The sequence below is a fragment of the Dyadobacter sp. CY261 genome, assembly GCF_021440085.1.
In the GTDB taxonomy this organism is placed as follows: domain Bacteria; phylum Bacteroidota; class Bacteroidia; order Cytophagales; family Spirosomataceae; genus Dyadobacter.
On the sequence record NZ_JAKCPW010000019.1, the window covers coordinates 1 to 57671 of the forward strand.

A 57671-nucleotide genomic window follows, 5' to 3' on the forward strand; every position below is an offset into this window, starting at 1 on the left:
AATCTGGGCTTTTTTCGTTTTAGAGCGCCATATTTGGTAGTTCAGTTGGTTAAAATACATGTCCGGCCCGCGCAGGGTGTCACGCATGGGGTCGCAGGTTCGAGTCCCGCCGGAGTGCCGGCCCGTCCAGACCGCAGAAAGCTCAGAGAAATCTGGGCTTTTTTAGTTTTAGAGCGCCATATTTGGTAGTTCAGTTGGTTAAAATACATGTCCGGCCCGCGCAGGGTGTCACGCATGGGGTCGCGGGTTCGAGTCCCGCCGGGATCACTTGAAGAATTAACAAAAAGCATCAAAAGCCTGCAAATCAAACGATTAGCAGGCTTTTTTCTTTTCCGGATATGCCAAAATATTCAATTTTCCACAAATTTTTGGTGAGTAATTCGGTGAGTTCGAAGATTTGCAAATTTTACTCACCAGAATCGGTACAACTCATTGTGTAACAACCTGTTTACGCCGTAAACATCTTGTGCTGATTAGGCTTGCAAGACTACTTTTGTTCAACTTTTTAACCTGAAAAAGGGTATGAAAACAAAGATCAGTCTGCTTTTCTATTTGAAGAAGCCGAAAAATTATCAAAAAGGGCCAGTGCCGATTTACCTGCGAATTACGGTTGAAAGTAAAAGAGCCGAATTTACAACCGGGCGAGAATGTGAGCCCAGCCGCTGGAATGCGATTGCTGGCAGAGTGACTGGTGCGAAAGAGGCCGTGAAGTCTGTTAATGCCTATCTCGGCAATCTCGAACAGCAATTGTTAGATGCCCATGCTGCTCTGGTTCGTAACGGAGCATTGATAACGGCGGAAACGATCAAAAACAAATATCTAGGCGTCGGCCCCAAACAGCGGCTATTGATGACTGTGATAGCTGACCATAACGAGCGAATGAAGGCATTGATTGGCTAGGAATACGCGATCGGCACATTCAACCGCTATAAGGTTCTTGAACGTCACACCGTGGCATTTTTAAAGAGGGATTACAGCACGACTGATTTTGACATCAGCCGCATAGATTTTGCTTTCATAGCCGATTACGAGTTTTATCTCCGCTCTGTCCGCAAGATGGGCAACAATGCTGTGGTGAAACACATGAAAATGTTCCGCAAGATTGTCAATATCTGCCTGGGTAACGGCTGGATGAATCTTGACCCGTATCTAAATTTCAAAGGCAAATTTAAAAAAGTTGACAAGGCGATCCTGACCAGAGCTGAACTTGACCTGATGGCCAGAAAAGAGTTCGCTAGCGATCGGCTTACACAAGTTCGCGACACCTTTCTGTTTTGTTGTTTCACCGGCCTGGCCTATTCGGATGTCCAGGAGCTCGGAAAAAGCCAGATTGCAAGGGGAATTGATGGTGAGCAATGGATTTTCAGCCAGCGTAGGAAAACGAATGTCAAGTCCCACATTCCGCTGCTACCGGAAGCGCTTCAAATTATTAACAAATACAAAGATCATCCGTTCTGCGAATCTCGCGGACTGGTATTGCCAGTTCCGAGCAATCAAAAGATGAATGATTACCTAAAAGAGATTGCCGTGATCTGCGGGATTGACAAGGTTCTTACCTCACACGTTGCCAGGCATACGTTCGCGACGACAATTACTTTGCAAAATGGTGTGCCGATTGAAAGCGTATCTAAAATGCTAGGGCATACGAACATTCGTACTACGCAGATCTATGCAAAGATCTTGGATACGAAGGTCAGTGAAGATATGCAGGCTTTGAAGGGGCGGCTTTCGAAAAGGTCAGGCACGGAAGGTTAGCGCTGCACCTTCTCTCTCACGACCCCTCCTTTTTGGTGATTGTTGCACAACATACCGACGATTTTAAAGCCTTTGTCGGCCAGGCTGCCAAAGGCTTTGTTATAAATTACTAGTCGACTCAATTAGATGGAACGCTAAAATAAGACTGGCTACGGGAGCCTAGCAGCCGGATTTATGCTGCTTATAGCAGTGTTAGGCCATTTAGACAAAGCTCGACTTTGTATTTAAGCAGTTTCTTGAGGTTATAAGCAATGGCGGCCATGATCATACATTTGTTTGCCTGCTTAATACCCTTTGTATTTATCCTACCCATTCCGGTATAATTGATTAGTGAACCAATTACCGGCTCCACAGTACTGGAACGAAGCTTTTTGAATAATTTGGCTTTATCGCTATTCATTCGTTTGTGCATCTGATCATACAGCGGTTTATCGAGCGAGTGCTTGATCCTCCTTGTACCCATATAATTCACACACATACTTTTAATCGGGCAATTCATACAGTCTTCTGGACTGGTCCGGTAGATTTTTCTTTGAAGCTTCTTGTTTTTACTAAGCTTTTCGTAACATCTAAATGTGGCATGCACCCCGTTTTTGCAAGTATAGCGGTCATTTTCAAGATCATAAATAAACCCTTCTTCTAGTCTGTCCTTTTTGTAACTGGCAATATTAGGAATGTAACCTTCAATGTTGTGGTCTGCCAATGAACGCATGGCTTCTCCACTACTGTAACCCGTATCTGCCAGTATTTCTTTAACCTGGATATTGTGCTCCTGCATATTTCCGACAATCCTTTCAAGTATTTTGGCGAGGCTGACATTATCGGCTGCATTTCCTGGAAAAGCGCCTATATAGGTAATAAGATGGCTTGCCGTATCAACACTGACCTGACTACGATAATACAAGCCCATCGGTTTTCCTGGCTTCATTGTTATACGGGCATCCGGATCCGAAGGGCTATAATGGCTTTCATTTGACGCAGGGGCTCGTTTAGTGCTACCTCTATTATCTTTACGAATTAGTTTCTCCTGTCCTGCAATCTCTTCATCAATATTGTCAGATAGCTCTTGGCTGTATATGCTGGCATCGGCCATAACCTGTTTTTCAACCATCTTGTTGATCGAGGCATTTGCCCGTATGAGAGCACTATCAACAGCCTGACGTTTTCCAGAGATCAAACCATGGTCAATGCATAGTTTTAACACTTGTTTAAACAAGGCAACAAACTGGTCTTCGCCATAAAGTTTGCGCGTACGGCTAAGCGTTGAGTGCCAGGGGAATTCTTCATCCAGATCATATCCCAGGAAAAACAAAATATCCATCCGCATCCGCGACGTGCGTATTATCCGTCTGTCACTGGTAAGATTTTCAAGATAACCCACCAGCATCAGTTTCATGAACACGACCGGATCAATACTCTTTTGGCCTTCACTTCCATAATAGTAAGCAGTACTTTTGTATAAGAACCGAAGATCAAGTATCTGGCTTAACTGGCGGTAGAAGTTATCAGCCGGAACATACTCTGAAAGCTGAAAATTGATGAACAATCGTTCCTGTTGTATCTTTTTTCCTTGCATATCCTGAAGTTAATCAAAACCAGAGTTTTAACCAATACTTCCAAAACCTTCTCTAATTCATAAGTCACAGAAAATCAAGCGGGATTTAATTCATTTGAGTTGTGCAACAATCACTTTGTGAGAGGGGATCGCGAGAGAGAAGGTGAAAAATTGTATTAAATTCAAAATATGTAGTTAAGTAGCAATAATGGCCCTATTAACAAAAAATGTCATACCCAAAAATGTAATCGTTGATGTGCAGACTGACTTTATTTTTATATTGTTGCTGAAACTGTCACTACCTCTATGAATAAAAAAATTTTATGGATTGCCTCGCTAATTTTGTTGGTTTTCATTTTGGCATTACAAGTTGTATTTCACCCGGCCTCTGCTCCCGGCATTGAAATTAATCGATCCTACATGGTCGTTTTGGATGCGTTCGGAACTATCTTAACTTATTTCATTTTTGCGTCGGTGCCAGCATTCGTCCTATCTTTTGCTCCTTATAAGGGTTGGACATTTGGCCAAAAATTCAAGGCTTTACTTCCAATTTTGACCTTTTTAGTCTTCTTTGTATTTGCCCTAATGCTTGGTTACATGGAGTATCAGTCCCAAGTCAACGGTGTTAAGTTTGGGCCAACCCGACTGAATTAGTCAGGTCTATATGTAAATATTTCACGACGAATTCCTTACAACTTTTCGTGACGGGCAGCAAAGGATTGCCTCTTACCCGCAATCGGCCAGATGTCAGTTTGTGTTACAAACTAATCTGGCCGCCCAGACGCTCCGAAGTCGCTGACGGGAGAGTTTTATAAATATTTCATGGCTTGTAAAAACGACCGGCTAAGCAGTCCAAGATGATCTAGCTGGTTTTTTACTTTGTATTGTAAGTTTAGTGGGACATAAAAATTGCTGACTTAGAAGGATCGAGACCATTAAAAGACAGTATTGAATATAATCAAAGGCCTAATATCATTTGGCTGATTCCAATAAACTATTGGAACGGAATGTAAAAATTAGGCTTAATCGTACCTTTATAATCTTTTATGAGCAATTGATGATCCCGACTCACTTTCCTAGTTATTATGAAAAATGATATATCTGTAATTTTCGTTTTGATAACCCTGGCCGGATGCACAAACCAGCCCAAAATCAGTATATCCTTTAATTTTAATACAAGTGCAAAAGACCTGAAAACACTTCGTGTGAATTTTAAAAACAATTCTAGCTCCGACCTAATTCTATTGAACATGGGCAGAGTGAAAAAAATTGGTAACAAACACCCGTGTGGGGCCATCAGGTTGGATGATTTTACCAAAATAAGTTCTCATGAGGAGGGTGATTGTAATATCAACCGGGGTAGCAAACTTTTTTCCTACCAGAAAATTGAGCCATTCGATAAAATTGCCTATTTCAATCTGAGGGAGGAGCTGATAGCATTTCATTGGTTTGATGAGCGACATGACCTATTCGCCTACATGGATTCTACGGAAAATAGAGCTAATGCTTTCCCTTCTTTTATATTAACAAAGGCAGGCACAACTACATTTGTCGAATATGCAATCGACAACAGTCTATCAAAGGAGGACAGCGGAGACTATATGGTTTTTTGGGCTAGCAGAGAAGAAATTGATGAAATCATATCGCCTAGGAATATTAATAAGTATAAGCTTGGAGACGTACTATTCAATTTAAAAGAACACAGGTACTACAACGGGCCTTTGGAAGTTGACCCTCTGACATTCAATTTGTGATATTTAGCTTTATAAAGCCCAAAAGCTCAACCCAATTCGCTTGCCGCTTTTATGACTTAATAACAGCTCAGTTTAGGTATATTGGTTTTTCCTATCTTTGATCTAATTGCAAGCCAGTCACCACAATTTGGTGAGTGACAAGGTGAGTAGAAGATTTAGCAGGGCACAAGCAACTGATAAACAGTTTGTTATCTCAAAAAGTATGATCCCAGCGGAGTGCCGGCCCAGCCAGACCGCAGAAAGCTCAGAGAAATCTGGGCTTTTTTCGTTTTACAACCTATCCATCACCCTGGCAAAGTAATCGTAAACTCCGTTCCTCCTCCTTCTTTCGACTGGACGTCGATGGTTCCGCCACATCCTTTGGTAATAATATCATAGCTCAGTGATAAGCCGAGACCGGTGCCTTGTCCTGTTGGTTTTGTCGTGAAAAAGGGCTGGAAGATTTTGCTCCGAATGCTTTCCGGGATACCATTGCCGTTATCATTGACTCGGATGATCGTCTCTCCAATCAATTTACGGGTGCTTACCGAGACTGTCGGCTTGTATCCTTCGGCTGTGCCGGTTTTCTGCTTCTGATGCACGGCGTAAAAAGCATTGTTTGCCAGATTCAAAATAACCCTTCCTATATCCTGCGGAGCCAGCATGATCTTCCCGAGAGCCGGGTCGAAATCTGTTTCAATAGCAGCTTCGAAGGATTTGTCTTTGGCTCGCAATCCATGGTAACTTAACCTGAGGTATTCCTCGGCAAGTGCATTGATGTCGGTAGGCTCTTTCTGGCCGCTACTGGCTCTGCTGTGTTGCAGCATGCCCTTTACAATGGAATCGGCCCGCTTACCGTGCTGGTTGATCCGCTGCATGTTCGCGGTAAGATCGGCCGCAATGGCCTTTACCTCGTCTGTGTTTCCCTCATCGAGCCCAGTTTGCATCTCCTCCAACAGCTCAATACTGGTCTCGGAAAAGTTATTGACAAAATTGAGCGGGTTCTGGATTTCGTGCGCAATGCCCGCCGTTAGTTCTCCCAGGCTGGCCATTTTTTCGGATTGGATTAATTGCGCCTGTGTGGATTTCAACTCGTGCAGCGTTGCCTCCACCTTTTTTCGTTCGGATTCGATGACAATGTTCTTTTGCTGTAATTCTTTGTAGGTATGGTTGAGTTTTTTTCGGTTGTGGTTAACAATCAACAATATAATACCCAAAGACACCAACCCGGCAAATGCCGAAAATGTCAGCCATTTTTGTTTAAGGTTTTTGCGGTTGAGATCGTCTTCCTTTCTTGAAAATTCCAGTTTGGCGTCGTATGTCGTAGCAATGCGCTCGCTTTCGAGGTTTCGAAGGCTGTCGGAATAAATTTTGAATGCCTTGAAATAGGAGAGGCTATTCATGCCATCGCCCATCTTTTCATAGGTAGTGGACACAATTTCGTTCGCATCACGCAACAACTGCGTATGTCCCATATTTTTAGCTAATCGCACACCTTCCAGCCCATTATTTAAGGCTTCTTTCAAAAGTCCCTGGCGGAAGTACACGCGTGCAAGGCCGATCAACGCTTTGCAGGTAGATGTGCTGTAATTGTGCTGCCGGGCTATTTTCGAGGCTATTTCGAAAAACGCAGCGGCCTTGTCCAGGCTGTCCATGCGGTAATAGGTGCTACCCAGCGAATGGGACACGATCGTCAGCATTTCCGGGTTATTCTGGCGGGTAGCCAAGGCGCGGGCGAGGTTAAGGTTTTCAAGCGCCTCAGGCAATGCGTTTTGCTCGATATTTATCTCTGCGATATTATTATAAGCGAGCACAATCCCAATGGTATCAGCCATTTCACTGGCGATCGCCAATGTTTGGCGGTACGTCTTTTCCGACTCCTTCAATTTCCCCTGATAGAAATGGATAATCGCGATGTTGTTCAATGTGCTGCCCGCCACAAAACGATCACCAATTTCATTGGCAGATTGAAGTGCCGCGTAAAACTCGTTCAACGCAGCCGTATAGTTCCCCTGGCTCATATATATCAGCCCGATATTGTTCCGAATGCCGGGAAATGCATTCTTGTAATCGATGCTCTGTGCCTTTTCGTAGCTTTTCCGGTACCAGTTCAATGCATTGGTATAGTCGCCTTTTGTCATATAAGCATTACCGGTGATCTTCAGGGCTTCGGTTTCCCCCTTGCCATAGCCGACCCTTTTGCAGTCCGGAATGTTGGTCTGAACCATTTTAAGGGCGCTATCGGGGTAACTGTCGGCATATAAAAAGGCGATCTGATTAACCACATTCAGGTAGGCAGTGTCGGAGTGGTAGTTCTGAACTTTTCGCAATCGCGACTGCTTTTCCCGCAATTGGTGCAGATTGCCGGTCTGGCTGAAGGCCCCGGTTGGAAAGCAGTACCAGAGGAAAGCAATCAAAAGGGCAATTCGGGTCAACCGGTCCATGAAAAGATATGACAAAATGATGAGGAGGAAGGAATAAAACGCTAACTTGTCGTAAATCAACAAGATATGATGACACAAATTACAAACAAAATCAAGATGTGCGGTTCCCTCGCCGCCATGTTGCTTGCTTCATGGATGTTCGTTTCCTGCGGCAATGCCCAAAAGACAGAAGCTACCGAAGCGTCGCCGGCTACCGACACCCTTGAGACATTGACGGCACCGGATAGTTTGAACGAACTGGATTCTAACGCCAAAGTCCGTCCGGAACCCCGGAAGACCCGATGAAAAGGAAAGTAAAGCGGGGCGGGTCGGGATTAAGGCACGCCCTTGCAATATTTCTAACGATTCTGCTGCTCTCTGCCGGACGGTATTCTTTTGCTCAGACTTATTTTTATTTTGAAAATAAAATCATATATCCCAACGACTCTTCGCTGACTTTCTACACGCTGATGAGCTTTTACAGCAACGGCAGCGGTCTCGCGACAGTAAAATATAAAGACCCATCTTCCGGAGAAAACCGGCTTTTCGAAATTAGCCTCCTCGATTCCGCTGGCGCAGATGTAAGCAAGCAACGTTACCTGGTCCAGAGTGGGGAAGCCTTGCCAATAGAAGGTTTTGTCGATTCGAATTACGTTTCTCCCAAATTTGTATTTCAAAAGAAAAAAGAGGGCGATCAGACGTTTTTTGAGCCTTCCGCGCTGATGTATCAATGGCCGGACGGAAGCTGGCACTCCTCCGAAATGCTGATGAACAAGCAAATGGATAGTCGGGAGCTGCGGGGGGAAGACGCACTTGTACTTTTTTTCTACGACTCCGACAGCGATTTCTATAACCGTTTGCATGCTGTGCGGTCAACTCCTCCAAGTGCTACCGCAAGAAAGGAAAAATTCTATCTGATTACCGTTATCAATTCGCTGGATTCTACCATCGGAGCGAGTGCGGATAAGGACATGAGAAATGTAGTCCGTCTTTTCACGCAGGTGGCGCAAGATATGGAGATGGAAATCCGGGTTCAAAGAATTATGGACAAGGATTTTAGTAAGATGTCGGTGGAAGTTGCCCTGGCAAAGCTGCAACCTTCGCCGATTGATGTCGTCCTGTTTTATTACAGCGGCCATGGTTTCAGGTATTCCAATGATGCCAGTTTGTATCCCCGAATGTCTTTCCGGACGAAAAGTTATGCCGATCTTGACAAAAATAATCTCAGCCTGGAAGCTGTCTACAAAGTTCTGGTAAGGAAAAAAGCAAAAGTAACGCTCGTACTTGCCGACTGCTGCAATGAAGATATCGGTGTGCCTGTGCCGCTGGCAGAGGAATTTATCAGGATGAAGTCGTCCAACCGCAAGCCGCCATTGAATAAACAGCTTTGCAAAAAGTTGTTTTTCCCGCCCAAGCCGGTTTCTATCCTGATTGGGGCGGCGGACAAAAACCAACTGGCGGTTTGCAGCAATGAGCTGGGCGGGTATTTCACGCATTCACTGACATCAGAGCTGGAAACGCAGTTTTATCAAAGCTTTTCATCCGAAGGCACCTGGCGTAGTATCCTGGCGGCAAGCAGGAAAAAAGCATTCAACCGATCCTTGGAAGCTGCCTGCGAAACCAGGGACGGAAAGGTTGATCCGCGTACGGGAAAGCCGTTTGCGCCATGCCTGCAAATGGCGAGGTTTGCGGTGGTTCCTTAGTATCAGTCTGGAATGCGGTAATCCAGCGCGCTCACCCAATGTTCATAGGTTTCGGATTTATAATCGATGGCTTCGAGTTGCGCGGCGTATTGCTTTTTCAGCTTTTTCCATTCTGCCGACGCACGCATTGCGGTCCACGCAGGATCGGTGTTCAATACATAGCCAAAGTTGAAACCGGTTTCGAGGGCCTTTTTTAATGCAATAAGCGCCTTTGAGTTCTGCTTAAGCAAAGCATTCATTCGGGCAATGGAGTAATAGCGGTTGAACGCCGCTTCTTTTACGCCGTCATCAACCATATCTCCGGGCTTTTCAGTGGGTATCAGCTGAAGGTGATGGAGCGCCTGGATATTGTTTCCTGTCAACCAGTTTACTCTTGCATTTAACATAGGAATGGGCGGCTTGGAGGAGTTACCTATGATTCTCGCCGTTTTCAATAGCCTGAATGCCTGATCGCGCGCTCCGCTGAGGGCGTAGCATTCTGCCAGCTTGATATTTTGTTCAGGCGTGGTCAGATTAAGCCGGTAAAGAATTTTAAGTTGATCCATGGCAAAGACCGATTCGTAGATCGAAAAGCTATAATCGATGATTTTGTTGCGAAGCGCCAACCCGGGTTCCTGCTGACCGAGGAGTGTTTTGTACGCTTGCATGGCGGCTTGTCCATTTCCCATCCAGGCGTTGAGGTCTGCGATGGCTTCGAGCATTTTCGGGTCCGGTTGTAAATCGCCGGATAGCGTTACGGCCAATTCAAGGTTTTCCAATGCACTTTTAACCGGGTCGTATTTGGGAGTAGGGACAACAACTTGCTCGTCTATGCCTGGCAACGTGAAGCTGATTTCGATATTGTTATCACTTGTTTCGTCCATCAAAGCAAAGGGATAGGCATAGTAGTTGATGTTTTCATAAACCGCTTTGTATCGTTCGGGGGGCGTTTTTTGGAACGCGAGCCGGAGCCGGCTGTACAAGAACATACCTGCCTTTTGCTGCCAGTCGGACTCACGAGGGAAAATTCGGAGCATTCTTTGATAAAAAGCATAAGTGTAGGCTTCTGCCGTGCGATTTATAGCCAGCCAGTAAAAGTTAATATCGATGCCGCTGATCAGCTGAAATGGTCCTGAATTTGTCTGAGTATGCCGGACATTACCTGCTTCCCTGTTCTGCCTTACCTGTTCAAGCAGTGTTTTTTCAGCCATCAAATAATTTCCTGATCTTTCGTACAGATTTGCCAGTTTAATATACCCACCCATTTGAATAGGGGATTCGTAGCGGGATATAAGCGCTTCGTAACCCCCAAATTTTCCTTCGAAAACCATTTGCCGAAATGCATCTGGCGCCGTGCCCGGTGGTGTTTTCAGGTCTTTGAAAGTCGCCTGGTCGAGTTGCCGTCGATTTTCGATTTTGCTGATGAGGGAATATTCTTCCGATGCCTGGCTGATCTTTCTCTGATGCTCGTAAGTACTGCCCAGCAAGTAATGATCTTCCAGCAGATCGTATTGGTAAGGAAGATGGACCACTGTTAAACTGTCGGGATTGTAATCCAATTTTAACTCAGGTTTAAGCAATGCGATCATGGCAGAATCGGATTGGTAGGAGCGCACCGCCTCCAAAAAGAGCAGCTCAGCTTCCCGCCATTTCTGTTTTGTATAAAGTAATTTGCCCATATAATGATAGGCCAGGTGCAAACCGCCGCTCAGCTCTTTTGTGAGTGTTTCCAAAGTTTGCAAAGCCGCATCCGGATTTGACTTTATCTGGCGCAATGCATTCATGAGCTTCGGGTAGGGAGTTTCCGCGGGAGTTGCAGAATCACCTGGAACATCGCCAGATCCTGTCTGCCTTACAAATAGCGTAGGTGGCCCGCCCAGTTCTACGCCATAAGTGAAGCTTTTGTCATTGATTGCAAAATCCTTCTTGCGCGAGTACGCGGCAGCCAGAAACCAATCGGCCTTTTTATAATCGCCTGTGCGGATATATAAGTCTCCCAACCTTTCATAAGGGAGGAAATGGATATTGTTTTTTGAAATAGCCTTTTGGAAATAGCTTTCAGCAGCGAAGAGGTTGCCTTGTTTGGCCATTACCAGCCCGGCATTCATGAACGTATAGGAAAGGTCGTTTTGCAAAGAATCCGCTACTCGTACGGCGAACGCGGCTTTTTTCAGGTTACCGGTAGCCAGGTTCAGCCTGATCTGATTACTCCATGGTATGGCCCACGTGGGGGCGTATTCTTTGGCGGTGTTGAATTCGCGATCAGCCAGAACATATTGCTTGCTGCGCATGTAAAGGTTGCCTAGTTCATTGTAGATGTAAGCGGCATACGGTTCCAGTTTCATCGCCCGCTGTTGCGCCCGTATCGCACGGGTGAGTAATGCCGGGCTATTCGGCCACGTGGCCATTTCGAGTCGGACAATGAGTCCGGAAATGTAAGCTTCCTGAACGGCAAGTAATTGATGCAGATAATCCTGCTCCGGGGTGATTTGTAATGCAATGCGGAGCATTTGAATAAAATCACCGTACCGGCGATCCCCGGTATAATAGTATTGCCGTTTTTCCAGCTCAGCCACGTCGCCTTCCAGGTAGGCATTCACCATATCCTGTGCGATACCATGCACGGTTTGGATAAATCGATCGTTGAAGCGGTTTGCGAGGGCTTTACTTCTCAACAGCTGGTTTTTAAGCAACAGAAGTGTGTCGGTATCTGCAAAAGAATAGCTGCCGGTATTGTCGGGGTCTGTAAACATGAGGGAGTCTTCCTGTCTTTTCAACCGTTGTTGGTAGGCAATGCAATCGTTGATAATTTTCAGTGGCAGACTATCCCTGGATATTTTGCCGTAAGTAGCAAAGTGCAACTTGTTTTCGATGGGTCCGGTCTGCATCAACCTGAAAAAATAATCGATGGGCTGCTTTGCCAGGGGTTTAAAGGTTCTTGATAAGGACTTAAAATAGTTTTCGTCCTGAGTTTCGTGCGATGTTGTACCGTCCGGTTCACCGGTATTTACAACGGCCATTGGTTGATTGGGATTTCCAGCCAGCACGGGGCGTTGCTTATATGCATTACGGATCAATGCTTTGTCGGAAGCGAAGGCCGAGTCGAGGTATGTACCCAGTTCTCTCAACTGTATCGTGTCGTTGTGATTGCGGTCGGCGTGGCCATTCAATCCTTTCAAAAGATAATAGGAGAATACGCCGCGGCCGCCCCCCCAGTAATTGCCTTCCGCCGCCTTTTCATCGACGCCGCACGCCGCCAGTCTGACCTCGTTGTTCAATATCAATCTCAACTGGTTGGCTACTAATTGCCTGCCCTTATAATAATCCCCGGCCAGCTTTCCTGTATGGCATGCGTCGGTAACCAAAACCACCGTGGCATTGCTTTGGGCAGAAAGATGGTTTGCTACCTTATTCAGGTCTTCGATGGTGATGGCATTGTTGCGGTAGTTGTTTGGGGGAGAATTGTAACCCAGCAGGTAACCCAGGCTAAAAGTGTTCTGTGTTTCGACATCTCCGTGACCGGAAAAATAGAAATAGGCCTTATCGTTTTCGGTGCAGCGCTCCTGCAACCAGGTCAATGCGCCGTAGATCTCCGCTATGGTCGCATTTTCATTTAGCAATAACCTGATATTATCAACCGGTACATTTCCTCCTGCTTTGGATTGCAGATATGCCGCAAACATCGTCGCGTCCTTATCGGCAAATTGGAGGGTCGAAAGGGCCGTGTTCTGATACTCGGAGATCCCCACAATCACGGCATAAGTATTCTCTCGGCCGGTGTTGTGCTGTGCCAGGCTATGATGACCGGCTGTGATGCAGATAGTCCATAGCAGAAAATGTTGCTTCCAGCAATTCATAAACCGTTTAACTTAGAAAGAGGGCTTGAAACCGATTGATAATTAGAATTTTATCAAGGTATTCATATTGTTAAATTTAAAATATTTAACCTGATAAAATGAAAATTATATTCTGGCTTGCTATTGCGCTTGAATCCGGCGGGCTTACTTATTTTGTCCGCAAAGCCTGGCTACTGTCGAGAGCTGACCAGCGCTACGTTTACCCGGAGCATTACAGGCAGGTCTTGTACCCGATTCTGGTGCTCTCATTGTTGATTATTGTGAGCCTTCTTGTCAAATATTATTTCCAGTCGGACAAGTCAGCCACGTTTGTGGCATTGCTTCCTGTGATCATGTTGGTGCTTGCGTTGGTGGGGATGATCGTTGGGACGATCCTGGTGGGAGGAAAATGGCACTGAATGGCTTTAAATGGATATAAAAAAACACGCAGGTTTCAAAATGAACCCGCGTGTCAAATTACACTTCATCAACAAACTAAAAACCAAATAAAACTAATACGAAAAAAATCGCTTGTCAAGTTTTTTTTGCTGTAGGAGGGGGATTCGAACCACCCACGGTGCGGTTAGCTACGGTACAAATACTGTTGGTGGTCCACCCCAGTCGACTTGCGTCGGCATTATGCCGCGTTTATCCCTTATTCACCACCCCCGAGACAGGAGGGCATGGCTGCCAATTTCATCACCCTACAATGTGAACTTATCCGAGTAAAGAGCCGTTATTGGCTTCTTTTCTCAATTTGGTTCTGCAAAACTAAAACTTCTGTTCTGAATTATAAAATATTTTCATTTAAAATTGTCAAAATTTACAATTCTTTCATAATTTGGATTGCATCATTACGAATAATTCAAACTTTTAATTCAGAATGCAAAAATATTCAGATATTGATAGTACTGATCTCCGCATCCTTTCCCTACTGATCGAGAACGCCGCGTTACCGTACACGGAAATCGGGAAGCGGGTCTTTGTCTCCGGCGGGACCGTCCATGTCCGTATGAAAAAGCTCGAACAGATGGGGGTCGTCAAGGGCTCGCAACTGGTAATCGATCCCACTAAACTGGGGTGGGACATCAGCGCTTTTTTGGGAATCTACCTCGATAAAAGTTCGTTATACGAGCAGGTCGCCACGGAGCTCGAAGGTATTCCGGAAGTTGTAAACATTCATTATACAACGGGTATTTACAGTATATTCATTAAAATCGTGTGCAGGGATACCGGGCACCTTCGCGAAATACTTCACGACAAGATTCAAAAAGTAAACGGGATTCAGCGGACCGAAACATTTATCTCGCTTGAAGAACGCATTAATCGCTCTATTCCACTGTCGGAAAGCTAGTTACAAATTTCCCTTGAATGCATTAAAATAAATTGGTAGATTTGCGTTGTATATATAAAAAACTTATATATATTTGCTATATAAAAATTTCACTCATGGAGAATAACACAACGAGTAACGAGTATGTACGGGGTACACTAAAAACCATCGTGTTGAATTTGCTGGCAGAACACGACCGGATGTATGGTTATGAGATTACCCAGGAAGTAAAAGACAGAACAGGCGGAGCCATTGCCCTGACATTCGGAGCGCTCTATCCCGTACTCCATAAATTGGAACAGGAAGGGTTGCTGCTCACGGAGTCGGTAGAAGTAGACGGCCGCCTTAGAAAATATTATTCCCTGACGCACCGCGGAAATGAAACCGCCCGAGCTAAGACCAATGACTTAGAGCGTTTTCTAGATGCTGTACGATTGCTGCTGGCCCCCAGGAACCTGGCAACTGAATAAACCACAGTTACATGGCTAATCTCTAAATAGATCGATCTATGAAACGCCTTCAGGAAAATCGCATTGACCAAATAAGCAAATATTTGCAGGCAAACAAGCTGGACCCGGAATTGCTTCCGGAGATTCTCGATCACCTGGCTTGTGAAGCGGAGGAAAATCTTTGGGACGGCAAACCATTCGAGCAGATCTACCAGGATATGGTAAAGGCGGCCGATGCGCAAACCCTCCTGAATTTGAGTGTTGATCATCAAAATCTATTAGCCATGGAAAAATCTTTGAATGACATCGTCTTCGAGAACCGTAACAAATCTTACGGTGCGTATGATCTGAGAAAAGGTTACGGACAGACTATTCAGCGGTCGGTTGTAATGGGTGTAGCATTCTTTCTGCTGCTGGTGATGTTTCCGAAACTGTATGCCAAGCTTATTCCCGATCCCAAACCAGATGATATAGCCTGGAGTGTAGAGGCGAAGCCGGTAGATATCAGAGTAGAAGAGCTTCCCAAGCCGCCACCGGTGGATGAAGAAATAGCTCCCACGCCCAAGACGGTGAAGTCGCTGACCCCGGAAGTGCTTCCCGATAATCAGGTTGAAATTGAAAACCTGCCGCCAGCTATAGACGAGCTGGATCATGCGCAGCCCTCCACTGAGACAGCGGATGGAATTGAAAACCTGGATGTGATTGTACCGCCAGTCGAGAATGCCCCGACGGCTAAATCGGAGGCGACCGGCGCGGAACCAAAAAAAGAAGAAACGTTTATTGTTGTGGAACAGTCGCCACAATATGCAGGTGGTAATGAAGCGATGGCTTCCTTCCTTAGGAAGAATTTGAAATATCCCAGACCTGCGTCACAGGCAGGCATTCAAGGGAAAGTGTATGTACAATTTACAGTAGGTTCTGATGGAAAAATAGAGAATGCGTCCGCAATCAAGGGCATCGGGTTCGGTTGCGATGAGGAGGCGGTGAGAGTGGTGAGCATGATGAAAGACTGGATGCCTGGTAAGCAGGCCGGCGTTCCTGTCCGCGTAAGATTTACCCTGCCGATCGCATTTCAACTGGATTAATCATCGCCCAATTGCGTAGATGCCTCCCTGTTATTGAAGAAAATCCTCGCTTCGGCGGGGATTTTTTCGTTTTTTTGTACCATTAACACCTTTTGCCAGCGGTGCTCGCTGCGTTAGTATTTATGAATAACCATTTCAGTGTGAGTAATTAATGTACGCAATCGTTGATATAGAAACAACCGGAGGAGGAGGAGCTGCGCGCATTACCGAGATTGCTGTTTTCCGGCACGATGGTGCCAGGATCGTCGAATTCTTTCACTCGCTGATCAACCCGGAAATATATATTCCACCCTTTATCACACGTTTGACGGGTATAGACAACGAAATGGTGAAAGATGCTCCGACCTTTTACGATGTGCAGGACGCAGTGCGCGCCATGACGCGCGACGCGTGGTTCGTAGCACATAATGCAAAATTTGACTATGGCTTTATAAAAAGGGAATTTGGCGCGATCGACGAATATTTTCAGCGGGATCTGCTTTGCACGGTCCAGTTGAGCCGGAAAATTTTCCCAGGATTGAAATCATATAGCCTTGGAAACCTTTGCCAAAGCCTTGAAATCCTCATTGAAAACCGGCATCGCGCCCATGGGGACGCCGAAGCCACCGTGCGGCTCTTTGAAAAACTGCTTCTGCACGACCGGCAAAATCTAATCCCGATCAATCTGTACCAATAAACGTCGCGCTCTGATATTCATGGAATGGTTTTTGAAGGTTAGTTAATATTACTAACCTAAATGATTCCTTCTCATGAGAGCTTACATCAATCTTCTGTTAATCCTTCTCTTGTCATTCACACTTACTAGTTGCGAACTCATTGGCGATATTTTCAAAACCGGCGTTTGGACGGGCGTAATCCTCGTAGTAGGTATTATCGCGGTAGTAATTTGGCTGTTGGCCAGGGCATTTGGAGGCAGGTCACGCTGACGTGCTGAAAAAGGACGTGTTTTGAGTATAAAAAATGCGCTGGCGCTTGCTTCTGAAAAAACTCCGTTTCATCTTTGCACACCTTAAATGAGGGCAGGACGTTCGAATGAGGGCGTCGGCAACATTTGAAATTGGGGGATTAGCTCAGTTGGCTAGAGCGCTTGCATGGCATGCAAGAGGTCGTCGGTTCGAATCCGATATTCTCCACAAAGTGCCGCTTCTGATATCAGGAGCGGCACTTTTGCTTTATTGGCGAGGATCGACGGAGAGCCCCTTAGTGCACTTTTTCAATTCCCAAAACCCTCGCATCGAACTGCTTTTCAATTGTTATCCGAATGCCTTTTCCCTGCAATTCCTTCCCACTGAAAACACCCATATCTTTTCCATCCTCAGGAGAGAAAAGGCGATAACGACTGGCTGATTCGGCAAGCGGGAAAGGGAAAGTGCGTGAGGTCTCGACGGAGCCGTTTCGGAAGAAGAACAGCACACCGCCCTGCTTTTCTTTATTGAATTTATAGGTACCGTCCCAGTTGCTCATTGTCGGCCGCTGGAAAATGTCGGAAACATAGGAGAAGCGTGTGAACTGGTATTTTTTATCCATCATTTTAAACCATGTATTCCATTTCAGATACCATGGTTTAAGTTCCTGCGGCAGTTTCCGACTGTCGCCGACGAGGATGGGCTTTACGGACGCAAGCGAAAGGAATGTGTATTTGGAATAAGGCGAATCCATAAACTGATTGCCGATCAGGTTGGTTGCTACGGGAATTGCCCGGCCACGGTCGAATGCCATCTGCCGGATGTTGATCGGGCCTACGGGCGGGTCGTCGTCGTAATTGGTGAGCCAGTCGTAATCGGCGTGTTCGATCAATGCGTAATCATTGATGTAATACTCGCCCCAAACTTCGTACGTACAATCGACGAGCAGGTCGGGAAATTCCTTATGCAGGTCGTCGAAAAGCTGCAACGCCTTTTCGTAGATCGCATAGTAGGAGCTTTCGCGGTCTTTGTAGCTTTTGCCTTCGGATTTGTAATCGCCTTTTTTGGAATAATCGAGCACATAAGCTGAGTTGGCCATGGCGAGGTCGAGCTTAATATAGGCAAGGTCGTTTTCACGAATGTGCCTTTTAATTTTTGCTAAAATATAATCGTAGTAACCCGACGCCAGGGACATGGTGACGCCACTTGCTGGATGCCATTGCCCGTTCGCGTCAAGGTATGTTTGGTGTATTTAAATAAACCGTTCGCGCCATTGCTGGTCGCAGATGTGCCGTTAATCGTAAAATAAAACTCCTCCGAGCCAGGGCGGCTGTAATCTTTGTTCGTCAGAAGATGCTGGAAGCGCGATGTGTAAAAAGAATTATCACTAAACGTGAATTTTCTTTCCAGGAACCTGTTTTTAACGACAAGCGAATCTTGTGAAATTGCGTTGCACGGAGCAAGGATCGCCAGTACGGCAATCCGGATGAAATGGTTGAACATAGTAATGTGTATAGTTAATATTTACTATTATACTAACTATGGATTAGCCATAGTTTAGATTGAATTTATAAAATATTGAGAACAATTTAAATTTTAAACAGATTATCAACAAAGTTGTAAGCAGGTCTTTGAAAAACCCTGATATTGCAGCTTCTTAATTCAAGACGTTTAATATATGTCACAGAACTTATTCGATTTTGGAATGATCGGGCTGGGCGTAATGGGGCGAAACCTGTTACTGAACATGGCCGATCATGGTTTCTCTGTTATTGGTTTTGATAAAGACGAAACCAAAAATTCTGCTTTGGAATCCAGCGCCACTCCCGGTACAACGGTGAAGGGCGTAGCGGAACTCGCCCAGATGATTCAATTGTTGCAGCGTCCCCGCAAGGTGATGATGCTGGTGCCTGCGGGTCAGCCGGTCGATGACGTCATCGGATCCCTTTTACCTCTTCTTGAAAAAGGCGACGTTATCATCGACGGGGGAAACTCCCATTATACAGATACGCTCCGCCGCGTAAAATACCTTCGTGAAAAGGAAATTCATTTCATGGGAATCGGAGTTTCGGGTGGAGAAAAAGGTGCGCGTACCGGTCCGAGCATTATGCCCGGAGGCGATAAAGAGGCTTATGCGAACGTTCAGCCTATGCTGGAAGCGATCGCGGCGAAAGTGAACGGCGATCCTTGCGTAGCCTATTTAGGCAAAGAAGGTGCCGGTCATTATGTGAAAATGGTGCATAACGGTATCGAGTATGCGATTATGCAGCTTATCAGCGAATCGTACGCGATCCTGAAAAAGGCTGGTTTGAGCAATCAGCAATTGTATGAGGTGTTCAAAAGCTGGAACGAAGGCGACCTGCAATCGTTCCTGGTGGAAATTACCGCCGATATTTTCCTGCAAAAAGACGACAAATCAGACGCCGATCTTGTGGACGTGATTTCTGACAAGGCAGGTTCGAAAGGGACCGGTAAGTGGACTTCGCAGGATTCCATGGAATTGCCTGTGGCCGTTCCGGTGATCGATACGGCGGTGGCAATGCGTACGCTTTCGGGTTATAAGGATGAAAGAACGGTTGCTGCTGAACTGTATGCGGAAAGTGCGGTTGCTTCTACGGATACCGAGGCATTGATCGAGCAAGTGCACGATGCATTGTACTTTGCCACCATTCTGGCTTATGCGCAAGGACTTGCAATGTTGTTCCAGGCGTCGAAGGACCTTCAGATGGAGATCCCGCTGCCCGAAGTGGTGAGCGTGTGGAGAGGCGGTTGCATTATCCGTTCGTCGTTGCTCGAAGTGTTCACCACGGCATACAAACAAAGCCCGGATTTGTCCAATATTCTGTTGAACCAAGAGGTAGCTGGTTTGGTTAAGTCAGTGGAAGGTAACACGCGGTCGCTGATCGCATTTGCTGCCCAGTCAGGCATTCCGGCCGCCGCGTTGATGTCGTCGCTGGCTTATTTCGACGCGTACAAAACTGCACGCATGCCGACCAACCTGATCCAGGCGCAACGCGACTATTTCGGCGCGCACACCTACCAACGTACCGATATCCCAGGTACTTTCCATACAGAATGGGGTCAACAATAAATCAGAAATTTTATGCAAAGCAATAAACGTCCCCCTGCTTCCGTAGTCTTCATTTTCGGAGGAAGCGGTGACCTCAACTACCGGAAACTCACACCCGCTCTATATAACCTGTTTCTGGATAACTGGATGCCCGATCAGTTCGCAATCGCGGGTATCGGCCGGAGCGCCTATTCCGATGAAAAATACCATGAGCATTTGCTCGACGGCGTTACCAAATTCTCGCGCCGCAAGGGCAAGCAGAATGGTCACTGGACAGAATTTACGCAGCATGTTTCCTATCTGCAAATGGATGGGGACGACGCGGAAGCTTACCACAAGATCACCGATCTCGTAAAGGAAAAAGAAGAAGAATGGGGCGTTCATCCCAATGTCATTTTCTACCTCGCGGTAGCGCCTCAGCTGGTTCCTTCAATCGCTCAGAAACTGGGTGCATTGAAGATCTGCGGAGAGAAAAGTACGACCCGTATTGTAGTTGAAAAGCCATTTGGTCACGACCTGGAAAGTGCCCACGAACTGAACCTGCTGCTTTCAAGCATGTTCGCCGAGGAGCAAATCTTCCGTATTGACCACTATCTTGGAAAAGAAACAGTTCAGAACATTCTCGCGCTGCGTTTTGCCAATGCATTGTTCGAGCCGCTCTGGAACCGTAATTATATCGATCACATTCAGATCACGGCTGCGGAAGCAGTAGGTCTGGAAGGCCGGGGAGGCTATTTCGAGCACGCAGGTGCATTGCGAGACATGGTGCAGAACCATATCCTGCAAATCCTATGTATGATCGCCATGGAGCCGCCGGTGTCGTTCGACGCGAATGAGATTCGTAACAAAAAGGTGGATGTGCTGAATGCGATTCGTCGTATTACCAAAGAACAGGTACACGACTTCGCCGTTCGCGGACAGTATTCGGGTGGCTGGAAAAAAGGGGAGAAAGTAGTCGGCTACCGCCAGGAAGAAGGTGTGAACCCGCAATCAAATATCGATACCTTCGCGGCTGTAAAGTTCTATATCGACAACTGGCGCTGGCAGGGTGTTCCTTTCTATGTGAGAACGGGTAAATACCTGAATCAGAAAGCTACCCACATTACATTGCATTTCAAACAGGCGCCGCATTACGCATTCCCGCCTGAGTCTGCTGAAACATGGCGCTCCAACCGTTTGACTATCAGTATCCAGCCTAATATGGACATCAGCATCCGGTTTCAGGCCAAACGCCCGGGCCAGACCATGATGCTTGATCCTGTGGATATGACATTCGATTACGACGCAGTGGCTGGCGACCACGCACCAGAGGCGTACGAAACGCTGCTGCTCGACGTCATGGAAGGCGATGCTACATTGTTCATGCGTAACGACCAGGTCGATGCGGCCTGGAGAGTGATCATGCCGATCCTCGAATCGTGGGAAAACCGTCCGCCGCAGGACTTCCCGAACTATGCGCCAGACTCATGGGGACCTGATTCGTCGGATGCGCTCATCGCCCGCGACGGTCATACGTGGCTTAACCTGCCTCCAACCCCGTAAGCTATGGAGTTGCATATCGAGAAGGATACCAAAGCATTAAGTGCCAGCCTTGCTGAATGGACTAACAATTACATTCAGCAAGTGCTCGCCAAACAGGACCGTTTCACGTTCGTACTCTCGGGTGGAAGCACGCCAAAGGCATTGTATGCATTGCTGGCAGAATCACCTTACAAAGAGTCCATTCCTTGGGAAAAGCTTCATTTTTTCTGGGGAGACGAAAGAGCGGTACCATTTGAGGATTCGAGGAATAATGCCAAAATGTGCTATGATGAACTGTTGGATAAAGTGCCTGTGAAGGCCGAAAATATTCACGTCATGCGCACGGACATTACGCCCGAGGAATCTGCTGCTGAGTACGAAAAGATTGTAAAAAGCTATTTCGACGGTTCGGAAACGACGTTCGATTTTGTATTGCTTGGGATGGGGGATGATGGTCACACATTGTCACTATTTCCCGGAACGGAGGTGATCCACGAGCAAAATGCGCTGGCTACTTCATTCTTCCTGCAAGTTCAGGACATGTACCGCATTACCCTTACAGCCCCAGTCGTGAATAATGCCGCATGTGTAGCCTTCCTGGCCGCAGGCGCGGGTAAGGCGGAAGTATTGAAACAGGTTTTAAAAGGGCAGAAGAACGTTGACCTTTATCCGTCACAGATTATCCAGCCTTCGAAAGGGCAATTGCATTGGTTTGTGGACGAGGCTGCGGCTGCGCTGCTTTAAAGCTTAATATATTCAAATCTCGGGAAGCGCGTCGTTCTAACGGTGCGCTTCTTGCTGTTTATAGGGTTTTTGAAGCGTTCAACAACGTGCAACACCATTGGATAAAAACAGACGGGGCTTCGTTACCTGCGTATTAATTTTACGAAAAACAAACCTTGGTCACATGATACACATTCTGAAAATCGCGGCGGTTGTCATTGTAGTAACCTACGCGCTCCGGCTCATCAACGCCCAGTCCGATTTGCTCGTTTTTAGCGGCCTGGCGATTATCGGGCTGGCTTTTTATTTTCTTTATAATGTCCTTGAGCAAATAGTAAACCAATTGAAATCTAAACAGTAATCGAACATGAAGAGAAACATTATTATCGGAATTCTGACAACAATTGTATTAATTATAGCATTCGTCGTACAACCGTTTTCATTCGAGAATATCGATGCGGGAAATGTGGGTATCCGTATCAATCTTTATGGTAGCGACAAAGGTGTCGACAATATTACGCTGGTGACAGGTCGCGTTTGGTACAATGCCTGGACGACCAAGATCGTGGAATTTCCAACTTATACCCAGAGCGTAGATTATGAATCATTTGTCATCACCACCAGGGACGCTGCCGAATTCAAGGTTGATCCCAAATTGAACTACCATATTAACCCCGAAAAAGTGCCGCAAATCTACCGCCAATACAGACGACCGTTAGCGGAAATTCAGCAGGGTTTTATGAAAAATACTATTTATGACGCCTATCGGATCGTGGCCAACTCATTCACATCGGACAGCGTCATGTCGAACCGCGAAGTTTTCGAAGACCGGGTACAAAATGTGTTGACCAGAACCCTCGGCAAAGACGGTTTTGTTTACGATCAGCTGACGTCGGCCATTACCCCACCACCGTCGCTGCGCCAAATGATCGATGAAAAAAACGCCTCGATCCAGGCGCGGTTGAAGGCTGAAAACCAGGCAAAGCAAGCCGAAGCAGAGGCCAAGGTAATCATTGCACGTGCAGAAGGTCAGGCGAAAGCGACGTTGATCAAAGCAAGGGCAGAAGCGGAAGCCAACCAATTGAGACAAAAAACATTGACCCCATTACTCATTCAGCAGGAATGGGTAGCGAAATGGAATGGCGTGCTGCCGACGACAAATGCAGGCGGCAGCACGAGTTTAATGCTGGGTGTCAAATGATAAATCGTAACCCCGGGGCCTACCTCGGGGTTATTTTATTCTCCGTCATCATCTTTTTAAGCATACTTCCTGGCATGCTGATGTAGGCCGAGCTGTCGATTCTCGCGTTAAAAAGCTTAAACATGTCTTTGTCAGCGCTCAATGCACTGCTATCGTGAACCGTTATGTCGGCAGTACCAATTTGGTTATCCTGATCGAGTTTGAGATAGCCGTTTGCTGCCACACTGGCCGTCAGTTTATCGATTGTACTACCCGCTAAGAAGAGACCGTCGCCTTTTTGCTGAACTATCAGATCCTCGAATTTGTAGTTTCTCACTTTGCACCTGACGTTGTCCGAAATGATACCTTTAAGTGTAGGTGTTATCACGTAAAAGGAAGGAAGTGAGCCAAATGTGCCACCTCTTGGCCGATAACCCTGATTTGCTTCTGCTGTATACGTCAATATCAAGGTGTCACCCGAGAAGTCCCACCGCAGGTACTTAGGCAGCGTAATCATTCGGATCTCAGCAACGCGCCCTTGCCGAATCTCGGTTAATCCGACGTCCCTGCCTTGTAACTTCACATATTGAAAGGGTTTGACCTGATGTTTCGAGAATCCATAGAACGGATCATTCTTGTCTATTTTGTCAAATTGACTTTTCAACACCAGATTGGAACAAAGCGTGACCAGGAAAGACAGGGAGATAGTCACGATAAGCAGGATATTACTAGTTTTCATGGTTTCGGTGTTACTTGGTTAACGGGTACATTTCTTCAATAAATTTCTGATAGCGGTTTTGTAGCTCGTCCAGCCCGATGTCAAGCAAATACATGGTCTTGAAAAAATCGGGTAATTCGGTTGCCAGAAAGCGTTCCTTCCGGTAGGCCAATATTTTTTCATTCGCCTTGTCGTCGGCCGAATAGCCTATCCCCCGCTTGTTGAATATGATCTCTTTGTTTTGAAGGAAATCATAGGTTCTCATAACCGTGTTAGGATTAACCTCCATCATGGAAGCAAGGTCCCTGACTGAGGGGATTCGTTCTCCAGGTGGCCATTTACTTAATAATATCTGCTCGCAGATGTAGTCGGCGATTTGCAGGTAGATGGCTTGTTTATCTTTAAATTCCATAAGTAGCGCTGTTAAATTTCCCTTTCCTTCATTTGAAAGTAGGCGCATGTCCAGAGCATCAGCGCGGTGAACACAGCAAATACTTGCAACGCAGTAAACATCGCAGGAGGAAATGTCATGTGATAAAATCCGGCAACGTATTCGGGAGTGGACACGTTATCTTTGGAGTAATACCATAATTTCCAGCCTGTAAGTGGGAAGGCTACGATCTTGGACGGGTTGGATGCAAGGCTTGTGGCAAACGTGAGGTTTACCAATGTCGTGATAAACGCAAATCCGATAAATGCAGCCGCTGTTTTGATATAGGATGATTTCCTGAAATAAATCGAACCCAGGAAAACTGCGCTTTGGATGCCGAAATAGGAATAGGTAGAATAGAGCATAAAATCTTCTGGAATGTACCTGTATTTGTCACCATTCGGAGGAAGGCTTTTATTGGCGAGATCGATGATGAAATAGTGGAACTGCCAGAAAAAGACCAGGAATGAAACCACAAAAAGAAGGTTGATCAACAGGGAACTGAGGAATTTCTCGATAGCGGAAGCGGGAAGCATTAATGCAGCGATACCCGTGTCGGAAGCGGAATATTGTGAGAATGCGGTGCTGGTGTAGAGGCTTCCGCCAAGGAGCAGGATCATGATCAGCGCAAAATAATGCAGGACCTCTCGAAAGTTGCTATATTCATCGGACAATGCAACGGGCATCATCAGGATTAGCAGACAGAAGACCAATACGCATGCCATCAGCAAGTAATTTTTGCCTTTTTCGGCCCAATCGAACCTTAGCATGAGTGTGAAGCGATGTATGTTGAATGTCTGGTTCATAATGAAAAAATAGAAAGTTTTAATGGGCAAATATCTGGCTTATCCGCTCGGGGTTTTCGATCACCGCGTTGAACAAATGTTCGAGATCGACGCGGCTTTCTTCCTGTAATGAATTCTCGAAAACCGCCTTGTAACCACGCAACGATGGTTCCGAATAGAGCACGTGGTCGTCGTATTCAATACTGGGCAGAATACCGAAGTAAAGACGTTCAGAAACAGCTTCCAGACTGTGCTGGATCATGATTTTGCTGTCTTCCAGAATAATAATGGCATCGATGAGGTTATCGAGGTCGCGTACCTGGTGGGTGGAAATCAGGATTAGCCTGTCTTTGTCCAATGCGGAGGAAACCAGTTTCCGAAACTGACTTTTGGAAGGAATATCAAGGCCATTGGTGGGCTCATCCATAATGAGCACGCGGGTATTAGCGGCTAATGCAAAAGCGATCAGTACTTTTTTCTTTTGGCCATAGGACATTCCTGTCAGCTTGTTGCCATGGGGTATATCGAGTTCAGCTATGTAACCTCTGAATTGCTTTTCGTCAAATTTTGGATAAAATGGCGCCAGCATTTCCAGGTATTTTTCCACAGTTACCGAGGGCAGGTAAATCTCTTCCGGAATAAAGAAGACGTCCTGTAAAAAGGCAGGCTGACGCTTTCGGGGCTCGTAACCTGCCACTTCAATCTGACCTTCACAAGGAAACAATAGCCCGACCATATTCCGCAGCAGGCTGGATTTGCCCGCACCGTTTTTGCCAAGCAGCCCGTAAATATGGCCGGGTTCCAATTGCAGACTAAGGTTTTCAAAAAGTTTGTTGCGTTTACTATATCCAAAAGAGACTTGATTTAGGCGGATCATAGTTTCATTGTTTTAGTGTTCTAGTTAAATAGTACACCACAAATGTAACTGATGTTTTAATATGCGCAATAGGGACTCAAAAATTTATTTTGAATGAATGCAGCAATTGAACGACTGCTTACTGGCCGGAAATCAGTCGTTTATAATCCTCCTGCGTATCAATGTCGACGTTTCCTTTGGGGAATGGATGCGTAAAAAGATCGTCGGAATGGCGTTTAAACAACTTTTTAGCCCCTTCGGCCCCCGTGAGTTGGTGCAATGCCGGGAAATAGGCAGAAGAAAATAAGGCCGGCGTACCGATAGTTTCATCGTAAGCTGAGGCTACGATACCCGCTGAGTTTTTTTTATGAGTTTCAATTAATGCATCAAATAGGCCTGCTGAGGCAAAAGGCTGATCGCTTACGGCCAGAATGACACCTTTAACGATTTGATGGTGAGACTGCAAAGCGCTGATCCCGGCTTTGATGGACGAAGACATTCCTTCTTCCCAGTTTGCATTGAAAATCAGCATGCAGGGAAGCGCTGCAAGCTCCTGCTCTATCAGGCCCGCGTTGGCTCCGGTGACGACCCATACATTGCCTCCCGCGATTTCCAACGCAGCTTCGGTAATGTGCCGGATGAGGCTTTTGCCTTGAAATTGAAGCAGTTGCTTGGGTTCTCCCAGACGCGAAGAGTTGCCCGCAGCCAGAATAATAATACCATATTCATCGCGTGCCATCGGCTGCCCAGGGTGTGGTGGTTTGAACTGCGCAGAGAAAGTCCTCTTTTTCATCGCGTGCGTAAGCCACCCGTTGATCCGACCGGTTGTGGATCGGTTCGAGTTTTTCACGCAACGACAACCCAGCACATTTGCCCAGCACCGCTTTGATTTCCGCCAGCACCGACAATGCGATTTCCTCCGAGGTTTCGGCGCCAATATCCAGTCCCACGGGGCCGTATACTTTGGCTTTTTGTTCGTCGGTAATCACCATTCCATCGTTTTCAAGCTCCGAATACATCCTGTCGAGCTTTTTTTTCGGGCCTAGTGCGCCTATATATCGGCATGCTTCTAAGGGGAGAAGCTGTTTCAGTAATGCAAGATCGTAATTGTAATTGTGGGTCATGAGCAGGAAAAACGTCCGTTCGTCGATGGTCACGTGCTTTGGAACATCCTCCGCCCGCGTTACCAATACGTTGCCGGCCTTCGGGAAGCGCCGCTGCGTGGCATGGCCCGTCCGGCCGTCGACCACCGTAATGTCCCAACCGAGTACACTGGCCATTTCGGTGAGGGGAATGGTATCATTACCGGCCCCTGCTATAATCAATGAGGGAGGTGTATTAAAATACTCCACAAAGCCGGTGAGCGATTTATTATCGTGGTCAATGGCTTTGAAGAACGAATCTCCGAGTTGGTAGGCAGCCCGGGTTTCAGCGAGAAGCTGGTTGTACATCTCCGGTTCGGTACAATTGCAGGTGATCTGGTTGTCGGTTTCCAAATGCACGAAACAGGTGCCGGGCTGTGCGCTTGTGCGTGATTGCAAGGCAAAAAGTGTGACTAAAACCGCATTCTGGCGTTTGGCAGCCACCTTTTTCAGTAACTCTACCGGGTTTTCGACATCATCGATCTTTATAGGCTCAAAGAGAATATGCACAATGCCATTGCACCCCAGCTGTACGCCGAGCGTGGTGTCATTCTCGTCGGTAGTGTCGTAGGTGACCAGTTTATTTTTTTGCTGGGAAATTGCCAGCAATGCTTTTCGCAATGCATCGCCTTCCAGACAGCCACCGCTGATGGCACCGGTGAGCTGGCCATCGTCGGTCACGAGCATGCGGGCCCCCGGCCGCCTGTACGATGAGCCCTCCACATGCACGACCGTCGCGAGCGCCATGCGTTTGCCCGAGATTAGGGCCTGTTCATACGATCGGATGATGTCCGTGATTTCTTTCATGGCGATGTTGTTTTACAATCCTGGAAATAACAGAAACCGCGTGATTAACATTCTCCTCCGTGGAAAACCTTCCGAAGCTGAACCGAAATGAGTTGTGAATGCGCTCATCGGAAAAACCCATCGCTTTCAGTACATAGCTCGGCTCCAGTGTGGCCGAAGTGCAGGCCGAGCTTCGCGAAAATGCCAGGTCGCTGCCTGCCTCAAATATAAACTTCTCACCATCGACCTGCCCGAAGGAGATATTCGTACAATGTGGCAGCCTGCGGGCATCTTCAGCATTCACTTCTATATCTTGCAATGCAAGCAGCTCCACTTCAAATGCATTTCGGAGGGCTGCAAGCCTTTTGCTTTCACGGCCCATTTCGGTATCTGCGATCTCACAGGCCCAGCCGAGTCCCACGATGCCCGGTACGTTCAACGTTCCGCTGCGCATATTCCGCTCATGTCCGCCACCGTCAATTTGCGCTGTCAATGCAATGGTAGGGTTCTTTTTACGCACGTATAATGCTCCGATGCCCTTGGGGCCATATATTTTATGTCCGCTCAGTGCGAGCAGGTCGATTCCGTCGTTCTGAACATTTACCGGAATCTTACCCACAGCCTGGGTCGCGTCCGACATAAATGGAATTAGGTGATTTTTAGCGATGGAGGCAATTTCTCTGACAGGCTGTATAACCCCCGTTTCATTGTTGGCATACATCACGGAAATGAGAATGGTGTTTGCAGTAATGGCGTTTTCAAGATCGGTAAGGTTGATCACCCCATTGGCATCGACAGGCAGATAGGTAACAGTTCCTCCCAGGCGTTCAACGTGATTACTGCTGTCCAGTACGGCCTTGTGCTCCGTGCACACGGTAATCATGTGCTTTGTCTCTCTTTCCGAATTTTCAAAAATCCCTTTGATCGCCAGGTTCACAGCTTCTGTGGCACCGGAAGTGAATACAATCTCTTGCGGGTGCGCGCCAATAAGATTGGCAACCTGTTCCCGGGCAGCATCCACCGATTCCTCCGCCTCCCATCCATAAGAATGCGTACGGCTTGCCGCATTGCCGAATCTTTCCGAGAAATAGGGGAGCATCTCCTGCAAGATTCTGGGATCCACAGGGGTAGTTGCATTATTATCCAGGTAAACGGGAAGTTTCAAAGAAGGTTGGTTTTTATTCCAAAAAGCAAAATGCAATGGGTTAGTTCAAATTAAACAAAAAACCATCTCATTTTAAACATGAGATGGTTTCCGAAACTTAAACGAACAGGTTAACTATAATTATGAAGATCGGTATTCAGTTTGCTGCGATTAACTAGTGGGCTACCATAGATAATGTTACGCTTTGAGGTATTTTGAAAGCCGGGAATACAGGCCCCATTCTTTCATATAAATCAGATACAGTGTGTATTGTAATTTGATGGGAAGCCGGTCCTCCCAGGTTTTGGCGCGTTGTTGAACAGGATGTTTCCCATTACCCGTGCCTTGTGATTTCACGAGCTGGTACGCTCTCAGCATGGCATTTGCTGCAACGTGTGCCAGCGCGAGGCTTTTGAAACCTGCGGCAACTTCGAGAAAAATGAGTCCGGCCTGTGCCATGGATGCATATGCGACGCGGCGCTTCAACGATGTTTGTAAGCGGGCAAAACCTGCCGCCATTGCCGCCGCGACAGCTCCCAGCAATGCAATGAGCAGGCGTACGGATGGCTGATGTTCCCAAAACGGCATGCTTCGGAGCAGCAAGAATACGCCCATTTGCACCATAAGCGTGGCCAGCAAAATGCCACTGGTTGTAAAAGAGTTTTCTATTGCCTGCGGCAGCCACGAGGAAAAAGGCAATTGCGACGATTGGGCCGAAGCCGTCATTACCAATAGTAGCGAAACGAGGGTCGGGTTTTCTCGCCAAAGGTGGTGACTTGCCCACATGGCAAGGAGCAAGCCCACATCACCCAGACGATATATAAAAAAAGCTTTTAGCTTGTTACCTGGTGTCAGGTTGCGGTCAACGACAATCAGCAGAAACGATGCAAAACCCATAATTTCCCAACCCGCAAGCAGGATTTTTAGCTCGGTAGAGAAAATGGTAATGCTATAACCAGCACAAAATAGCAGCAACGTGTAATAAAAACGGCTTGACTGGCCTTTCTCACGCAAATTCCGGCGGCCGTACCATACCGTAAGGAGCGTCACAATAACTCCCACCAGGAGATAGGCGATCGTAATCCCGTCAAAATGGAAATCGGTTAAAGACATATTGTGCATTTAAAAGAAGCTATCGACAACAGGCTGAATCTGAAATGCGGCTTTACGGATGACCTGCCGCCAATAGCTTATATTTTCAATCGGTCGCATTTTCCAGTTGGCGATCCGCCTTATAGGCGATCATTTTCCCATTTTTGAAAACCTGAATTCCGTGGGATTGGGGTTCTATCACCACAAGATGCGCCCATTCATTCAAAAACCAGGGGTATGCTTCCGTGCACCTCCGAATGACTTTCAATGCGGTTTCCGGAAATTGCTCGATGACACATAAGAGTCGCATTGGAATGCGGCTTACCGTGGAATTATCGTGTAAACTTGCCTCTGCAAAGAAGTTTCCAATATTAGCAGCCCCACAGGACGGCACAACCTTTTCGAGGATGTTTCCCAGCATGTCGCCGTCCCGATCCACCGCGAAGTCGTATGCATGCCGGGAGGCATTGAGGGGAAGAGCGAGGTTTCGTGCGAAGAACTTCGTTCCAAGGATACACAAGTTTTCGCCTTTGTCATCTGCATATGCTTCACTGGGCTCTATTCTGATCTGATCAGGTTTTCCGTATGTCAGATCATCTCGGGTTGGGCGGTAAAATTTACTCAATACCTGATCGTAATAGCTCCACTCGACAGCCTCTTGCCAAATCGTCAGTACCTCGCTTCTTTCGTCGGCAGGTAAGGGTGCAAACAAAGGTTCCTGTCGTTCAGTAAGCCCCGTCGCCAATGGCTGCCAATGAGATTTGAGCCTGTGGTCCAGTGCATCGATTTCCAGGAGCAATTCAAAAACGATCAGGTCATGCAGGGATATCGTTCGGCCATCAGGCAGGTGGTGAACGTTATTTTCGAGACTTGATACCAATCCGGACCATTCCCGGTGTGCAAACTGCTGGTCGAAAAGATATTGCTCAAAAAGCGATTGATCCCCAACAAGTATAGCTAACAGATCGGAAATGGTGGCACCGGCATACAAAAGCAGGTTACGCGCCCTGGCTGTTCTGAATATGCTGATGTAGCTTTTTGATTCCACTTCGCGCATGGAATCCAAAAAGCCACGCCCTCGTACAGGAAACTGCCAGTCAGCCACACCGCTATCGAGGTAGTTGTCAAGAATTCGGAACAATTTTTGATGCACAACCTCGTCCAGGTCGGTTTTAAAACGATTTTTCCCATTGTGCCTGAGTTGACCGATCCGTGGCGCTATCTCTGCCGGAAATTTCTTCATGAGCACTTTGTCCTGCCATTCGAAAATATTGGCCGCCCCCTTTTTCTCGATCAATACCTTTTCCAGGATCTCGGGTTTCACCCGTTTGGCATTATAAAGCGAGCGATACCCTTCCATGGACACTGTAGTTTGGTATCCCAGGATTTCAGATGCGCAGCGAAGCGCATCATGAAAGTGGTGACCTTGAAATGCGTGCAATGGATTTGAGTAGTCAAACGCGCCCGGCTGAGACAATCCCCGCAGGAAGTGCTTCAACTCATGCAATACCAACTGTTCATCAAAAGAGCTGTTGCGGGCTGTCATGTGCTGCGGCGGATAGCGTTTTAATAAGTATTTGTCTGCGGGTCGGAAAGGGTTGATGGCCGTTTCCCGTTTCCGTTTTCAAAGGAGCTCAGCAGCAATTAAAACGCAATTAAACAGGCCTTAAAAAGCGGTTAAAATTGGTTAAATGGAACATTATCAGCCTGTAAGAAGACTTTTTGCAGATGAGTAGACGGCAGGATTTAATAATGGAGAACTTGGGCGTTTTATGAAACTATTTATTTAATTTTGTGTTATACTCTACAATGTTAGTAGATTAATGTATCATTCTTTAAACCTCACCATTATGTCACTTCGATTAGGAGATATCGCACCGGATTTTGAAGCAAATACCACACAGGGAACCCTTAAATTCCATGAATGGCTGGGAGATAGCTGGGGACTGTTATTCTCTCACCCGGCTGACTTTACTCCCGTTTGTACAACCGAATTGGGTAAAACGGCCCTTTTGAAAGGTGAATTCGAGAAACGGAATGTAAAAGTACTGGCAGTGAGTGTCGATGATCTGGATTCGCATAACCGCTGGATCCCAGATATCAACGAGGTAAATAATACCGAAGTAAATTTCCCCATTATTGCAGACGAAGGTCGCAAAGTGGCGCAGTTATATGATATGATCCACCCGAATGCGAGTGAGAAGGCGACTGTTCGCTCGGTGTTTGTGATCGGTCCGGATAAGAAGATCAAACTGACGCTGACTTACCCTGCGTCGACAGGCCGTAACTTCAACGAGATTCTGCGCGTGGTAGATTCGTTGCAACTGACTGCCAACTATTCGGTAGCAACGCCAGCAGATTGGAAAGATGGAGACGACGTAATCGTTGTTCCGGCGGTAAGCACCGAGGACGCGGAAAAGAAATTTACCAAAGGCCTGAATATTGTGAAGCCATACCTGCGCTACACGCCGCAGCCAAATAAGTAGGGCGCTTTGGCGGTACGCGTGATGACCATGGACGATAGACCATTGACCATGATTGACCGCCGACGGCAGACCACTGACGGCCGAGTGCATGAAAAAGAGCGGATGTCTCGTTTGAGGCATCCGCTCTTTTTTTAAAAGCTTTATCTATGCTATTATCCGTCAATCCATGGTCCATCGTAGATTGTCTATGGTCATCACGCACGCCGCCCATCATACCGCAATCAGCGGTTATAATCATCTTCACACACCCCTCTCTCCGGCAGCAACTTCCTCCGGCACAATCATCTCTTCCCCGTAATACGTCATATGCCGGGCACCCTGGTAGTAGAACCAGATGGATAGCGACATGGGAATATGGGCTATATCATTGTAATTGAACCAGGGGCCAAAACTGAATTTTAATGCGTGACAGCCGGCGGCCAAGGCACCCATCAAGGTGGCAATAAATATGTTCTTGCTTCCCGGATCCTTTTTCTTTTTGTATACATAAATCTCGATCATGAACAGCATCAGGAAAAGTCCGTAGAACGCGTGGACTTCAACGACCCGGAAATCGAGTGTAAAAAATGTGAGAGCGAAAAAAATGAGAAGTTCCAAATAGTTCAGCCAGCCGAGGATGAGGCCATTGCGGCGGTGGAGCAGGGGCTTGATATGCCAGATCGCGGCGCGCTCGAATAATGCTACTGCGATCATACTGGAAAACCAGCCTGGAATTTTGCCGCGCATGCCTGTAAGGTACAAAAAACCATGTCCCAATACGCCACCTATGGCTGTCGCGATCGCCATAAATAGGAAGAAATACTGGATCTGCTTGTACATGCGATGCGCCCGCCCGAGTCTATTAAGCTGGAAGAATGCGTAAATGCATACGGCCGTCATCATCAGGCTTGAAAGTACTGTGGATGGCTCTAATATGGTTATTCCGAAAAGTTGTATCTGATGGACTTTGCTGAAATCTATGAGGATATCGTTCATGAACGGATGAGTAAGTTAGCGCAGGATGTACCTGTCCCGTTTGCGATTGTCATTCAAAATTAACCCTAAAAGAGCAGTAATCCGCATTTTCGGGGTATTGTCTGGATTCTTCATCAAAATTGTACCAACAATTGGGCAACGCATTTCAGGAGTTAGTTTCATAACCTCCGTTTAGCTTCTATATCCTGAAACGGCCTATTCGCAGATGAAATCGGGGTGGCTATCTATTATCAATTAATAAATATCAAGGTTTCTTTTTCTTTGTATTGAGAATTGCATTTAAATAGGACAGCAGCGAAGCACCCTCTTGATAAACTTACAGATCACCATGAACAATCCATCACTATCAGCCACCAAATTATTTGTTCTGACGCTCTTTCTGGCCATAACAGCCAGCCAGACATTTGCACAAGCCCCCGCACAAGGTAATTCCAAGATTTCCGGAATTGTACTCGACTCAGCCGCTGTGAAAGGCGTGGAGTTTGCCAGTATTGCACTATTCAATGCTGCTGATAATAAGGCCATTGATGGAACCACCGCCGATGAGAATGGTAAATTTGCTATTTCAAAGGTTGCACCCGGTGCATACAGGTTGCTGATCTCGTTTATCGGTTATAAAGACAAGGCCGTGAATGTGAAGGTCGAAAATGGAAAGAATGTAGACCTTGGGAATGTTCAACTGGTTTCGAGCGTACAGAATTTGCAGGAAGTGACGATTACCGGCGAGAAGTCATTGATAGAGGAAAAAGTGGACCGGCTGGTTTTTAATGCAGAGAAAGATATTACTTCCAAAGGGGGCGACGCGTCGGACCTGCTGCGCAAAGTACCAATGCTTTCGGTTGATCTGGACGGCAACGTGTCGTTGCGGGGGAGCTCGAACATCCGGGTACTGATCAACAATAAGCCTTCTACTATCATTGCCAGCAATGTGGCCGATGCATTGAAGCAAATACCGGCAGATATGATTAAATCGGTTGAAGTAATCACATCGCCGTCCGCGAAATACGACGCTGAAGGTTCGGGCGGGATTATCAATATTGTCACTAAGAAGAATAATCTGGAAGGATTGACATTAAATATTGACTCGGGCGTAGGTAACCGCGGCTCGAACCTCGGGCTGAACGGCAGTTACCGTAAAGGCAAAATGGGATTCACATTGGGTGGTTTCGGTCGTGCATTTTACAACAAGGCGACATCCATGCTGGATCAGACTACTTACTCGGGCAGCAATTCTTTTCTGACTAACCAAAGTTCTACCGCAAAAGACCGCGGCCTGTTTGGACAATATTCATTGGGTTGGGATTATGATTTGGGTAAAAACCAGGCATTATCGGCGGGTTTGCGCTATGGAACCCGGAATTTTATCCAGAAACAGGATCTGACCATTAACCAGTACGAAAATAGCGTTCTCAGCAATAGCTCATTGCGCAAGGTCGACCGTAAGGATCTTTCAGGAACTGTGGATTTTAACATTGATTACATCCGCACTTTCAAGCCACAGCAGGAGTGGAGCATTTCGACGCTTTACAGCCGGACGGGCCTTACCAATAATTTCAATACCGATATGCTGAACGAATCGGGAACGGTAGGCAGCAAATTGAAAAATGAGAACAAGAACGAAAACTCCGAGATAACCCTACAAACCGATTATCAAACTCCGCTTGGTAAAAATCAATTGCTGGAATTTGGTGCGAAAGGCATTTTCAGAACGGTGGATAGCGATTACAAATACCTGACAGCGGGTGAGTCCGGTGATTTTGTATTAAGCCCAAGTAATCCATCGGGTGTTTTGAACTACAAACAAAATGTAGCTGCGGGATATATTTCCTATACGCTTACTACAAAGAATAAGTACACATTCAAACTGGGAACGCGCTATGAATACACTGGCATTACCGCCGACATGGGTGACCAGAAAACGATAGACATTCCCAACTATAGTAACCTGGTGCCAAGCATCAACGTTTCAAAAGCACTTTCGGGCAGCACAACTTTAAAAGCCGCGTATAACAGAAGAATCCAGCGCCCGGGTATCCAGCAACTGAATCCAAACGTGAACTTGTCGAACCCGCAGAATATCAGCACAGGTAACCCTGCATTGAGCCCCGAGTTGACTGATAACTTTGAACTCGCTTTGAGCACTAATATTAAAAAGACTTACATCAATGCATCGGTATTTGCGCGGCAGACCAATAACTCAATTACGCAGATACGGATGGCCGTCGATACTTTGCAAGGTGCTATCGTGACGACCTATGAAAACATTGGAAAGCAGCAAGCCTATGGGGCTAACATTTTTGCGAACGTTTACCTGACGCCCAAATGGACGCTCAATGGAAGTGTGGACATTTTGCATTCTTATCTCGAAGGCCAGACAACCGCTCTCGACGGTACGTCGACAGGCGTTAGCAACTCGGGTTTCAATTTTGGTGGCCGGTTGATGTCGCAAATTTCACTGCAAAATGGCTGGGGTGTACAGGCTTTCGGTTTCTACCGCGGCAAGGAAATACAGTTACAGGGCACACGGACAGGCTTCTACCTATACTCATTAGGGTTCAAAAAGGATTTCGCCAGCAAGAAAGGCAGCATTGGTTTTGCGGCGGAGAACTTCCTTACAAAGGGCGTTCGCTTTACGTCGGACCTTACTTCTCCGCAGTTTGTGCAAACGGGCGCGACACAGCTTTACAACCGCAATTTTAAGGTGACGTTCAGCTATTCCATCGGAAAAATGAGTTTTAACGCAGCCAAGAAGAAAACCAAGTCGGTGAACAATACAGATGTTGTAGGCGGCGGTCAGCAGAACTAGCTTTCAGGCTGCCAGCGTCGACTGCCGCAGCGTCGGCTGCCGCAGCAGCGCAGGGGCAAGTTGCCTCTGCGCTTTTTTGTGTGTACATTGTAAAACAGACATGCACAGTTTTTCGTTAATATAGTAAGATATTTTTGGATTTTGTAAATACATTGATACCTTGAGAAAGTTAATTTTCAACCTCTTGAAGTGGGCGCCATGAACTGGTCATTTGTTATTCAGCAGAAGTTAAAAGCAGCGATGTTGTTGGGCGGGATCATGGCGCTGATCATTGGCGGCACGATGCTATCACGTTATAATGTGCAGGACATCGACGAAAGTTTCTCATCCATTTATAAGGACCGGCTCGTACCGGCGACGACTATTCTTTACTTGACGGAAAACCTGTACAGGAAGCGGTTGTCGCTCGAAAATTACCTTTACTCGGAAGCACAAACGTCGCCCGGGCAAGTAAAGGAGCAACTGGACGCGCACAACCGGAGCATTGATTCGTTGATCCGATCATTCGAGAAGACTTACCTGGTAGACGAGGAAGCGAAAAGCCTCCATGTTTTCAAGAATCAGATCGCAGAGTATGCGAAACTGGAAAACCAGGTGTTTGCATTGTGCACGACCGGATCATTTAAGGAGGCGAAACAGTTATTTTCCACACCGGGTGGGACTAGATTTGAAAGTACGATATTAAATCTGAATGAGTTGGCGGGTATTCAGTCGACCATTGGAAAGGATTTGATGAAGGCATCGAAAGTGAATGTGGCTAGTTTCAGCATTATATCTTTCTTGCAGATTGCGCTTGCGATCATTACCGGCCTGGTAGTGATCATCCTGATCCGTAGTTCGCAGATCATTCAAAAACCCCATCAGGACAGTAAGAAAAGCCAATATTTTAACCTAAACTGATAAAAGGAACGCTCAAAATAAAAGGTCGGGATTTCCCGACCTTTTATTTTGAATGACTATTAAGCGACTACTGGTTTACTTTACGTCCTTTCAGGGTCTCTCTCTGGTTTTTTACTTGCTTCAACAGATCTTTCTTTACGAAAAGGCGAGCCCCGTTGCCACTTTGCAGGTCGAATGTGCGCTCTTTGTATTCGAATTTGTTGCTCGGAAGCACATCCAGGAAATAATTCTGTCCGCTGAGGTTGAATTTCATCCCTTTGGTATCCTGTTGGGTATCGTCCCAAGAAACATTGATCGTGCCGTCGCCAGAATTCAATGCAACGCCGGGAGTGAACGGCAACACGTTGATTGTCTGGATGCTCTTACCATTGCTCATTGTAATCTGACCTTCCGGATTTACCTTGATATCGTTCGGATCGGTCACTTCGCGCCGGATATTGATTGACTTATCATTGAAAAACTGAACTTTCGTAAGGGAAATATTGGCAGCTTCCAGATCGCGGCGGAGGTCTTCGGTGAAAACGGTGTAATTTGAGAGGGGCACGGAGTTCATCGTAGTGCAGGCAGAAAACCCGCTGAAAAAGAATACTCCTACAAAAAGTTTTTTAATCAGATTCATGTCAGAAATTGGTGTTCAATTGAACAGTTTGGTGATTTTAGTTGAGCTGTTTACAGGTCGCAATATTAAGAAAAAAGCCTTGGAGTTACCAATCGCTCGGGCGTTTGTACTACAGAGTAGAGCAGTACTGACAATGTGTCAGCCGAGCGGTGTTTTGATTGTTATTGGAACGCATATTTCGAGCGCGTATTGCAAAGCAGAAATACATTATTAAAATATAAACAAACGATAGTATAACTATGGAATCAGTGATTCAGGAAAAAGGGAATTTGAGCATTCATACCGAGAACATCTTTCCAATCATCAAAAAATTCCTCTATTCGGACCACGAAATTTTTCTCAGGGAACTAGTTTCCAATGCGGTAGACGCGTCGCAAAAGATCAAAAAGCTAGCTTCCTACGGTGAGTACAACGGCGAGCTGGGCGATCTCAAAGTAGTTGTTAAGCTGGACAAAGATGCCAAAACGATCACGATTAGTGACAATGGTATCGGTATGACAGCCGAAGAGATCAAAAAATACATTAACCAGATCGCATTCTCCGGTGCTACTGAATTCGTAGAACAGTATAAAGACAAGGGCGAGGGCGACAAAGGCATTATCGGCCATTTTGGTTTGGGCTTCTACTCGGCTTACATGGTGGCTGAGAATGTGGAGATTATTACCAAATCGTACAAGGAAGGTGCTGAGGCCGTACGCTGGGAATGCGATGGTTCAACAGAATTTGAAATCTCGCCGGTAGAAAAAGCTGAAAGAGGCAGCGACATTATCCTGCATATTGCTGCTGATTCCGAAGAATTCCTGGATGAGCACCGTTTACGCGGCATTTTGGAGAAATATGGCAAGTTCCTGCCTATTGAAATCGAATTCGAAGATAAGGTCATCAACAATCCGAGCCCCATCTGGACCAAAAATCCTTCGGACCTGAATGATGAGGACTACCTTGCATTCTACAAAGAACTTTATCCATTTGGCGAAGATCCGCTTTTTTGGATTCATTTGAATGTGGATTATCCATTCAACCTGACAGGCGTTCTGTACTTCCCGAAACTTCGCAATGACTTCCAGGGCCAGCGCGAAAAAATCCAGCTTTATAGTCGCCAGGTATTTATTACGGATGAAGTGAAGGACATTGTTCCGGACTTCCTGCAACTGCTGCATGGTGTGATCGACTCCCCGGATATTCCTCTCAACGTTTCACGCAGCTATTTGCAGGCTGATGGTAATGTGAAGAAAATCAATGGCTACATTACCCGTAAAGTCGCCGATAAATTGCTCGAAATCTTCAAAAATGATCGTGAAGGTTTTGAGAAAAAATTTGATGATATCGGCCTTTTTGTAAAGTATGGTATTATCAGCGACGATAAATTCTACGAAAAAGCAAAGGATTTCTGTCTTCTGAAAAACACCGAGGGCAAGTTCTTCACATTTGAAGAATACCGCGAGCATATTAAGGAAAACCAGACTGATAAGAACGATTCGCAGGTTTGGTTGTATACTACCGACGAGAAAAAGCAGGACGCATTTATTCAGTCGGCCAAAAAGCGTAGTTATGATGTGGTGGTATTGAATACCGTTATCGACTCGCACTTTATCAATGCATTGGAGCAGAAAATCGAAAAGATCAGCATCAAACGGGTCGACGCGGATACGCTCGATAAACTTGTTGAGAAAGAAGTGAAGCTGGAAAGCATTCTGTCTTCCGACGATCAGGAGAAAGTGAAAAAGGTTTTTGAAGGTGTTTCTGAAAGTAAAACGGCACATATCGCGGTAGAAGCGATGCCCGTGGACGAGTTGCCGGTAGTAATCACGTTCCCCGAATTTATGCGCCGTATGACCGATATGCAGGCTTCTTCCGGCCAGCGTTCAATGTTCGGCGATATGCCTTTGATGTATACTGTATCCCTGAATTCGAACCATCCTTTGATTAACAAAATTGCGGGTTCGGATAATGAGGAGGAGCAAAAAACGCTTGCAAAGCAGCTTTACGACTTGGCATTGCTTTCGCAGGGATTACTTTCAGGTAATGATCTCACGCGGTTTATTCAGCGAACGGTTAGTACGCTTGAATAGAAAATGAGGATATTAAATGAAGAAAGCCGCTGTCGATGCGGCTTTCTTCATTTATTGCCTCCCTGAAATAAGTTTTACTTTCAATCTCTCCAGTTCTTCCCATTTTTGCTGCTTGGCAAGTGCCGCCTGTTCAGGCCAGCTTGACGGATCGTGAAGCTGATAGCGCGGGCCGGCTTTTTTGAGAAAGCCCGCGATCTCGAGAAGGGATCTTTCCATCAGTTGTTCGTAGGTGTGTATGCCTTCCCTGTTCAGGATTTCTTCAATTTTTGGACCTATTCCCTCTATTATTTTGAGATCATCGGGCGCGTGGTCTGGGCTGATGGTAGGGTAAACGGTTTTAGAAGCGTTGGTAGCAATCGGGTAATCCACTGTGGTGTTAGTTAAAGTCCGGTATTGAGCGAGTTCGTACTTTCTCTCTTCAATTAATTCCTGCAAGTTATGGATTCTCCTTTTGATAATCACTTTGGCCAAAAACCAACCCGAAACTGTGGCACTAATGAGCAGGAGTGTGATTTCCGCTACTGCTACCGGAAAACTATCGAAATCGATTGAAATCGCTGGAAAGTTCATTGCTTTGACTGGTAATAGGAGAGTTCGCGACGGATCCGGTTCAGTTTATATCGTAACTCCCTTGTTTTCTTTATTTCGTAGGTGCTGCCCAGCACGAATCCAAGCATTAATGTGACGCCTATCATGATGGTATGCTGCCAGAAATGCGTAAGTGCGATGTGATAAGTTGGTAATCCGAGCTCCCGCAGTGAAAAGTACAACTGGCTTCGCTGAGAGGGCATTTCAGGGAGGAGTGCCTGCGAAGAGGCTAGCATGTCGCAAAACTGCTCAATTTTACAAACATGCCAATAAATGGAACCTGCTATCCAGAATCCCAGGAAGGTCCACCAGAGCGCCTTGCTGTTGAACATGAGGACGGAAGTTTGACGGTGGGAATTGTGTGCTTTTACCTAAAAATAAGGTTTCGCTAAACAATAAGCAATAGGAAGGGCTATAACGCAACAAAGCCCGGGCTAACGTCCGGGCTTTGTTATTTATCGGTTCATCGAGATCAGGAACTCTTCATTGTTCCGGGTCCCTTTCATATGTTCTAAAAGGAAGTCCATCGATTCCATGGCGTTCATGTCGGACATGTGTTTGCGAAGGATCCAAACTTTTTTAAGCGTTTCCTTGTCGAGCAGCAGATCCTCCCGACGTGTACCGGAAGCCATTACGTCGATGGCAGGGAATACGCGCTTGTTCGATAGTTTTCTGTCGAGTTGCAATTCCATGTTACCGGTACCTTTGAATTCCTCGAAGATAACTTCGTCCATCTTAGAACCGGTGTCGATCAATGCGGTAGCTATAATGGTCAGTGAGCCGCCGTTTTCTACGTTACGTGCAGCACCGAAGAAGCGTTTTGGTTTGTGCAATGCATTGGCGTCCACACCACCGGAAAGGATTTTACCGGACGAGGGTACAACAGTGTTGTATGCACGTGCGAGACGCGTGATCGAGTCAAGCAGGATCACTACATCGTGACCACATTCCACCATTCTTTTGGCTTTTTCCAAAACAATGCTGGCTACTTTCACGTGGCGGTCGGCCTGCTCATCAAAGGTCGATGCAATTACTTCCGCACGCACGCTACGCTGCATATCCGTTACCTCTTCCGGACGTTCGTCGATCAGCAGGATCAGCAGGAACACTTCAGGGTGGTTGCGGGTGATAGCATTTGCAATCTCTTTCAGCAATACCGTCTTACCGGTTTTAGGTTGTGCCACGATCATTCCGCGCTGGCCTTTCCCGATCGGAGCAAACAGGTCGAGGATACGGGTCGAGTATTGTTCTGGACGAGAGCTCAACCGAAGGCATTCATCGGGGAACAACGGGGTAAGGTATTCAAAGGGGATGCGGTCACGGATTTCTTCGGTAGTTTTACCATTAACGGTTTCTACACGTAGAAGCGCGAAGTATTTTTCACCTTCTTTCGGCGGACGGATCTGTCCTTTTACAGTGTCACCGGTTTTCAGACCGAATAACTTGATCTGCGAAGGTGAAACATAAATATCATCTGGACTGGCGAGATAGTTGTAATCGGCAGAGCGAAGGAAGCCGTAGCCGCCATCCTGCATAATTTCCAGCACGCCTTCATTAACAATCAGGCCATCGAATTCCCTCACGTAGTTATTGTAATTACGCTTGATTTTAGTAGAGGGGTCTTCGCGTTGCGCCTGTGGTTGCTGTTGTCTTTCCTGACCTTCTTGTTGAGGACGACGCTCTTCGCGAGGTTGGGCTACCGGCTCTTGCGGCACGGTTTCCACTTTTTCCTCCTGAACATCAGCCACCACTACTTCGGGTTCGGCTTCTACCTCCTCAGGCGTAACGATCTCCTCCCTGCCCAGGTCATTGAGGGTGTCATTATCCTCATCGATTTCCTGCGAGGTGTCTATATTTTTAGGTCGTTCCTCCTGATATTTGGGAAACTCCTGACGTGCAGGGGTATCAAACAATGGCATGGAAGACGCAGCAGGCTGATTGTTATCTTTTTTGTTGCGGGGACGATTATTACCCCCTTTTACCGAAACAGGAGTCGGCTCGACAGGCCTCCTTACACGTTTTTTCTTCGGTTCGCCGGATTCGTCTTCAATGACTGTCTCCGCTACTAGAGCTTCAACGGCGACGGGCTCTGCAACGGGTGCAGCAGTCGCCTGCCGGGACACGATGCGGTTAATCAGTTCTTTTTTTGGAAGTTTGGCGTGATCGGGTATTCCCAGGGAACCCGCTATTTCTCGTAGCTCTGATAAAAGCTTAATGTTTAAATCATCAATTGTAGGCATACAGAAAATGGAAAGTAAAGGGTCACTTTACCAATGGGACAATAAGGTTGTGAATATAATTGGATGTATAACAGGACTGCGCGCCCTGAGGTCACGTGATGGTCATTGATAGGTTAGTAAGCATTTATTATGAAAGCCTGCGCGAAAGACTTCTAGCTGCAAAACTTCGATGGATCAAATCTGAAAAATTGTAACAGGTGCAAACAGGGCGTATTGACAATAAATCGGCAGATTTTTGAATCTCGATAACGTTGAGATTAGAGGTTACCGCGAGATGGAATTTGGATTTATAAGTCGATACTGACTTGGATGGACGAAAGTAAATATATCTGGTTTAATTTCCAAATGTTTAACCTAAAAACCGTGCCACGCGGATTATTATTGTTATTCTGCGCCAGAAAATCTCTGATAAAGTCACTATATCAGTGAGTCAGCGTCTGTTAACTTTCCTTAAAAGGTAGTTTTTGTGACTGGAAAATCAGAATTTTGCAGACTATGAACATTGTTGTGGACTCGGGGAACACCTTTTCGAAGATAGGATGGTTCGAAGGGAAAAAACTTATACGATATACGACGCACCTGGAATTTCCGGAGCTCATCCGGCAAATCCGGGCAGAACTGCCGGAATACCTGCTCTTCTCGTCGGTTGGTAGGACAAATGAAGAGTTTCAGACAGCCTTGTCCGAACCGGTAAATATTATTGGTCTGACTCCCGAAACACCTCTCCCAATTCTTAAGAATTATGAAACTCCGCAAACCCTTGGTGCTGACCGCATCGCGGCCGCGGCAGGCGCAAACTTTCTTTTTCCTGACGAGGATATCCTGGTGATCGATATGGGAACCTGCATTACTTATGATATCGTCGACACAAGCGCCACCTTTCAGGGCGGGTTAATTTCTCCTGGCGTGCGGATGCGATTCGGTGCAATGCACACGTTTACTAAAAGGCTTCCACTTGTCGAGCCTGAAAAAGAACCGGAATTAATTGGGAAAAGTACTCGCCAGGCAATGCAAAGCGGTGTGATGAACGGCACGCTCGCCGAAATCGAAGGAATTATTGAACGTTACCGTCACAATTACCCGTCTTTGCGCGTAGTATTATGCGGTGGGGATGCCGCTTTTTTTGAAAGTAGCTTGAAACCACCCATCTTTGCGGTGCCGGAACTGGTTTTAATAGGATTGAACAGAATTTTAACATATAATGTCTCTTTACAGTAGAATAGGAATAATCTCGCTTGCGATTACACTCGGTTGGAGTTGTACGGATCTTGCAACAAAACTGAAAGCACAAGGATTGGGCAATTCTCCGTATTCATCCCTGGGAATGGGGGAGTTTTACGGTGATGCATATTCCGATAATACTGCAATGGGAGGTTCCGGCGTCAGTACCGGAGGCGGTTTCCAGATCAATAACCTTAATCCGGCGCTCTGGGTACGCAACAGGTTTACGACGTTGGATGTTGGGTTGGTCGGGCAATATAAAAGTATCTCTTCGGGGAACCTGAGGCAACAAAATGCAGGTGGTAACCTGGCTTACCTGTCGCTCTCGTTTCCGGTCACACCAAGATGGGTAATCGGGGGGAGTTTGAAGCCTTACAGCTTTATCGATTACGAGAACACATTTATAAGGCCCGTATCAGGTTCATCGGGCGTTGCCCAGTACACTGTGTCGGGAAAGGGGGGCGTTAATAAGGCTTCTCTGGTCAATTCGTTTCAGATCGGGCGTTACGTAAGTTTGGGTCTGGAAAGTAGCTATTTCTTCGGTAATGTTCGCAGGGCTTCGGATGTTTCCTTATTCGTAAATGGCATTCCGTCCGATTATATGGTAAGCTTGAACGAACGTAACACTTATTCCGACGTAGCGTTCCGTGCAGGTGGTGCGGTGCGGATTCCTATTAAAAAAGAGAATAAACTAAATCTGAATGTCGGCGGTACATATAGTTTCAGCACATCACTAAATTCCACAAAAACCACATCTTTCGAACTTACGCAAGGCTCATTCCCGGTAGCGGCACCGGATACGCTCGAGAACAACCTGGGAGGTTCGATGCAGGTGCCTGAGCAGTATCAGGTAGGGGCAAGCCTTGAATGGCCATTCAAGATGACGGTCTCCGTGGATTACAGCCACCAGACTTGGTCTAAATACAGAGGCTTCGGAAATGTAAATGAGAACCTTAACGATGTGGACCGGCTCCATGTCGGCCTGGAATATCTCCCGCGTTTCGCTTCGCTTAACTATTTCGACATCGTTCGTTACCGTGTCGGGTTCAGTACCGGAAGCACACCTTATGTAATCGGTACTACGAAGGTCAATGATACAAATGTGAGCCTTGGTTTCACCTTCCCAATGGGCCGCGGTTATGCCAACTTCCTTTCGGTTGCGCTGGTGGGAGGGCAAAGAGGAACGAACTCCGGCGGGGCCATCCGCGAGCGGTACGGTCGCATGGTTATTGGGATCACGCTTTTGGAAAAATGGTTCCAGAAACGGTTAATCGAATAATACGCTTGTTTGATGCTTAGCCGAGCCATATATCAGTTTCTGAAAGGAGATAATTGCTTATCTCCTTTTTGTATTATGGTTCTTTCTTCGCTGCTCTTTGTCGCATGTGAGTCTAAAAAGGATAAAATAGGCGCAGTGTATAACGGGCCGATGGAAGTTGTCAACGACCTCGTAGTGAAATATAGCGAGCAGGGGAATATGAAGGTTTATGTAAAAACGCCTAAGTCGCTCACTTATCAGAACGAAACCCGTGTTTTCCCGGATTCGGTTAACATCAGCTTTTTCGATTCACTGGGAACAGTGGTAACCACATTGCGATCTGATTCCGGCCGATACGATCGTAGTGCCGATGTGTATATTGTGAAGGGAAATGTGCGGGTTGTAAAATTGGAAACCGCGGAGATCCTTAAGACGTCTGAACTGAGTTGGAGTCCAGGCACACGTAAAGTGTTTACAGATAAGGCGTTATCCATTAAGAATACCCGGACTTCAGAAATTACCAATGCAACCGGGATGGATGCTGAGCAAGATTTCTCACGCATCAAACTACGAAAAATGACAGGGCTTTATAAGTTTACCGGCCCCTAATCCGGTTTGCAATCTGCCAGCGCCTTGTGTACGAATTCAATGGGAGTATAAACGCTGTCCTTACCCCATTTCATCGAAACAAAACTTATAATTTCCGCAATTTCGATCTCTGTTAGCTTGGGGTTCGGCGGCATAGGCCTGTTGAATGGCTTGCCATTCACTACAATCGTGTCATTCATTCCGTATTGGATAATGCACGCCACCCGAGCTCTATCGGTGATAATCGACGACCCTGCGATGGGAGGGTAGAGATTCGACATGCCCTTGCCCTCCATTTGGTGGCAGTTGGCACAATGCGTCATATACAGTTGTTGCCCCGTCACAAAATACTGCTCACTTTTCAGTTCTTCCGAGCTGCGGCAGGCGCTCAGGCCCAGCAGTAAAAATGCCAGTGTACGGGCCGTCGCGGCATTGTTGATGTGCAGCAGTTTCATTTCTTGTACTCGGCGAGCAGCCGTTCCATGTCATTAAGTAGCTTCTTCGTCCCTTCTTCCGTGGTGCCGTCATACATTCCTCGCACATGCTTATCCTTATCAATCAGAATGAATGCGCCGCTGTGGATGTAGCCGCCTTGTACTGTGGTGTCTTCCTTGGCGGTGGACATGTAGTTGTTTTGTCCTATTTCATAGATTCTCGCTTTGTCGCCGGTCAAGAATTGCCATTGCCGGCCCTCCACACCAAGGTCTTTCGCAAATTTGTTAAGAACCGCCGGCGTGTCATGTTCGGGATCAATAGAATGGGAGAGGATCATTACATCGGGGTTGCCTTTGTAAGCTTCATATACTTTTACCATCTGCTTTTTCATGACCGGGCAAATGGTAGGGCAGGTTGTAAAGAAAAAATCCGTCACGTAGATTTTGTTTTCCACTATTTTCTCCGTGATCGTATCGCCATATTGATTGACAAAGGCAAATTTTGGGATGGTATTATAAACGGTGTCAACCACTTCCTTTCCGTCCACGGTCTTCTTCACCCAGTCGCGCTCTCCCAGGATAGGCAGTTTCTTGTCTGAATCGCCACAGGCTGTGATAGCCGCAATGCAAGTTGAAACAAAAAGGGAGCGTAAAAGAATGGATTTTAATTTTGAGTTCATAAACGGGTTATTCTAAAAAAGTTTTGGCTTCCTGAATGGATTTCAGCGTTGCTTGTTTCACCAGCAAAATTTTCTCCCTCTCTCCTTCGAAATACAGAATGGATTGCTTGGGGTCTAGTTTTTTGGCTGAATCGCCGCGGTATTCGTGCATCCAGTCCATCATTAACTTGTCCGCGTCGAGCAACTTCTGGTTCAGGTCAACCGCCTTGATGCGCTGCTCCGCCATTGTATTGCTGCTTACACCTACATTTTGAAGGCTGTCTATATCCTGGATTTTCTTGGAAAGTTGAGATTTCAGGCTCATAATTTCTTCTTGCTTAGGCATTACTTCATCATGTATGGCCAGTACTTCGGTTTCAAGACCGGTAATTTTCTCCTGGTCTTTATCCTTGCCACATGCGCATAAGAAAATGGTAACAAATGATAGAAGGATGAGGTTTTTCATAATAAGTTGAGTTAATCGCTAGTTTGCACGGTTTAATCTCTCAGGATCATCTCGCGGGCATTATGCAAGACGGCTTCGGAAGGATTGTGCCCACCGATCATTTGGGCGATTTCCTGTACACGTTCGTCGATGGTAAGTTTTTTAATCCTGCTGACAGTCTTGTCGGATGAGTGATCTTTATAAACGAAATAGTGCGCATCGCCGCTGCTGGCGATCTGGTGCAAATGGGTAATAGCGATGATCTGGTGATTAACAGCCATGTTTTGCATCATCTTTCCCATCTTCTTCGCGATTTCTCCGGAAACACCCGTATCGATCTCATCGAAAATAATGGTCGGCAATTTTCGCTTGTCGGCCAGTATATATTTAATAACCATCATCAGCCGGGAAAATTCCCCACCCGACGCAACTAATTTCAATTCCTGGGGTACAATGCCTTTGTTGCCACTGAAAAGAAAGGTAACCGAATCGATTCCGGTTGGCGACGGTGCCGTTTCGCCGATCTGAATGCTAAGCGAGGCATTGGGAATGCCTAGTTCAAACAGCCGGTCCAGAATAAGTTTTTCAATAGCCTTCGTTACTTTTTTACGGCGTTCCGAAAGCGCTTTCGCCCCTCCAAGCATTTTGTCCATCGTCTGGGCAACTTTCTTTTCCGCTGCGGCGAGATCGTCGTCAAGGTTCATGACAATACCCAATTTACCCTGCAATCCCTCCTCTATTGCCAGCAATTGACCAACTGTTGATACCTGATGTTTTTTCAATAACGAATAAATCAAATCCAGCCGCTCCTGAACGACTTCCGTTCGTGCGGAGTCGAGCTCTATATTATGATTAACCTGGTCTATTTCTTCCGCAAGATCACGAAGTTCTATCAATGCACTTTGTGCCCGTTGCCTAAGTACATCATATTCAGTAACAAGGCGTGAAGCTTGAGTCAGCGAACTTACAGCACTTTTCAGCAGATCGAGTGCCGAGTTTTCGGGATCGTCGAGGTAAGCATGAGCCAGTTGAAGGCGCTCTTTGATTTCAACTGCATTTTCAAGGATTGTCAGTTCCTGTTCCAGTTTTTCCTGCTCGTCGGCTTTTAAGCCGGCATTGTTCAGTTCGGTAAACAGAAACTGATCATAATCGAATTCCTTGCGCAGCTGATGTGCCTGCTTTTTTAATTCATCCAGTGCTTTTACAGCATCCCGGTACGCATTGAAGTGGGCCTGATAGGACTTAAGCAGATCCGTATTTTCAGCGTAGGAGTCGACCACCCGCAATTGAAATTCATTGTTGCCGAGCAATATCGAATCGTGTTGGGAGTGGATATCGAGCAGTTGCATACCGATTTTCCGCAATGTTTCGAGATTGACAGGCGTGTCGTTGATAAATGCCCGCGACTTGCCGGCTGCCGAAATCTCGCGGCGGACAATGCACTCATCTGAAAAATCCAGGTTTTCGTCCTCGAAATTGGGTGCCAGATCGTAGCCAGTCAGATTAAAAGTGCCCTCAATGACGCATTTTTCGGTGCTGTCGTACAAGGATTTAGCATCTGCCCGATTTCCCAATAGCAGTCCAATGGCCCCAAGCATAATCGATTTTCCCGCTCCCGTTTCACCAGTAATGATGTTCAGGCCGGGGTCGGGTGACATCTCGAGGTGCTTTATCAGCGCGTAATTTTTGATCAGTAAATTAGAAAGCATATCTAATTTAAACAGCAGATTACCGGAGATAGTGCAACCTGTCTGTGATGAAGGGAATCAAGCTCGTCTCCGGTACGAATATAGTTATGATCTGGCCAAATAGGAAATATGGGCAGGAAGTAACCTGGGATTTTAAATGCTCAAATGTCGGCTTTGCGGTACGGAGCCTGTATTATCGTCATAAACGAGTTCATAAAGCTCCGAGAGCGGGATCTGATGCAGATGATCGCGAGTGTCTTTCAGGCTGATATGCGTGGAGTCAGCGTTTATAAGCCTTCCGAAAATGGTGTTCCCGTTGGAAAGCACCGCATTAACAGCTTGTTTTTTTAAACTTAGCTGGTTGTTCTTTATTTCGTCGGGTTGTACCCGTATTAGCCGTTTACTCATTACGTATACGCTACATGGATAGCCGCTGATAGAGCTGGGTTTTCGAAGGATCGAGTCCTATCAGCAGGGCATATGCCTGAGACCGTTGTTCGGGCAAGCCTTCAATTAATATTTTGTACAACTCATCCGATTTTGCGTCAAAAAACGAGTTAATAACTACACTAGCCGGACGTAGCTGGTTGACTTCTTTCATAGTGTTCAGAAATTCCAGGACTTTGGCACGCGTTTCGGCCGGATTCTGGGTTGCCACATCCAGACCCTGGCGATAATATTTGTACATGCCCTCGCGAAAAGGCGTGAATTGTTGACTTTGAAGGTTCTCTATCAGCCAATAGCGGTTTTTGGAATCACCGTTGGCATCCCAGCCTCTTTTATTAGGCGAGGAATTTCTGGCTAGATTAACGAGGTTGAATGCCTTCTGAACATAAGGCGATCCACCCATTTTGCTGAATGAGTCATAATCAAATATCAGCGCAATGTTGGCATAGAATGCCAGAATGTAGGGTAGCTCTTCTGTATAGCTGTTTTCATTGAAATACAACTGCGTACTGGGAAGATATGTGAAACTAAAATTCTTGTCCACATAAGTGAAAAGAACCGTTTCGTAAGTTGAATTATAAACCGGTCGCGACACGATCAATTGCGCATTACCTTCATAATTTCCCTGGCTTAACGAGCGGGTAAGGTTTACATTGAGCTTGCATTTGATTTTCTCATCCTTGCCAAACTGATCGTTTGTCCAGCGCGTATTGTTAAGAAAATCATTTAAGTAAGTTTGCAGCTGGTTCATCGACTGCGGGTCGGTCTTTTGCTGCGCAACCAACTGCTCGTAGTTGAGATTGACGGTGAACTGGAGCTCCTGCCCCAGCGCCCGCTGCCCCGGCGCCACCAAAAGTAGCGGAAGGGCAAGGATCAATAATTTTATGCTTCGCTCCATTTGGCTAGTACGATATTGAATATGTCCTGCGCGACCTCATCCTTGGATTTAAGGTCAAACTGCTGCACATTTTTGTCCTTGTCAATAACGGTTATTTTGTTGGTATCGTGTGCGAAACCGGCACCGGGATCGTTCAGGGAATTCAAAACAATGTAATCGAAGTTTTTTCGGGCCAATTTATCCTGGGCGTGGGCGAGTTCATTCTCCGTTTCCAATGCAAATCCGATGATTATCTGACCTGGTTTTTTCATCTGGCCCAAAGTCGCTGCAATATCGGTTGTTTTTACAAGATCAAGCGACATGCTATCACCTTGTTTTTTAATCTTTTGATCGGCAACGCGTCGCGGCATGTAGTCGGCCACTGCTGCCGCAAAAATAACAAGGTCGCTGCCTTCAAAATTACTATTTGCAGCATTCAACATCTGATTCGCGGTTTCAACAGGAATTGTCAGGATATTTGGGTGTGAAGCTTTCAAATGCGTAGGACCACTGACAAGGGTTACCAAAGCGCCCGAGGCGGCAAAAGCCTCAGCGATGGCGTATCCCATTTTACCCGACGAACGGTTACTGATAAATCGCACGGGATCTATCGACTCCACAGTGGGGCCAGCAGTGATCAGCACACGTTTAGCGGCGACTGCCGGGCGCTTTGCAAAGTGTGCATTCAATATTTTTACAATATTTTCAGGCTCAGCTAATCGTCCGTCACCGATCAACCCGCTAGCCAGTTCACCGTGTTCCGGCGAAATGAAATGGTTGCCGTAGCTGGTCAGCGTTTCGATGTTGCGTTGCGTGGAAGGGTGCCTGAACATATCCACATCCATCGCCGGGGCGAAGAACACCGGGCATCTTGCCGAAAGATAAATGGCCGTCAGGAGATCGTCACAATGACCGTTGGCACATTTGGAAAGTACCTTGGCAGTTGCAGGGGCGACAATCATCAGATCGGCCCAAAGCCCGTGCTGGACGTGATTGTTCCATTCGCCGGTTTCGGCGCTGATAAATGACGAAAGTACCGGATTTTTCGAGAGCGTAGATAAGGTCAGCGGGGTAATGAATTCGGTCGCGGATTGTGTCATCACAACCCGTACTTCCGCCGCTTCTTTTACGAGCAGCCGCACCAGCAATGCCGATTTATAGGCGGCTATGCTTCCGGTTACACCAAGCAGAATTTTTTTACCTTTCAGATTCAAAGTACAAGACTTTCGATGATGGCTTTTTAGTGCCAGTAATTCAGTGTCGGTAAATTTACAGAGATATCGCATTTCGCGATGGCTGCCCCAGCAAATAAAAAGCCCGCCATCAATTTCAGATTCATGGCGGGCTTTTCGAAATGTCACAATATTATTCTTCGGTTGTATCGCGGTAGCTGTGGTAAGTTTTACCTTCGATGAATTCATCGATAGAAATGCTTCCCGCCTTAGGCATGCGTTCGTAAAACTTCGAAATTTCAATCTGCTCTCTGTTTTCGAATACTTCTTCGAGATTGTCGACACCAGAGGCGAATTCGGCTAGCTTGTTATTTAGCTCTTCCTTCATCTTGCTGGAAATCTGGCGTGCCCTTTTTGAAATGACAGACACGGACTCATACAGGTTACCTGTTACCGCCGCTATCTTGTCTGTATCACGGGTGATGATTGATGGATTCGTTGCCATAATGGTCTGATATAGTTAAAATTTTAAAACAATGTAATAATACCCTACTGCCCGTTAGGCGCACTTATCGCAGGGGTGGTAACCTTCGCCGGCTTGGTCGTCGGATCAGGTTGGGATTCTTTCACTTTTTGTCTTTCCGCTTCCGTCTTAGCGATCACGTCGATCTGCTTTTGGCTGTCGTCGTACATTTTCTCGGCGTCGCGGTTGTATTTGCCAGTCGGATATTTGTCCACAAGCTCCTGATAGAACTTGACGACTTCCTGATATCTTTCTTTTTGTTTGTCGCTGAAACTATTGGATGCAAGGTTAAACTGTGATTCTACCTTTAGAAAAGCAAGTTCCTCGTTGTATTGCGAATCCGGAAAGTCTTTCCGGAAGTTTTCAATGGAGATAACCGCCGATTTGAGCGACATAGGGTTAAAATCACTGATTTTGTGATAAAGCCTTGCGCGCTCGTACGCTTTCTTTTCCAGCTTGGACCTCAATTCCAGGATGTATCGGGTACACTCTTCGCGGAACGGGCTTTCAGGATAGGTATTGATGAAATCCTGCATGGCCGAAATTGCCGTAAAGGTGCTGGTTTGATCCAGGTTATAAGGCGAAGAATCTTTGTACAGCGAAAAAGCATGCATATACAACGATTCCTGCGCATAATCGCTACGCGCATAGGTGTCGTAAAACTTTTTGAAAAGAAACTGGCTGGTATTATACTGGCCTTGGTGGTATTGGGAATAGGCGTAATAGAATTGAGCCAATTCCGATTCCGTACTTCCCTTCAACAGGGGAATCAATTCCTCAAACAACAGCCCCGACCGGTAATAATCGGCCTTTTTGTAGTAGGCCATCGCAGCATCGTACTTCTGCTGATCTGTACCCGTCTTCTGTAACCTGGAGAACTTACTGCAGGAGGTAACAACAAGGATTGCAATGAATAGCAAGAAATAGCTTGCCGGACTGTTTTTTCGCATATTAACCGCAAAGGTAATAAAAAAGCTACATCATCCATAACGAATGCGTAGCTGAAAATAGTGTTAAACGTTAGTCTATTGCTGATGGCGAACGAGCATTTTTTTGGTAGCAACCTTCTTGCCGTCGACCGACAGTTGATAAAAATAAAGGCCGGTAGCCATGTCTCTTGTGTTTACACGCAACTTGCGTTCATTTTTATTGAGCGTAAACTCCTGGATTTGGGAACCGAGGACATTGTAGAAAGTTAATTTCGCATCACGCAAGCCCATTGAAATAGTAAAGTCTATCTCCGCATATTCGCTGGCTGGATTGGGGTAAACATTGGAAACCGAAATTTTGTCACTCACAAAAAGCAATTCCTCAGCTCTTAACTGCGCTTCCACCGCGGGAGATTTTTTTTCACCTCCTTTTTCTACGACTTCAACAACCGGCGCATTATTGTCGGCAGCATTTGCGGAAGCAAAAAGAAACGAAGTGTAGAAGCTATTCAGCGCTTTTGGATTTTGCAAAGTCAGCGGCTTGTAATTAATGCCACTGGAGAAGTTCGAAAATTTGATGTTTTGAGCTACGGGGGTTTTCTTCTTGCCGGCGATGTTCAGGCGACTTCCCCCCGAAACGCTTTGGGCCTCTAACCCTTGAAAACTCAGGGCTAAGGCTAAAATCATATAGATAAAACGTATAGTTCTTTTCATAGCTGCAATCGGATACTTTTGACTAATATGTTATGTGTTTTAGCTGAAAAGTACGCTACAAAAATATAGAGAAATAATTGCATATTCAAAATATATTGTGCGAACGGATAACTTTATTTTTCTGCGGTAAAAAACCGTGCCGACGGCTAACATACAGTACCATTCCGACTATTTTTTATTTGCCTGCCAGGTAGTCTGTTCTTTCGTCGGTTTTTCTGCTATACGCCAGTTAAAGCCCTCCAGTTGCCTTTCAGCCGGTTTTATTTTAGACGGGGGGATAAGCTTGCCGTCGGGTTTTCCAATGAAAGCAATCCGCTGGACCCGGTTATCTTCGAAAAGCAGGTTCATCCTCCCGCATTCAACCCTGTTGAGACCGATATTTTTCTGCTTATCATCTACCGCATAGTAGGCGCTTTCCCCATTACCGTCTACCAATACCTGTTTAAGCTTGTTGCCAGCTTGGAAGTACGCATTGATGGTCCGGCCCTTTACCTGGTTAAACTGTTTCACAAGCGTGTCCTCTGTTATCACAAACGACTTGCCTTTAAGCAACATCCGGTTCAATTCATTGCTGACCAGGAAAGCCGTGATCGAATCGGCTTCCATTTGATAATGCTGATCGCTCCAAAGGATCGGTTTGCGGAAAAAGCGGATAATCGAATCGGCCGTGTCATAAGTGATCGAATCGCATTTTCCCTGGAAATCAGATTTAAAAATGAATACATTCCGGTCTCCAATCAGTTTCCGCGTGCTGTCCCGTGCGTTTTCGAACGAGTAGAGCGTGTCTGCACGGATGTACATGGTATCTTCGGAAACAACATTCCTTACATAGGCATGTCCGAAAATTTTGGAATAACCCTTTGTCTTCCAGTAATAACCTTCATCGCCATTCAGGATAGTTTTATCCTTTTTGGCCACGATTACTACGTTTCCCTTTCCTTTTCCATCATTAGTTCTGCCATCGACAGACAACGAGTCTGCGGTGAGCGTATACGTTTCGTTATCGACTGTCGTCCGGGTATGAAATGAAGACTGAGTCGACTCCGTGTTGTACTGCCCTTTTGTCGCTGCTACTGTGCCATCTTTGTTGACGATCCTGGTCTTTCCGTTAAAGTAAGACCACTTGGTGATCGAATTATAAAGCAAAGTGTCCGTAGTGAGTGTGTATTTTTTATTGACCAGCTTTACGTTTTTGTAATAGGTAAATTCCTTGGTGGTTGTATTGTAAAACCCTTCTTTGCTGGTAAGTACATTTTCTTCATCGACAGTACGGCCAGGTTGCTTGTAGTAAGCGATGCCGTTGGCCATGTCATACTCCATTTTCTTAGTAGTGAGTGTCTTTTTCGTGTCTTTTAAAACTGTTTTCTTGCCACTTACAATTGCCATGCGTGTATTTCCGTAATAATAGAGCGTGTCACCGGTAACAGTGATCGTGTCACCCTGAACAATTTTGACATTCCCATAGGCTTCGATCATGTTGGTTTGAATGTGCTGGATCGCAAGGTTACTGTATAAAAGTGCACCCTTGTGTCGGAACACACCATTTATTACGCGCCGTGATTCGTCCCCTGGCTGGTTGATAATTTCCAGCTCATCCGATTTCAGGATCTCAACCAGGTCCCCGCTTTGAGCAGGCTGCGTTTGAGGTAATGCTTTCTGTGCGAACAGATAAGGTGAAAAAATCAGTAAGGCAAAGAACGTCAGTTGAAATATGTTCCTTTTGATAACGATGACGCCGAAAAGTTTAAAAGGGTTGCAGTTTCCCGTGTTATTTTTTTTCTTCATGTTGCTTTTCTTTCTCTTACCTTTGACCGGGTCAAGTCCCGTTACCGTTCCGGACGAAGAGATAAATCCATTCTTCATTCATTCAAAAGTACACCAAATACGATTCGCAGGTTCATGTTGGATTCGTTTTTAACTTTTATTAACCAACACACGCCGGATCTGAAACAACAGCCGACTTTGCTTGCCGTCAGCGGAGGAATAGACTCGGTTGTAATGACGCATCTCTTTCACCGTCTGGGACTTGCGGCGGGTATCGCGCATTGTAATTTTGGTTTAAGAGGGGAGGAGTCGGAGGGCGACGAGGCTTTCGTACGGGAACTTGCGGCCCGATGTAATTTTCCTTTTTTTGTGACAAGGCCGGACGTCAAAGACATTGCGAAAACCGCGTCCATTTCGACCCAGATGGCTGCTCGTGAGCTGCGTTATACATGGTTCGAAAAGGTAAGAGCGGAATCGGGTTACGAATGGATAGCTACCGCACATCATGCCAATGATTCATTGGAGACTTTGTTGCTTAACCTGGCCAGAGGGACAGGCCCTGCGGGATTGACCGGCATTGCGCCTGTGAACGGTAAACTGATCCGGCCGTTACTGTTTTCTAACCGTGCGGAAATTAGCCGGTATGCGGCAGAAAACGGCGTTCGCTGGCGGGAAGACCGGACCAATGAAACGGACGATTATCACAGGAATAAAATCCGTCACAACGTGATACCAGTTTTATCGGAGTTAAACCCGTCTCTGGAAACGACTTTCAACGCCTCATCGGAACGGCTGAGAGCTGCCAATACATTGCTTGAAGAATATCTGCAAAAATGGAAGACGCAGATCGTCAGCTATGGGGCCGACACTATTCGCATCCCAATTGGCGAACTATGTAGCAGCAGTGAGCCGGCATACCGTCTCTGGGCCATTTTGCAGGAGCTGGGCTTCCAATATAGCCAGATCCGCGGCATTCTGACCGCCCTTGACGGGATTCCGGGTAAACGCTTCTTCTCGCCAACGCATGTACTGCTCGTAGATAGAGATTACCTGGTTTTGAAAGAGCAATCCGGGACTTCCGATGTTGAGGAGCTGATAATCGATGGGCCGGACGTTACCTTTGACTGGCAAGGGGAGAAGTTTAACCTGACAACATTGCCGGCAGGAACTTCGCTTCATTTGGATAGATCGACAATCCTGGTAGATCCGGATCGGCTCACGTTTCCCCTCATATTGAGAAAGTGGCGGCAAGGAGATATTTTTCAGCCGTTCGGAATGGCTGGCAAACATAAGAAGGTAAGCGATTTGCTGATCGACAACAAAGTTGACCGCTTCGAAAAGGAAAAAACCGGCGTGCTGCTTAATGGAAATGGTGAAATTATCTGGGTTGTAGGAGTTCGCGCCGACGAACGGTTCAAACTGAGTAACGTCTCGAAAGGTGCAATAATGATTTCTCTGAATCCTTGGGAAACAAAACGGGCAGATTAATAACCTGACCATTATCACGAATTTCTATCGATGGTCGTAAATGTGGCAGTATCTCATCGCTTAAGAATTAGCTGCCTGCTATCGTGAATTTGCAGCTTCTGGTAGATGTGCTCCAAATGCTTGCGAACTGTTTTTTCGGAGATAAACAATTTCTCAGCAATTTGCTTCACGCGCCACCCTTTTTGCAAGCAATCTAAAACTTCGGCTTCTCGGGGAGTCAGCGAGCCTACTTCCAGTAAATTCACATCATTTTTTCCCCGGAGCATATCCAGGGCTTTGGTAGCCATCGTTGGCGAAAGCGGCGAACCTCCTTCAAGTACCTCTGTGATGGCGTTGATCAGGCGAGCGGGCTTTTCATCTTTGAGAAGGTAGCCGGATGCGCCCGCGGTGATTGCCTCAAAAAGCCTTTGATCGTCGTCGAAGACTGTCTGCATAATGATCCTGATCCCGGGATACATTCGTTTGACTTCCCTGGTGGCTTTTACGCCATCCATTTCGTCCATTTCGATATCCATTAGAAGAACATCCGGCAAGGCCTCCGTGCTGAGTTTTTCCAACAAATCTTTTCCGTTTCG

56 protein-coding genes and 1 tRNA gene (1 of these 57 running past the window's edge) are annotated in these 57671 nt (G+C 46.4%); 26 read left to right on the plus strand and 31 right to left on the minus strand.

Going from position 1 to position 57671, the window contains the following annotated elements; all coding sequences use genetic code 11:
- The first annotated feature begins 522 nt into the window (after positions 1–522).
- On the plus strand, positions 523–900 hold the full coding sequence (locus LZD49_RS31320) for an Arm DNA-binding domain-containing protein (RefSeq protein WP_234672085.1): 378 nt from the start codon (positions 523–525) through the stop codon (positions 898–900).
- Between the two features lie 9 nt (positions 901–909).
- The gene (locus tag LZD49_RS35875; RefSeq protein WP_310590518.1) at positions 910–1755 is read left to right on the plus strand and encodes a site-specific integrase; all 846 of its coding nucleotides are present in this window, start codon (positions 910–912) and stop codon (positions 1753–1755) included.
- 181 nt (positions 1756–1936) lie between these two features.
- On the opposite strand, the gene LZD49_RS31330 is transcribed toward LZD49_RS35875, so the two are convergent.
- The gene (locus tag LZD49_RS31330) at positions 1937–3331 is read right to left on the minus strand and encodes an IS1182 family transposase (RefSeq protein ID WP_234672087.1); all 1395 of its coding nucleotides are present in this window, start codon (positions 3329–3331) and stop codon (positions 1937–1939) included.
- A gap of 285 nt (positions 3332–3616) precedes the next feature.
- On the opposite strand from LZD49_RS31330, the gene LZD49_RS31335 reads away from it, so the two are divergent.
- The gene (locus tag LZD49_RS31335; RefSeq protein WP_234672088.1) at positions 3617–3964 is read left to right on the plus strand and encodes a hypothetical protein; all 348 of its coding nucleotides are present in this window, start codon (positions 3617–3619) and stop codon (positions 3962–3964) included.
- A 431-nt stretch (positions 3965–4395) separates the two neighbouring features.
- A complete protein-coding gene (locus LZD49_RS31340) occupies positions 4396–5064 on the plus strand; it encodes a hypothetical protein (RefSeq protein ID WP_234672089.1) in 669 nt (222 codons plus the stop codon).
- Positions 5065–5348: 284 nt separating this feature from the next.
- Here LZD49_RS31340 and LZD49_RS31345 read toward each other — a convergent pair whose 3' ends face one another.
- On the minus strand, positions 5349–7487 hold the full coding sequence (locus LZD49_RS31345; protein ID WP_234672090.1) for a tetratricopeptide repeat protein: 2139 nt from the start codon (positions 7485–7487) through the stop codon (positions 5349–5351).
- 66 nt (positions 7488–7553) lie between these two features.
- Between LZD49_RS31345 and LZD49_RS31350 the strand changes: the two genes are divergently transcribed.
- Positions 7554–7772 carry a hypothetical protein gene (locus LZD49_RS31350; RefSeq protein ID WP_234672091.1) on the plus strand — a complete coding sequence of 73 codons (219 nt, stop codon included), beginning with the start codon at positions 7554–7556 and terminating at the stop codon, positions 7770–7772.
- Positions 7769–9169, plus strand: a complete 1401-nt coding sequence (locus LZD49_RS31355) for a caspase family protein (protein ID WP_234672092.1) — start codon at positions 7769–7771, stop codon at positions 9167–9169. Before LZD49_RS31350 ends, LZD49_RS31355 begins: the two co-directional genes overlap by 4 nt.
- A gap of 2 nt (positions 9170–9171) precedes the next feature.
- Here the strand turns inward: LZD49_RS31355 and LZD49_RS31360 are convergent, their stop codons facing one another.
- A complete protein-coding gene (locus LZD49_RS31360; protein ID WP_234672094.1) occupies positions 9172–13005 on the minus strand; it encodes a caspase family protein in 3834 nt (1277 codons plus the stop codon).
- Between the two features lie 98 nt (positions 13006–13103).
- Between LZD49_RS31360 and LZD49_RS31365 the strand changes: the two genes are divergently transcribed.
- The 7 genes from LZD49_RS31365 (at position 13104) to LZD49_RS31395 (ending at position 16984) form a co-directional block, all read left to right on the plus strand.
- Complete coding sequence (locus tag LZD49_RS31365; RefSeq protein ID WP_234672096.1) at positions 13104–13403, plus strand: hypothetical protein; 300 nt, start codon at positions 13104–13106, stop codon at positions 13401–13403.
- A 464-nt stretch (positions 13404–13867) separates the two neighbouring features.
- On the plus strand, positions 13868–14338 hold the full coding sequence (locus tag LZD49_RS31370; protein ID WP_234672098.1) for an Lrp/AsnC ligand binding domain-containing protein: 471 nt from the start codon (positions 13868–13870) through the stop codon (positions 14336–14338).
- 95 nt (positions 14339–14433) lie between these two features.
- Positions 14434–14787, plus strand: coding sequence for a PadR family transcriptional regulator (locus LZD49_RS31375; protein WP_234672101.1), 354 nt, complete (start codon positions 14434–14436; stop codon positions 14785–14787).
- Between the two features lie 38 nt (positions 14788–14825).
- Positions 14826–15851: an energy transducer TonB gene (locus tag LZD49_RS31380; protein WP_234672103.1), complete on the plus strand. Its 1026-nt coding sequence runs from the start codon at positions 14826–14828 to the stop codon at positions 15849–15851.
- A gap of 151 nt (positions 15852–16002) precedes the next feature.
- The gene (locus LZD49_RS31385) at positions 16003–16527 is read left to right on the plus strand and encodes a PolC-type DNA polymerase III (RefSeq protein ID WP_234672105.1); all 525 of its coding nucleotides are present in this window, start codon (positions 16003–16005) and stop codon (positions 16525–16527) included.
- 73 nt (positions 16528–16600) lie between these two features.
- On the plus strand, positions 16601–16777 hold the full coding sequence (locus LZD49_RS31390; protein ID WP_234672106.1) for a hypothetical protein: 177 nt from the start codon (positions 16601–16603) through the stop codon (positions 16775–16777).
- A 133-nt stretch (positions 16778–16910) separates the two neighbouring features.
- Positions 16911–16984 (plus strand) — tRNA-Ala (locus LZD49_RS31395).
- 67 nt (positions 16985–17051) lie between these two features.
- Here LZD49_RS31395 and LZD49_RS31400 read toward each other — a convergent pair.
- Positions 17052–17951 carry a hypothetical protein gene (locus LZD49_RS31400; protein WP_234672108.1) on the minus strand — a complete coding sequence of 300 codons (900 nt, stop codon included), beginning with the start codon at positions 17949–17951 and terminating at the stop codon, positions 17052–17054.
- Complete coding sequence (locus tag LZD49_RS31405) at positions 17915–18259, minus strand: hypothetical protein (RefSeq protein WP_234672109.1); 345 nt, start codon at positions 18257–18259, stop codon at positions 17915–17917. Before LZD49_RS31405 ends, LZD49_RS31400 begins: the two co-directional genes overlap by 37 nt.
- Before the next feature lie 175 nt (positions 18260–18434).
- Between LZD49_RS31405 and gndA the strand changes: the two genes are divergently transcribed.
- From gndA to LZD49_RS31430, 5 genes are all read left to right on the plus strand, one after another.
- The gene (gene gndA / locus LZD49_RS31410) at positions 18435–19847 is read left to right on the plus strand and encodes an NADP-dependent phosphogluconate dehydrogenase (protein ID WP_234672111.1); all 1413 of its coding nucleotides are present in this window, start codon (positions 18435–18437) and stop codon (positions 19845–19847) included.
- A 12-nt stretch (positions 19848–19859) separates the two neighbouring features.
- Positions 19860–21368, plus strand: a complete 1509-nt coding sequence (gene zwf, locus LZD49_RS31415) for a glucose-6-phosphate dehydrogenase (RefSeq protein ID WP_234672113.1) — start codon at positions 19860–19862, stop codon at positions 21366–21368.
- 3 nt (positions 21369–21371) lie between these two features.
- Positions 21372–22091, plus strand: coding sequence for a 6-phosphogluconolactonase (pgl, locus tag LZD49_RS31420; RefSeq protein ID WP_234672115.1), 720 nt, complete (start codon positions 21372–21374; stop codon positions 22089–22091).
- Between the two features lie 163 nt (positions 22092–22254).
- Positions 22255–22431: a hypothetical protein gene (locus LZD49_RS31425; protein ID WP_234672117.1), complete on the plus strand. Its 177-nt coding sequence runs from the start codon at positions 22255–22257 to the stop codon at positions 22429–22431.
- A gap of 6 nt (positions 22432–22437) precedes the next feature.
- On the plus strand, positions 22438–23271 hold the full coding sequence (locus tag LZD49_RS31430; protein WP_234672119.1) for an SPFH domain-containing protein: 834 nt from the start codon (positions 22438–22440) through the stop codon (positions 23269–23271).
- A 19-nt stretch (positions 23272–23290) separates the two neighbouring features.
- On the opposite strand, the gene LZD49_RS31435 is transcribed toward LZD49_RS31430, so the two are convergent.
- The 9 genes from LZD49_RS31435 to LZD49_RS31475 form a co-directional block, all read right to left on the minus strand.
- On the minus strand, positions 23291–23989 hold the full coding sequence (locus LZD49_RS31435; protein WP_234672120.1) for a hypothetical protein: 699 nt from the start codon (positions 23987–23989) through the stop codon (positions 23291–23293).
- Positions 23990–23999: 10 nt separating this feature from the next.
- Entirely contained in the window at positions 24000–24380 is a 381-nt protein-coding gene (locus LZD49_RS31440) for a GntR family transcriptional regulator (RefSeq protein ID WP_234672121.1), read from the minus strand.
- An 11-nt stretch (positions 24381–24391) separates the two neighbouring features.
- On the minus strand, positions 24392–25204 hold the full coding sequence (locus tag LZD49_RS31445) for a hypothetical protein (protein WP_234672122.1): 813 nt from the start codon (positions 25202–25204) through the stop codon (positions 24392–24394).
- Positions 25205–25223: 19 nt separating this feature from the next.
- Positions 25224–26060: an ATP-binding cassette domain-containing protein gene (locus LZD49_RS31450; RefSeq protein ID WP_234672123.1), complete on the minus strand. Its 837-nt coding sequence runs from the start codon at positions 26058–26060 to the stop codon at positions 25224–25226.
- Positions 26061–26178: 118 nt separating this feature from the next.
- Entirely contained in the window at positions 26179–26778 is a 600-nt protein-coding gene (locus LZD49_RS31455; protein WP_234672124.1) for an NTP transferase domain-containing protein, read from the minus strand.
- Entirely contained in the window at positions 26765–27988 is a 1224-nt protein-coding gene (locus tag LZD49_RS31460) for an XdhC family protein (RefSeq protein WP_234672125.1), read from the minus strand. The genes LZD49_RS31455 and LZD49_RS31460 overlap by 14 nt, the downstream gene beginning before the upstream one ends.
- Positions 27954–29132 (minus strand): cysteine desulfurase family protein, encoded by a 1179-nt coding sequence (locus LZD49_RS31465; RefSeq protein ID WP_234672127.1) that lies wholly within the window; start codon positions 29130–29132, stop codon positions 27954–27956. The genes LZD49_RS31460 and LZD49_RS31465 overlap by 35 nt, the downstream gene beginning before the upstream one ends.
- Positions 29133–29309: 177 nt before the next feature.
- Positions 29310–30224 (minus strand): proton-conducting transporter membrane subunit, encoded by a 915-nt coding sequence (locus LZD49_RS31470; protein ID WP_234672129.1) that lies wholly within the window; start codon positions 30222–30224, stop codon positions 29310–29312.
- A gap of 85 nt (positions 30225–30309) precedes the next feature.
- Entirely contained in the window at positions 30310–31749 is a 1440-nt protein-coding gene (locus tag LZD49_RS31475) for a putative inorganic carbon transporter subunit DabA (protein ID WP_234672132.1), read from the minus strand.
- Between the two features lie 304 nt (positions 31750–32053).
- Here LZD49_RS31475 and LZD49_RS31480 point away from each other — a divergent pair, with 304 nt between their 5' ends.
- Positions 32054–32689, plus strand: a complete 636-nt coding sequence (locus LZD49_RS31480) for a peroxiredoxin (RefSeq protein ID WP_234672134.1) — start codon at positions 32054–32056, stop codon at positions 32687–32689.
- 240 nt (positions 32690–32929) lie between these two features.
- Here the strand turns inward: LZD49_RS31480 and LZD49_RS31485 are convergent, their stop codons facing one another.
- Positions 32930–33664, minus strand: coding sequence for a DUF6962 family protein (locus tag LZD49_RS31485; RefSeq protein ID WP_234672136.1), 735 nt, complete (start codon positions 33662–33664; stop codon positions 32930–32932).
- A 328-nt stretch (positions 33665–33992) separates the two neighbouring features.
- Here LZD49_RS31485 and LZD49_RS31490 point away from each other — a divergent pair, with 328 nt between their 5' ends.
- Together LZD49_RS31490 and LZD49_RS31495 are read left to right on the plus strand one after the other, a co-directional pair.
- On the plus strand, positions 33993–36470 hold the full coding sequence (locus LZD49_RS31490) for a TonB-dependent receptor domain-containing protein (protein WP_234672138.1): 2478 nt from the start codon (positions 33993–33995) through the stop codon (positions 36468–36470).
- A 198-nt stretch (positions 36471–36668) separates the two neighbouring features.
- A complete protein-coding gene (locus tag LZD49_RS31495; RefSeq protein ID WP_234672140.1) occupies positions 36669–37370 on the plus strand; it encodes an MCP four helix bundle domain-containing protein in 702 nt (233 codons plus the stop codon).
- 67 nt (positions 37371–37437) lie between these two features.
- Here the strand turns inward: LZD49_RS31495 and LZD49_RS31500 are convergent, their stop codons facing one another.
- Positions 37438–37989: a hypothetical protein gene (locus LZD49_RS31500; protein WP_234672142.1), complete on the minus strand. Its 552-nt coding sequence runs from the start codon at positions 37987–37989 to the stop codon at positions 37438–37440.
- Between the two features lie 239 nt (positions 37990–38228).
- On the opposite strand from LZD49_RS31500, the gene htpG reads away from it, so the two are divergent.
- Entirely contained in the window at positions 38229–40061 is a 1833-nt protein-coding gene (gene htpG, locus LZD49_RS31505; RefSeq protein WP_234672144.1) for a molecular chaperone HtpG, read from the plus strand.
- 51 nt (positions 40062–40112) lie between these two features.
- Here the strand turns inward: htpG and LZD49_RS31510 are convergent, their stop codons facing one another.
- The 3 genes from LZD49_RS31510 to rho form a co-directional block, all read right to left on the minus strand.
- Positions 40113–40631, minus strand: a complete 519-nt coding sequence (locus tag LZD49_RS31510) for a hypothetical protein (protein ID WP_234672145.1) — start codon at positions 40629–40631, stop codon at positions 40113–40115.
- A complete protein-coding gene (locus LZD49_RS31515; RefSeq protein WP_234672147.1) occupies positions 40628–40981 on the minus strand; it encodes a hypothetical protein in 354 nt (117 codons plus the stop codon). The genes LZD49_RS31510 and LZD49_RS31515 overlap by 4 nt, the downstream gene beginning before the upstream one ends.
- A gap of 123 nt (positions 40982–41104) precedes the next feature.
- Entirely contained in the window at positions 41105–42889 is a 1785-nt protein-coding gene (rho, locus tag LZD49_RS31520) for a transcription termination factor Rho (RefSeq protein WP_234672149.1), read from the minus strand.
- A gap of 495 nt (positions 42890–43384) precedes the next feature.
- Here rho and LZD49_RS31525 point away from each other — a divergent pair, with 495 nt between their 5' ends.
- The 3 genes from LZD49_RS31525 to lptC all read left to right on the plus strand — a co-directional run bounded on the left by LZD49_RS31525 (position 43385) and on the right by lptC (position 45977).
- A complete protein-coding gene (locus LZD49_RS31525; protein ID WP_234672150.1) occupies positions 43385–44107 on the plus strand; it encodes a type III pantothenate kinase in 723 nt (240 codons plus the stop codon).
- The gene (locus tag LZD49_RS31530) at positions 44091–45389 is read left to right on the plus strand and encodes a hypothetical protein (protein ID WP_234672152.1); all 1299 of its coding nucleotides are present in this window, start codon (positions 44091–44093) and stop codon (positions 45387–45389) included. Before LZD49_RS31525 ends, LZD49_RS31530 begins: the two co-directional genes overlap by 17 nt.
- Before the next feature lie 75 nt (positions 45390–45464).
- Entirely contained in the window at positions 45465–45977 is a 513-nt protein-coding gene (gene lptC, locus LZD49_RS31535; protein WP_234672153.1) for an LPS export ABC transporter periplasmic protein LptC, read from the plus strand.
- On the opposite strand, the gene LZD49_RS31540 is transcribed toward lptC, so the two are convergent.
- From LZD49_RS31540 to LZD49_RS31590, 11 genes are all read right to left on the minus strand, one after another.
- Positions 45974–46411: a cytochrome c gene (locus LZD49_RS31540; protein WP_234672154.1), complete on the minus strand. Its 438-nt coding sequence runs from the start codon at positions 46409–46411 to the stop codon at positions 45974–45976. The genes lptC and LZD49_RS31540 overlap by 4 nt on opposite strands.
- Positions 46408–47070, minus strand: coding sequence for an SCO family protein (locus LZD49_RS31545; protein WP_234672155.1), 663 nt, complete (start codon positions 47068–47070; stop codon positions 46408–46410). The genes LZD49_RS31540 and LZD49_RS31545 overlap by 4 nt, the downstream gene beginning before the upstream one ends.
- Positions 47071–47077: 7 nt before the next feature.
- Positions 47078–47515, minus strand: a complete 438-nt coding sequence (locus LZD49_RS31550) for a viral A-type inclusion protein (protein ID WP_234672156.1) — start codon at positions 47513–47515, stop codon at positions 47078–47080.
- A gap of 32 nt (positions 47516–47547) precedes the next feature.
- Positions 47548–49203, minus strand: coding sequence for a DNA repair protein RecN (gene recN / locus LZD49_RS31555; RefSeq protein WP_234672157.1), 1656 nt, complete (start codon positions 49201–49203; stop codon positions 47548–47550).
- Positions 49204–49335: 132 nt separating this feature from the next.
- Positions 49336–49590, minus strand: coding sequence for a hypothetical protein (locus tag LZD49_RS31560; RefSeq protein WP_234672158.1), 255 nt, complete (start codon positions 49588–49590; stop codon positions 49336–49338).
- Between the two features lie 10 nt (positions 49591–49600).
- A complete protein-coding gene (locus tag LZD49_RS31565; protein ID WP_234672159.1) occupies positions 49601–50527 on the minus strand; it encodes a DUF4835 family protein in 927 nt (308 codons plus the stop codon).
- The gene (gene coaBC / locus LZD49_RS31570) at positions 50512–51720 is read right to left on the minus strand and encodes a bifunctional phosphopantothenoylcysteine decarboxylase/phosphopantothenate--cysteine ligase CoaBC (RefSeq protein WP_234672223.1); all 1209 of its coding nucleotides are present in this window, start codon (positions 51718–51720) and stop codon (positions 50512–50514) included. The genes LZD49_RS31565 and coaBC overlap by 16 nt, the downstream gene beginning before the upstream one ends.
- Positions 51721–51871: 151 nt before the next feature.
- Positions 51872–52183, minus strand: a complete 312-nt coding sequence (locus LZD49_RS31575; protein ID WP_188933358.1) for a DNA-directed RNA polymerase subunit omega — start codon at positions 52181–52183, stop codon at positions 51872–51874.
- 44 nt (positions 52184–52227) lie between these two features.
- Complete coding sequence (locus LZD49_RS31580) at positions 52228–53151, minus strand: outer membrane protein assembly factor BamD (protein ID WP_234672160.1); 924 nt, start codon at positions 53149–53151, stop codon at positions 52228–52230.
- A 75-nt stretch (positions 53152–53226) separates the two neighbouring features.
- Positions 53227–53844, minus strand: a complete 618-nt coding sequence (locus LZD49_RS31585; protein ID WP_234672162.1) for a T9SS type A sorting domain-containing protein — start codon at positions 53842–53844, stop codon at positions 53227–53229.
- A 168-nt stretch (positions 53845–54012) separates the two neighbouring features.
- Positions 54013–55707, minus strand: a complete 1695-nt coding sequence (locus tag LZD49_RS31590; RefSeq protein ID WP_234672164.1) for an OstA-like protein — start codon at positions 55705–55707, stop codon at positions 54013–54015.
- 36 nt (positions 55708–55743) lie between these two features.
- Between LZD49_RS31590 and tilS the strand changes: the two genes are divergently transcribed.
- Positions 55744–57096, plus strand: a complete 1353-nt coding sequence (tilS, locus tag LZD49_RS31595; RefSeq protein ID WP_234672166.1) for a tRNA lysidine(34) synthetase TilS — start codon at positions 55744–55746, stop codon at positions 57094–57096.
- Positions 57097–57149: 53 nt separating this feature from the next.
- Here tilS and LZD49_RS31600 read toward each other — a convergent pair whose 3' ends face one another.
- A protein-coding gene (locus tag LZD49_RS31600; RefSeq protein WP_234672168.1) for a response regulator transcription factor crosses the window boundary here: on the minus strand, positions 57150–57671 show its 3' portion. It continues 102 nt past the right edge of the window; the window shows 522 of its 624 coding nt (coding positions 103–624); its start codon lies off the right edge, out of view; its stop codon occupies positions 57150–57152.

What these genes read in the sequence shown, in the direction of transcription:
- LZD49_RS31320 (WP_234672085.1), top strand. Translation starts at nt 523, where the DNA reads ATGAAAACAAAGATCAGTCTGCTTTTCTATTTGAAGAAGCCGAAAAAT.
- LZD49_RS31330 (WP_234672087.1), bottom strand. Translation starts at nt 3,331, where the DNA reads ATGCAAGGAAAAAAGATACAACAGGAACGATTGTTCATCAATTTTCAG.
- LZD49_RS31335 (WP_234672088.1), top strand. Translation starts at nt 3,617, where the DNA reads ATGAATAAAAAAATTTTATGGATTGCCTCGCTAATTTTGTTGGTTTTC.
- LZD49_RS31340 (WP_234672089.1), top strand. Translation starts at nt 4,396, where the DNA reads ATGAAAAATGATATATCTGTAATTTTCGTTTTGATAACCCTGGCCGGA.
- LZD49_RS31345 (WP_234672090.1), bottom strand. Translation starts at nt 7,487, where the DNA reads ATGGACCGGTTGACCCGAATTGCCCTTTTGATTGCTTTCCTCTGGTAC.
- LZD49_RS31350 (WP_234672091.1), top strand. Translation starts at nt 7,554, where the DNA reads ATGATGACACAAATTACAAACAAAATCAAGATGTGCGGTTCCCTCGCC.
- LZD49_RS31355 (WP_234672092.1), top strand. Translation starts at nt 7,769, where the DNA reads ATGAAAAGGAAAGTAAAGCGGGGCGGGTCGGGATTAAGGCACGCCCTT.
- LZD49_RS31360 (WP_234672094.1), bottom strand. Translation starts at nt 13,005, where the DNA reads ATGAATTGCTGGAAGCAACATTTTCTGCTATGGACTATCTGCATCACA.
- LZD49_RS31365 (WP_234672096.1), top strand. Translation starts at nt 13,104, where the DNA reads ATGAAAATTATATTCTGGCTTGCTATTGCGCTTGAATCCGGCGGGCTT.
- LZD49_RS31370 (WP_234672098.1), top strand. Translation starts at nt 13,868, where the DNA reads ATGCAAAAATATTCAGATATTGATAGTACTGATCTCCGCATCCTTTCC.
- LZD49_RS31375 (WP_234672101.1), top strand. Translation starts at nt 14,434, where the DNA reads ATGGAGAATAACACAACGAGTAACGAGTATGTACGGGGTACACTAAAA.
- LZD49_RS31380 (WP_234672103.1), top strand. Translation starts at nt 14,826, where the DNA reads ATGAAACGCCTTCAGGAAAATCGCATTGACCAAATAAGCAAATATTTG.
- LZD49_RS31385 (WP_234672105.1), top strand. Translation starts at nt 16,003, where the DNA reads ATGTACGCAATCGTTGATATAGAAACAACCGGAGGAGGAGGAGCTGCG.
- LZD49_RS31390 (WP_234672106.1), top strand. Translation starts at nt 16,601, where the DNA reads ATGAGAGCTTACATCAATCTTCTGTTAATCCTTCTCTTGTCATTCACA.
- LZD49_RS31400 (WP_234672108.1), bottom strand. Translation starts at nt 17,951, where the DNA reads ATGTCCCTGGCGTCGGGTTACTACGATTATATTTTAGCAAAAATTAAA.
- LZD49_RS31405 (WP_234672109.1), bottom strand. Translation starts at nt 18,259, where the DNA reads ATGTTCAACCATTTCATCCGGATTGCCGTACTGGCGATCCTTGCTCCG.
- gndA (WP_234672111.1), top strand. Translation starts at nt 18,435, where the DNA reads ATGTCACAGAACTTATTCGATTTTGGAATGATCGGGCTGGGCGTAATG.
- zwf (WP_234672113.1), top strand. Translation starts at nt 19,860, where the DNA reads ATGCAAAGCAATAAACGTCCCCCTGCTTCCGTAGTCTTCATTTTCGGA.
- pgl (WP_234672115.1), top strand. Translation starts at nt 21,372, where the DNA reads ATGGAGTTGCATATCGAGAAGGATACCAAAGCATTAAGTGCCAGCCTT.
- LZD49_RS31425 (WP_234672117.1), top strand. Translation starts at nt 22,255, where the DNA reads ATGATACACATTCTGAAAATCGCGGCGGTTGTCATTGTAGTAACCTAC.
- LZD49_RS31430 (WP_234672119.1), top strand. Translation starts at nt 22,438, where the DNA reads ATGAAGAGAAACATTATTATCGGAATTCTGACAACAATTGTATTAATT.
- LZD49_RS31435 (WP_234672120.1), bottom strand. Translation starts at nt 23,989, where the DNA reads ATGAAAACTAGTAATATCCTGCTTATCGTGACTATCTCCCTGTCTTTC.
- LZD49_RS31440 (WP_234672121.1), bottom strand. Translation starts at nt 24,380, where the DNA reads ATGGAATTTAAAGATAAACAAGCCATCTACCTGCAAATCGCCGACTAC.
- LZD49_RS31445 (WP_234672122.1), bottom strand. Translation starts at nt 25,204, where the DNA reads ATGAACCAGACATTCAACATACATCGCTTCACACTCATGCTAAGGTTC.
- LZD49_RS31450 (WP_234672123.1), bottom strand. Translation starts at nt 26,060, where the DNA reads ATGATCCGCCTAAATCAAGTCTCTTTTGGATATAGTAAACGCAACAAA.
- LZD49_RS31455 (WP_234672124.1), bottom strand. Translation starts at nt 26,778, where the DNA reads ATGGCACGCGATGAATATGGTATTATTATTCTGGCTGCGGGCAACTCT.
- LZD49_RS31460 (WP_234672125.1), bottom strand. Translation starts at nt 27,988, where the DNA reads ATGAAAGAAATCACGGACATCATCCGATCGTATGAACAGGCCCTAATC.
- LZD49_RS31470 (WP_234672129.1), bottom strand. Translation starts at nt 30,224, where the DNA reads ATGTCTTTAACCGATTTCCATTTTGACGGGATTACGATCGCCTATCTC.
- LZD49_RS31475 (WP_234672132.1), bottom strand. Translation starts at nt 31,749, where the DNA reads ATGACAGCCCGCAACAGCTCTTTTGATGAACAGTTGGTATTGCATGAG.
- LZD49_RS31480 (WP_234672134.1), top strand. Translation starts at nt 32,054, where the DNA reads ATGTCACTTCGATTAGGAGATATCGCACCGGATTTTGAAGCAAATACC.
- LZD49_RS31485 (WP_234672136.1), bottom strand. Translation starts at nt 33,664, where the DNA reads ATGAACGATATCCTCATAGATTTCAGCAAAGTCCATCAGATACAACTT.
- LZD49_RS31490 (WP_234672138.1), top strand. Translation starts at nt 33,993, where the DNA reads ATGAACAATCCATCACTATCAGCCACCAAATTATTTGTTCTGACGCTC.
- LZD49_RS31495 (WP_234672140.1), top strand. Translation starts at nt 36,669, where the DNA reads ATGAACTGGTCATTTGTTATTCAGCAGAAGTTAAAAGCAGCGATGTTG.
- LZD49_RS31500 (WP_234672142.1), bottom strand. Translation starts at nt 37,989, where the DNA reads ATGAATCTGATTAAAAAACTTTTTGTAGGAGTATTCTTTTTCAGCGGG.
- htpG (WP_234672144.1), top strand. Translation starts at nt 38,229, where the DNA reads ATGGAATCAGTGATTCAGGAAAAAGGGAATTTGAGCATTCATACCGAG.
- LZD49_RS31510 (WP_234672145.1), bottom strand. Translation starts at nt 40,631, where the DNA reads ATGAACTTTCCAGCGATTTCAATCGATTTCGATAGTTTTCCGGTAGCA.
- LZD49_RS31515 (WP_234672147.1), bottom strand. Translation starts at nt 40,981, where the DNA reads ATGTTCAACAGCAAGGCGCTCTGGTGGACCTTCCTGGGATTCTGGATA.
- rho (WP_234672149.1), bottom strand. Translation starts at nt 42,889, where the DNA reads ATGCCTACAATTGATGATTTAAACATTAAGCTTTTATCAGAGCTACGA.
- LZD49_RS31525 (WP_234672150.1), top strand. Translation starts at nt 43,385, where the DNA reads ATGAACATTGTTGTGGACTCGGGGAACACCTTTTCGAAGATAGGATGG.
- LZD49_RS31530 (WP_234672152.1), top strand. Translation starts at nt 44,091, where the DNA reads ATGTCTCTTTACAGTAGAATAGGAATAATCTCGCTTGCGATTACACTC.
- lptC (WP_234672153.1), top strand. Translation starts at nt 45,465, where the DNA reads ATGGTTCTTTCTTCGCTGCTCTTTGTCGCATGTGAGTCTAAAAAGGAT.
- LZD49_RS31540 (WP_234672154.1), bottom strand. Translation starts at nt 46,411, where the DNA reads ATGAAACTGCTGCACATCAACAATGCCGCGACGGCCCGTACACTGGCA.
- LZD49_RS31545 (WP_234672155.1), bottom strand. Translation starts at nt 47,070, where the DNA reads ATGAACTCAAAATTAAAATCCATTCTTTTACGCTCCCTTTTTGTTTCA.
- LZD49_RS31550 (WP_234672156.1), bottom strand. Translation starts at nt 47,515, where the DNA reads ATGAAAAACCTCATCCTTCTATCATTTGTTACCATTTTCTTATGCGCA.
- recN (WP_234672157.1), bottom strand. Translation starts at nt 49,203, where the DNA reads ATGCTTTCTAATTTACTGATCAAAAATTACGCGCTGATAAAGCACCTC.
- LZD49_RS31560 (WP_234672158.1), bottom strand. Translation starts at nt 49,590, where the DNA reads ATGAGTAAACGGCTAATACGGGTACAACCCGACGAAATAAAGAACAAC.
- LZD49_RS31565 (WP_234672159.1), bottom strand. Translation starts at nt 50,527, where the DNA reads ATGGAGCGAAGCATAAAATTATTGATCCTTGCCCTTCCGCTACTTTTG.
- LZD49_RS31575 (WP_188933358.1), bottom strand. Translation starts at nt 52,183, where the DNA reads ATGGCAACGAATCCATCAATCATCACCCGTGATACAGACAAGATAGCG.
- LZD49_RS31580 (WP_234672160.1), bottom strand. Translation starts at nt 53,151, where the DNA reads ATGCGAAAAAACAGTCCGGCAAGCTATTTCTTGCTATTCATTGCAATC.
- LZD49_RS31585 (WP_234672162.1), bottom strand. Translation starts at nt 53,844, where the DNA reads ATGAAAAGAACTATACGTTTTATCTATATGATTTTAGCCTTAGCCCTG.
- LZD49_RS31590 (WP_234672164.1), bottom strand. Translation starts at nt 55,707, where the DNA reads ATGAAGAATGGATTTATCTCTTCGTCCGGAACGGTAACGGGACTTGAC.
- tilS (WP_234672166.1), top strand. Translation starts at nt 55,744, where the DNA reads ATGTTGGATTCGTTTTTAACTTTTATTAACCAACACACGCCGGATCTG.